Below are 52,913 nucleotides of genomic sequence, written 5' to 3'. Positions count from 1 at the left end.
ATCACGCCGAGGCAAAAACTGAAANTGGCAGCATGAATTCTACTGCTGAGCCCCGTTAAAAACGGGGGNATTACCGAACGATCAGGAACGTGCGGCTCTGGCGCAGGCAAACGAGCGTGGCCCGATGCCTTATCTCTACGGTGTTGTTCGCTGGCGTCTGTGCGATCTGGCTCAATGGCTTTGGGAAGAGTTTCGTATTGTGAGCGAGCAAACGCTGAACCGTGAAGTCCGGCCCATGGGCTATCATAAGCTTGCCGCCCGGCCCAAACATCACGCGCAACACCAATCGGTTGCCGTATCGACGAAAACGCGCACGCCATTCTAACTATGGATCAGGCAGGCTGGCATATGTCCAACAATCTCATCGTGCCTGAAAACATCACCATCCTACCACTCCCGCCGAAATCCCCAAAGCTGAACCCCGTCGAAAACCTCTGGCGCATCATGTCCTTCGGACGCAGAGAATGGGCGAATGGGTTCTGATCAGTGAGGTGGCATCTCAGGCGAAGTCAGGCAGACATTCTACTTTTCCTAGCTTTCCATATTTCCCGAGCCAGCTCTGAGCTTGCGGCCTGGAGTGAGGTGGCAGGTTTCGGCGTAAGGCTAGATGCAAGCAGAAAGAGCAAATGTCGCTCACGTCCTCAAACGCCCAGCATTATCTTGAGACCATCCGTAATTAGCGCATGGTCCTCAACATCCGGAAGTCCGCTGACGGCAACTGAGCCGACAAGTGTACTTCCTTGCAGGATCAGCGGAAACCCACCACCACTGGCGACGTACTCAGTGATTGGCAACCCGAACTTCGCGTTGAAATCGTATCCCTTTGCTGCCGATTCAAGCCTGACCCTGAGGGAGCTGCGATGAAAGCGATGGACGACCGCGCATTTGCGTTTGGTCCAGCCGAAGTTGTCGATCGTTGCCCCTGGCAGCAGCGTGGCGAACACGACGTCGTTTCCATGACGAACCTCGATTGCGACAGGATAATGTTTCTCTGCCGCTTTCTGTCGGATGATACTCCCGAGCGTCCAGGCGAAGTCATAATGGAACGTCGGAATATGAAGCAATGCTTCTTCAGCAATCACGCTGTCGATGGTCGGGGTCGCTTGGGTCACGGTCATGTTCCAGTTTACTTCTTTGCGGCCATGATCGCCGCTTGAACTTTATCAGCATATTCGCCGAGAGAGGCTTTCTTGTTGCGGTAGTCGATACCCTGAACCACGCTTACGGTCGTCTTCTCTACTGAAATGCATTGAACGGTGAAGACACCTTGGCCCTCCTTCCCTCCGCTGACAAGGACTAGCTGTCCCGGGAAACGCTGTACATTTGCCTCGTAACCTGCCTTGGCGGCAGCGTCTTCAACAATTGCGCCGCAGGTTTCGATGTCGAGTGCAGCTTCGGAGGTTCGCTCGACGTAATAGGTGAGATTGAAGTCATTGCTTTGCGCGAGGACAGGCACAGCTTGTCCCAGAAATGCTGCGGCGGCTGCGATCATGAGTGTCGAAGTTTTCTTCATCCGTTCCTCCAACAGCGGTATACAACATGTTTCACCTTTATTCCCGGGCGCAAATGGAATGGCAAGTGGGTGCGTTCCCCGTCGTTCCGATCTGCAACTAGAGGGCTCAAGTTTCCTGCTTCGTAAACAGTATCATTTACCGGTATGGTGGAACGTCGCTAGGTTCTCGGAGGAGAAAGAGAATGGCCCACGATTCGGCATATGATGTTGCGAGGTACAGTCGAATTTCGCGGGTTCTGCACTGGATCGTCGCGCTGCTCGTTTTTCTGACATGGCCGATGGGTCTGATGATCGGGTTCGTAAAGGACGAGGTGAAGCTCGATTTTNATCTCATCCATGAAAGTCTCGGATTTCTGATACTCTGGGTCATGTTGATGAGGGTCGGCGCCCGGCTGTACACACCGGCCCCTCCAATCCAGGGGCCAGCCATAGAACGCATCGCCGCGCACATGGTCCATGGCTTGATCTATATCTTTCTCATCATCATGCCGGTGTCGGGATTTCTGGCAACCAATGCCCACGGCTTTCCACTGCAATGGTTCGGGCTGGTGCCGATCTGGAGTCCTCTTGGCAAATCTGCGCAGATCGCTCCCTTATTGTCCGCCATCCACGAATGGAGCGCGTGGATCGTTTTCGGGCTTTTNGCGTTACACGTCGTGGCGGTAATATTCCACCGACTGATACGCCGGGACGCCACGCTATATCGTATTCTTTAGACAAGGAGCGTCGATGCGCAACCTCAACATCACTGATGGGCTCTGGAGACGGCTTCTTTCCATCCGTGATGGCAACGATGTCCTTAGCAGAAAAGATGCCGATGCTGCCTTGGCGCTCTACGGCCCGATCGCGTCTGCAAANGACGGTTTNGTGCTGGCGCAGGTGGGCCAGTCTCTGGACGGTCGTGTTGCGACGCCGAGCGGAGACGCGCGCGACATATCCGGCCCGGATGGGCTTGCGCATCTCCACCGTTGCCGCGCCCTTGTCGATGCGGTCATCGTTGGGATCGGTACTATCCAGAACGATAATCCGCGCCTTTCTGTCCGCGAGGTAAGTGGTCCAAGCCCGACCCGTGTCATCATCGATTGTCGCGGCGAACTGACAGGGAATGAGGGGCTGTTTCACGATGGTGGGGCTCCTGTCATCATTATCCAGGGACATGATGCGGCGCAAACGTCACGAGATTTTGATGTGGTAAAGCTCAGGCGCGGGCCAGCCGGGCTAGACCCCTCCCATATTCTCGACGCTCTTACGCAACGCGGTTTGAAGCGAGTCCTCGTGGAAGGTGGAGCAAGAACGATTGCTCGCTTTATCGACGCCAACCTTGTCGACCGTCTACACGTTGCCATCGCACCCCTGATTATCGGGTCTGGACCATGTGGCATTTCCTTGCCCCCGATCGCCGAGCTTTGTAATGCACATCGTCCGATGGCGGAGGTGTACGCACTGGGCAGCGATGTGCTTTTCGATTGCCGCCTGAAANCAAGGGCGACTTCAAGTGCGCGGGAGAGCCAGGATATCCGTATGTCCGACGGTGCAGACGCTGTTCTTTACGCCAATGTGTGACAGACGGAAGTCAAGCCATCCTTNGAAATCAGCATCGCTAATGTTTCCGATTTCGTGAATCGGACGGCTGAAGCCGAGCAGAAATTCATTCTGTAATTCAGCTGTCTCGGGGTCAAGTCGCCATGGGCTCGACGCCGTTTTCACAGTGAAGCCGCTAGCCTCGCACAAAGCAGAGAGATGATCGGAAGCGTCTGGCCCAAGCGCTGGTCCAAAGCCTTTATCGGATTGCTGGTGACGATTGAAATCCGCCACCACCTGCTTATCCAGCGGATGATCGACAGACCAATCTATGACGCCATCGTAGTTAAGAGCAGCGTATAGGCCGATCTTGCGCCGAGTGAGCAGGTCAACGAAGCGGCTGCAGAACTGACCTGAGCACAGATCAAAAAGGGCTGATGCTGTCACGATAGCAACATCGTCAAACAGCGTTTCGTCCAGCTTGTTCAGATCCTGACAGTGAAACTCTATGTTGTCCCGGGCTCCAATTTCGCGCTTGGCCTCGTCCAACAGGACAGTCTCGTAATCAAGAAGTTTCCATGCGGCTTCCGGTAATGCAGGGGAGAGCGTTCGGTAGGTTGATCCGGTGCCGCACCCGATGTCCATGATGACGTGAGGCGGTGGAAGTGCACTCAGATGCGCGTGGACCATCTCGAGAAGCGATTCTGCGCGCGCGTCGCGGTCCGCCGGTTCCCGAAGTGTCAGCCAGTTCGTCTCAAAGCCACTCATGCAAATTCTTTCAGTGCGTTCGAAATGATTTCCGATGTGTCCGCCCAAGCCGGTAACAGTGCACCAGCGCGTGCTGCGGCTGTTGCACGTCGTTTGCGTTCCCGGGGATCGCTTAACAGCGTCCTCAGTGCGCCCGCTATCGCGTCCACGTCGTCTACCGGAACCAGAAAGCCAGAATCTTCAGGAACGACATCAGGCACTGCGCCCGCTTTGCACGCGACGATCGGCAGACCATGCGACAGGGCTTCGGCAAAGACCATGCCGTAACCCTCATATCGACTGGCAAGCGCGAAGATGTCGGCTTGTGCGTAAGCGGGAGCGAGATTGTCGGACTCCCCAGCCAGAATAACGCGATCCGATAGCTTCCCCATCCTGATCTGCTCTGCCAGAGCATCTGTGACAGGCGGGTCGAGAGTTGGATTTCCGATGATCATTGCCCGCCAGGGAAGATCGGAGACTTTTTCAAGTGCGGCAATCAGGATGTCATATCCTTTGCGTTTTGTGAGAGAGCCGACCGAAAGGATCTGCGGGATATCGTTCTGCTGCTGACGTTGGACGGGCGGCTTCATGGTCCCCGGAACTGCCACCGTGATTTTATGAGGGGGCACGTCGAAGTTCTTCGCCAACTCGCCCGCGGTCATTGGCGACGTCACTACGACATGGCGCGTGGCCGCAAGCGCTGCTCTTTCGCTGTTGCGCAGGAGGTCCTGCTGCTCTTCATTCAATCCGGTTTCAAGTGCCAGCGGATGGTGAACAAGAGCAATAATCCTCAGGCGCTGTGCATCCCGTTTTGCCCACTCATTCATAACGCCGAAGGCAAGGCCATCGATCATCACGAGCGCGTCGTCCTCGAGGGCAGAGAGGCGCTTCTCCGCTTCCTCCAGCGTTTCCGCGGAAGGTGATGGAAATCCGTCTCCGAGCGCCAGAAGGTCGATATGCCAGCCGAGGTCACGCAGGCCCTTTATGACTTCGCGGTCATAGCCATATCCCCCGGTCTTGAGTTCAAGATTTCCGGAATATGCGAAAGTGAAGCGTTTTTTCAAAGATCGGCCTCATACCATCCACGCGCTGCATGCGATTCGTGCAGCGTTATTTTCAGGCGCGAGATACGGTGGCTGCCGGGACCAAGACGCTTCGCGGCAACCGCAGCGGCAAGCTCATCGAAAATATGCTTCGCGATCACTTCCGTCGTGCTGATCTTGCCTTTGAAGATACTAAGTTCGTCCAGGTTCTGGTAATTAAGGGGCTTCAGCACTTCCGAAAGGACAGTCGTCGCTGCCCCGATGTCGACGGCCAGGCTGTCCTCATCGACGTCTTTGGTGAAGAAGGCCGCATCTACGACGAAGGTTGCGCCGTGCATCCCCTGTGCCGGGCCGAAAACCGGTCGTGGAAGGCTGTGGGCGATCATGATGTGGTCTCTGACTTCGACTGCGAACATAGTGTCTCTTTCGTTAGTAGCGGATGCGATGGCAAAGTGTGTCCTGCCCGGACAGGATACGTGAATAATCGGTTGCTAGATCAGCAAAGGCTGTCTCGCCAGAAATCAGATGGTCGAGGCGGTCGTCGCGTAGCAGTTCAAGCGCTTTTGTCATCCGGCGCGAAAAGCTCCAGCGTCCCTTGCGCATCGCAGGAATTGACCCGACCTGTGAGCTGATGAGTGAAAGTCGCTTGGAATGAAACGCACCACCCAGCGATATGGTGATCGGCTTATCACCGTACCAACTCGCCTCCACGATCCGCGCTTCGGTTCCCGCATGCTGAATGGCAGCAGCAAGAGCCGCCCCAGATGCCGAAGCATTGATGAGCACGTCGAATTCTCCATCCAGAGTACCCGCCTCCGCGAAGGTGATGCCCATGGCTTGCACGTGAGTGCGGCGCATGGGGTTGCTATCAACGAGAACGGTCTCCGTTCCCGCGATTCGGCTGACGAGGTTTGCAATAAGCGTTCCGACGACGCCACCACCAAAGACTGCAACGCGGTCGCCTGGCTGGACGAGAGCATCCCAAACGATGTTGAGCGCAGTCTCCATGTTTGCCGCCAGCACGGCGCGGGCGGGTGGGAGATTTNCCGGCAGTACGGAAACCATGTTTTTCGTCGTGATGAAAAAATCCTGATGGGGATGAAGACAGAAGACGATTTTGCCTATCAGTTCCTCTGGCCCCCACTCCACGATCCCGACGGAGGAATAGCCATATTTCACCGGAAACGAAAAGTCGCCGCCCATGTGAGGTCCGCGCATCCGCACGAATTCGCCAGGCGGCACGGCTCCGTTGAAGACGAGGGATTCTGTGCCCCGACTGACGCCGCTGTAGAGACTTCGGACGAATACCCCGTCGGGACCGAGCGGCCCCAAGCTCTCTTCCCTTATCGCGCAATGATTTGCATGCTCGATCCACAGTGCCCGACTTGTTTTTTGTTTGCGCCGTTCTTCGGTGCCGGTAGAAGATGCCAAAAGCGTGATCCCATAAGTCGTTCTTCAATGGAGCGTATTGCCGAGAGGCGCGTTTTGTTCCGTGCGCAATGCCGAAATAAATTTTTGCCCCCGAGAAATCCACGCACGATCTTCTCCGTAAAGAATAATAACGTCCAGGGAGAGCATGTCATATGTCGTCTTTAAGTCAGCCACCTTTTCAGTTCACCACACCTGAGATCGAAGTCGAGCGCGCCGTCGCGGAGCTTCGTTATGGTCGCCCCATTCTCTTGTCTTCGGGCGAGAGACAGATGGCCGTTCTGGCGCTGGATGCCGTCGCGCCCTCGATTTACGATCAATTCGCCATGGCCACCGAGAACCGGCATTCACTCTTGCTCACGGCTCCACGCGCCACACGGCTCGGCATAGTCGGCAACGGAGATGTATTGACGTCCTTGTCTGGCGTGAATTTCGAACAAGCCTCCACACTATCCTATGTGCTTGGCGCTGACAGGCCTGCCAAGTGGGTGGAAGCGGACGAACTTGCGTCGCAAACAGCAGAACTGGCGCGGATCGCGCTTCTTCTCCCGGCTATGGTGCTTGCCGATGTCTCGACCTCGCCCGGCAGCTTTGCAGGATGCTGCGCGTTATCGGCGGATCGCCTTAAGGGCGCAGACGTTGCTCGCCAACGCTTTGAAAAAGTCGTTTGTACACGCGTTCCTCTCAAGGATTTGGGGGATTCCGAATTTATCGTTTTCCGGGGTGGGCTTGCACAAAANGATCAAATCGCCATCGTCGTTGGCAAGCCGGATGTCTCGCGTACCGTGCCGATACGCATCCACTCCTCATGCGTCACCGGCGATCTTTGCGGGTCGCTGAAATGCGATTGCGGGGATCAGCTTCGTAATGGATTGGCGTTGCTGAAACAAGCTGGCGGCGGGGTTCTGCTTTATCTCGATCAGGAGGGGCGCGGCACGGGTATCGGCGCGAAAATGCGTGCATATGGGTATCAGCACCTTGGCCTTGATACGATCGATGCAGACGCTGAACTCGGTCTTGCAGCGGATCACCGGAGATACGAGGCGGCTATCGCCATGCTTCGGCATCTGAATATTTCAAAGGTTGCTGTTTATACCAACAATCCCACAAAAATCAGTGCGATCAGGGCAGGGGGCATTGAAGTGGATGCGCGCACGCCGGTGACAGGAACCGTGACTGCAGAAAACGAGAACTATCTTCGCACAAAGACCCTTCGTGCCGGGCATCTCATGGATTTGAAGGCACTGATTGCGGCCGAGTGAAATGCGTGGACGGGGTGAATGAATGGCACTGATCGATGGCGTGATGCCCAATAGTCTCAAGGGTAGAGAACCTCTTGTCCAAANTACATTGGGGCATCTTGCCTGTCTGATGCTGGGCACGATTGTCGTTGCATTGCTGGTTCGTACGGAAATGGCATTAGGCTGGGACTTCGTGGCCTCTGCCGTTGTCTCCCTGTCCATCATCTTCGGTTTCGTGGTGTATCTTCTCCCGAAGTATCCCCACCGCCGGTTCGGTTACGCCAATATTGTAACGGCCTTTCGCGCCTCTCTCGTCAGCCTGACGGGCGCCACGGTCCTGTGTTTCGAAAGTCTGCACACGGCAGATACGGTTCTGTGGATATTGGTGGGTGTCGTCGTCTTCGCGCTGTCGCTGGATGGCATCGACGGTTATCTCGCACGCCGATATCGGCAGGAATCTGAGCTTGGTGCGCGTTTCGACATGGAGGTGGATGCCTTCCTCATCCTGATCCTATCAGTGGCCGCCGCCATGCTGGACAAGGCAGGCGCGTGGGTGCTTCTGATTGGTTTGATGCGATACCTTTTTGTCGCCGCAGGCTGGGCTGCGCCGTTTCTCAATGGCGATCTTCCACCCTCGCTGCGCCGCAAGTTCGTTTGCGTGTTGCAAGTTTCGACCCTGTGCCTGATTTTGGTTCCTGCCGTCACAGTGTCGGTTTCTGCCTATTTAGCCGCTGCCGCTCTGGCGATGCTGGTCATGTCCTTTGCCATAGATATTTTCTATTTGCTACGCCGGTGGATGGCAGTGTGACGGTCGCCACCAACCTCCGGTCTTCACGGGTTTCGAACTGCGATGTTCTTGCACGGGTAGCGTTTCCGTGAGGCCTGCCTCAGGCGTGGCATGGCCGTTTTTCGAATGCTGCGATAGTGAGGAAAACGACGCCGGGGGCTGCACCGGCAAGCGAAAGCCAACCATAAGTAATGCTCGCAGCAAGACCGTCCACGGACGCCGCGCCGAGCATCGGCCAGAGAGCCATAGCCGCAGCCTCACGGGTGCCCNAGCCACCGAAGCCGGTCGGTATCAGCATTGCCACGAGGCAAAANGGGATGATCGTTACACAGGCGACCCAGGACAGGTCGGATCCGGTAGCTTTGGCCGCAATGAAAAATACGCCGATATATGCAGAGAGGATGACGACGCTCGTAACTGCGTGAAACAGCCAGGCCTTCCGCCTTACAAAAACATCCAGAACGCTCGTGCGCAGGGCGCTCCCGGCGGCACCACGCCACTTTTTCCAAAGCAGAATAATTATAGCAACCGAAATCAGTGCTCCGGCAAAAACAAGGTAATGCCGCTTATGTTGACCGAAATTGGCATTTGTGACGATCGGCCAGACAGCGAGCCCGATCAATGCCAGAATGAAGAGGGCGATCTGCCCCGACAGTCTCTCGAAAAGAACCGCCTTTGCCGGTTGTTTCCATCCGCCCGGTTCATCGCTCCGCATTCTCCATGCTCTTACGGCATCACCGCTCATACCTCCCGGCAATGTCTGGTTAAGAAGGCTCGCGACATAATATTCACGGATTGCCTTGAGTGGCGGAATGTTCTGGCCCAGACGACGGGAGGTGAAGCGCCAACGCAAGGCAGAAAATACGATCTGCACCTGCACAAGCGCGAGACAACTTACGACCGCGACCCATGAAATGCGCGATAGCGATTGGTTGAGCGCTGTCAAATCCGTGCGAAGGATAATCGTGACGAGAACTGCCACAGTAATGACGGACACGACTATTCGCATTTTGTTCAAGCGCGGGGGCCTTTATAATATGAGTGTTTTTCTGACAGATTTATACGTCCGGAAANGGGGAGCGGATTAGAGTGATTGGAAAANTTAGGGCAGTTCGAGAACACGATAACTTGAAAGCCGTGATCGGTGCAGTGCTTTTCTCTGCCACCGCTTTTCTGGCCTTCATCTTGCCAGATCATCCCGATGCAATCGGCGTAGGCGCGTTCCTGCGCCTGCCATTGGAGTGGCCGGTTATAGCTCTTCTGGTGCTGGTGACTAGCGGCTGGTTGAGGCGTGTCATCATTCTGCTCTCGGCCTTTCTCATCTTTCTGGTTCTCTTTCTGAAGATCGCAGATATCGGAGTGCAGAGCGCATTTCAGCGGCAGTTCAATCCCTACCTCGATCTAAAAATGCTGGCTGATGGCTGGAATCTCATATCTGGCACGATAGGGACGCCCACAGCCGTGGCCGCTCTGGGGGGCGGCATAATCCTCGTCCTGCTGGTGGCAACCGTCTTTCTCAAATCGCTGCGGTGGATGGCTGAGGCCCGCGGACATCTGCGACACTTCCTGCTTGGCGCTTTTGCAGCGATCTTTGCCATCGGCGGGCCTGTTCTTTTGCTCGGCAAGCCGCAGGTCGAGTTTGGAACGCCCACATATCTGTCGGCGAGACTTGGTCTTGTCGTCCGTTCTGTAGCGGACATGCAGGTTTTTGAGCAGGAACTTGCAAAAGGACGTGGCCCTCGGGATGGAAACGACCTCTTTCAGGCCATGAAGGGCAAGGATGTCATCTTGATCTTTGTGGAATCCTACGGCCGATCTGCGGTCGAAGACCCGAAATATGCAGGCGTGACCTCATCGCGCTTGTCCGCAGTCGAAACGCAGATCGAAGCGGCGGGCCTGCATGCGGCAAGCGGATGGGTCACCTCTCCAACCGTCGGCGGGCTCAGTTGGCTGGCGCACGGCACATTGCTGTCTGGCCTTTGGGTGGATAGTCAGGCTCGCTACGACCGCCTGATGATCAGCCAACAACCGAGCTTCAATCGACTGTTCTCTCAGGCTGGTTGGCATACTGTCGCCGTCATGCCCGCCATTACCATGGACTGGCCCGAGGCCGAATATTTCGGCTATGATCAAATCCTTTCGGCGTCGGGTCTCGAATATCGCGGCAAACCCTTCAACTGGGTCACCATGCCGGACCAATACACATTGTCCGCCTTTGATCGTCTTACGGTAAAGCCTGCCCATGCACGGGGAGAGAACGTGATGGCGGAAATCGCTCTCATCTCCAGCCACGCCCCATGGACGCCTGTGCCGAGGCTCATCGATTGGAACGAGGTTGGCGATGGATCGGCTTTCAATGATCAAGCAACCAGCGGCGATCCTCCTTCCGTCGTCTGGGCCAATCCCGACCGGGTGCGCAGCCAGTATATCCAGACCATCGATTATTCGCTTGCAACTCTGGGCGACTTTATGGCGCGACAGGGCCCTGGCACCGTCTATATCATCCTCGGTGATCACNAACCTGCATCCATCATAACAGGCCCGGGCGCATCGAGAGCCGTACCGATCCATATCGTTACGGATGATGCACGGCTTCTCACCCGGTTTCAGGTTGATGGTTTTACGGCGAGTATGACACCCACGAATGCGACGCGTGAGTGGCCTATGAACGAGCTACGTCAGTTGCTGATCGATGCACTTAGCGGCAGGTAGCACCCAACCGAAAATTCTCTTCAAGCCTCACCATGGCCCAGAGGCGATTTCCTCTCAATCATAAATGGTGTCACGCTAAGGTTTCGACTGGTTCAAACCGATGAACGCCCATCGGCTTGAACGGCAGGAGTTGCTCTTCGCCGAGGAGCTTCGCCGCGAGCCAAAGTACAGACATCCACATTTCTGTACCCTGTAGCCCAGGAGAGTGTCCTTCTGAGAATGGAAANCCACGGTCCTTTTGCCAATGTCTTCCAATCCGTCGTACAGTGTCGCGGGCAATCTCTTTTGCCTCCTCTCGCCGGTGATCGGTCTGTTTCAGACACAGAAGAAGTGGATGGATCGTGTCGAGCAGGTTGCAGGCGTTATAATTCTCACCATTAAACGTCCCATAGGCGCGGTAATTAGCAATAACGGAATCGATTACCGCTTGCGGATAGGGGACGGGCAGTCCGAACTGGGCGTAAGAGCCTCGAGTGAGCCGGTAAANGCCATTCACCGGTTGCAACAGACCCTGTGCGGTCGTTGGTTCTCCCCAAAGCCCGGTGGTTTNATTGGCATTCATTGCCAGCCAGCCGAAAAGAACGGCGAGGTTTTTGCCGGATGTGAAATATCGCCTGTTGAAATATTGCGCCGTAGCGATAGCGTCTACGGTAGCACCACAGTGCCATGCCCGGCTTTGCCAAGGCAGGCTTTCCAGAAGGTGAATGAGTTCGTCGGCAGACATATTCTCCACGAAAGCGATTGGGCGCTTGGGGGCTGCACCGAAACATTCCAGCGCATATCCAGCTGACAGAATATTATAGAGGACATTGGGGTCTTGTTCCGGCGGCGAAGAAAGGCTGTGCTTGGCGGCAAAAAATAGCCCCGTTTTGTTGTCTTGCATCGCCTGAAGGTCAGCCACGGTTTTTTCGGCGTCGAAGACGGTTCCTTGCTCTCCGAAGGCGGCGGCGATCTCAATGGCATCGCACAGATTCCTGGCGCTTTCGACTTCATTTCCCGATGCGTCGGCGGAACGATAGATCCCGCCCTTTTCATGGAAGCGAATGACGGCCCGCCAGTCTCCTGCGATCTCCTCGCCGACTTCACGTAGCAGGGGCTCGGTTTCCTGCTGTTTNGTAGCGTGCGCCTTCTCGCCCCGATATCTCAAAACCCGGGCGGGAACGCCGCCCGCTATGGCCATGGCGGGAATGTCCTTCGCCACCACCGCACCTGCGGCAATAATCGCTCCACGTCCTATTTTTACGCCGTCGAGAACGACTGCATTGGCGCCGATCCAGACGTCGTCGCTGATCTCTATGCCCAGCGAGGTCAAAGGTTGGCGGTAGATGGGGGTCTCGGTATCATCGAAACCATGGTTGAAACCGACAATGCTGACGTGGGAGGCGATACGCACGCCGTTGCCGATCCTGGCCTTTCCAGAAATGCAAGCATAGGGGTTAATCGACACGTTTTCGCCGAGTTCAATATCGCCGCGGACAATTGCGTAACCGGCAATCCACGACTGCGCACCCATTATCAATCTGTCCGTATGCACCTCGGCTTTGGCGGCGATGTAGACGCCTGGCCCGAAATGAGCGTTGGAAGAGTGCTTCAAACCTTGCAAACGCGCTTGATGGTCGGGACTGTCGATATCCTCCTGTTTCCGTTCCCAGGTCACGATATTCAGCCGATCCGACCTTTGGGACATCATCGGCGGTTCGTCCGTCATCTGCGTTAGCCCTCGCGACTTTCGTTGAGGGCAAAGGCCGGAACCCGCTGTGCCTCACGCCTGAACAGTTCTTCCAACTCGGATAAATCAGGAGTAACAGGCAATGGGTGCAATGACGCTTCGGCTCCCTTGCTAGCGGGTTGCGCCACGCAGGCCGTTACAAGAAGCGTCTCGCCTGACGCAATTGTGCCTCGCAATTGCGGAACAAGGGTTCTGGCATGTATGAGATTGGTGTTGGCGATTGCCTGATGGCAGAGGCCGACCCGCCGGATGTCAGTCGAAAGATCGACGATGGCGCTTGTGTCGGTCTGTCCATAACAGACGGCGCGGCCTTCCCCCTCTTCTGTTTTGTCACGGTTGAAATCGGCTCGTTCTATGGCAAATCCGCCTTCGGATGTCTGCACGGGACGCGGGGTGCGGATGCGATGCAGCCTGATGTGCCAAGGGCTCTGTGGCACAAGCCACGTCTCAATGGTGACGTCCGCCCATGGTCTCCAGCGCGAGTAGAGGCAGTCTTTGGCAATCAAAGCCTCTTCCATCGTCTCACGCGCACGGAAGTGTACGCCGTCTTCGGATAGGCCCAGCATCCCGTCGAAACTTGCAGCAAGAAAGTGCCTGTCGTCTGCCTCGATGTTGAACGCGTAGCGTGTCGAATAGACGAATTTCGAGTATTTTTCCTGGGCGCCCNGCATCTTGTCATGCTGTTGGCCCGAGGAGAGAACGACAACATTGCCGGGTGTGTGGAACGCGACCATGCCGGGTTGCGGCAACGGCACCGGCTGGGAAAAAGTTTCAGGCTCTGCTTCCTGTGCTGCCCAGAATGGATGGTCGCTGGGCAGTGCCAGTGGCAAGAAGAACTTGAGTGCCCAATAGGGCGAGCAAGGGGAGTTATAGCTCTCGCTCATCAACAGGTTGGGATAACCGTAACCGATGGATAACACGCCGTCGCGATCACAGATCGGCAGCTTTGCCCACCATCTGATGTGGCGCATATAATACCCTTTGACCTGAGACCACGGCAGCGCTTCGAGGTCGGCAAACGCAAGCCCACCCCAGAAGCCGCCCGCGGCAAAGCGATAGGTTTGGCTGCGGCCAAAGGCGAGAGAGGCACCATCCGGCCCGAACCAGTGGCGGATATCGCTGGCGAAGCGCTTGGAGCGCTGAAGCAGCCGGGTTTTGCGCGCGTCATCGCCCTTGGCAAGGACCGCATAAATCAGCCCGTAGAAATGCATGGCGAAGGGAACATAGTGGTCGACCNGCCGCACCGGTCCATCGCGGTACCAGCCATCGCCGATATCGAAAGCTTCCAACTCATCGAGATAGGCGTGCGTCTTCGATGTGTCGAAAGCAACGCCCACCCGCTCCAGACCAAGATCGACGAGCACACGAAAGAACTTCCAGTTATTATCCACGAATTCCCGTTCGCGCGCTGCCAACAGATAGGCAGCGACAACCTTTTTGTCGGCTTCGCTCATGGGCTCCCAGATGTGCTGCGGCACCATGGCCAGCGCAAAACCAATAGCCGCCAATTCCACAAGCCGCTGGTTGCGATCTGAAATATCGCCCCAATATTCGGCGTGATCAGGGTTGGTACCATTCGCCAGACCACGCCGGTACAGGTCCCAGTGCGGGAAGTCGTAGCCTCCTGCCGCCAGCGGAGCGATGCCCCAAAGCGGGCGCGCAAATCCTTCCAATTCCGCTGCCGGGTAATCGAAGATCGCACCCGTGGCGCTTAGCCGCACACGCGCCCCGCCTTCGGAAAAATACGGCAGAAGCGGGTTGAACAGATCCATTACCGCGTTTGCAAGATCGTCTCTGGTCAGCAGCGGATTGTGAAAAAGGGGGTTGGCCTTGGCGCTATCGTGATTCACGGCATGTCTTCCGAAAACAGGTCATAAAANTGACGGTCGCGGGAGACCCGCGACCGTCTGATAATTACTTGATGGCTTTTACGCCGTCGTCCATATCCTTGATGCCGTCATCGATGGAGATGTTGTCGGTCATGAGCGCGTCGTGGACGCGGTTCAGCACGACTTCGATTTTNGCGGCATTGGGATTGACGGCCATTTCCAGATAGGCCTTGCCAGCTTTCAGCGCATCCTTGCTGTTCTGGTCCTGCGGAAAGCCTGGAAGCGCTGCGATTGTCTGCGCAACAGTGTCCGATCTCAGCGCTGGGAAAGTGCCGGTCGATGCGACGATTGCCGCACCTTCGGGGCCGGTCACGAACTTGATGAAATCAAGTGCGGCTTCCTTGTGTGCCGAATTGGAGTTGACCGACAGACCGGAGATTTGCGCCGCCGTCGTGCCTGCCTCCACGCCATCGGGATGCGGGAACTTAACGATGCCCCAATTGGCGCTTTTGGATTCGCCGGATTTCACCTTAGCGATCTGTGTTCCCATGAACCATGTGCCCATTGGCAACATGCCGATGGTACCGTTGAAGAACAGCGCCGAATAATGGGTGTTGGAGGTTTNCAGCGATGCATATGACGGGATAGCGCCACTCTTTNGCAGGGCCAGTGCCCGCTCATACCAGGGTTTCAGAAACTCGTACTTGCCATCGACCAGAGTCTGCTTGCCGTCCTGAATGCCGGGCAGTTGCACGGTCGAGCGCCATGTGTGCAGAAGCGCACCATAGACTCGGTTCTGGCCCATGCCGCCCTTTAGTTTCGTGGCGATCTCATCGAACTGCGCCCATGTCATGTCATTGGTGGGGTAGGGAACGCCCGCCTTGTCGAAAATATCCTTGTTGTAATAGACGATCCAGAAATCGGAGCGGAACGGCAATGCGTAAATCTTGCCATCCACCGTCAGTTCCTCGATCAGCCCGCCATAACCTGCCGGATCGATCTTCTGGTCTTTCATGTAGCTGCTGAGATCGGTTATGTTACCCGCGCGTACGAGGTTGGCGTAACCCGGCACATCCTTGATGGTGACGATGTCGATGTCTTTCGAACCGCCTGTCAGCTGGGTCGAAATCATCTGTGTGTAGTCCTGCGAACCCAGATCGACAGGCTCGAAACTTACATTGGGATGCTTGGCTTTATAGGCATCCATCAGGGGCTTGAAATAGGCACCTTTATCCAAATCCCACAGCGCCCATTTCAGGGTCACCGGCGCATCGCTCTGCGCAAACGCTGCCCCACCCATACTCATGGCAAGGCCGATGCCTGCGGTGGCCAAAGCGAATGCACGTCGTGTCGTGTTGAATTCCATAGTCGGTTTCCTCCCGGACTGTGTTGTTTATTGATCTTATCGGTAGCGCGTCCCTTTGATGTCAAAGGTCTCGATATGCCGTGCTGCAAAGCACATAGTGAAGATGCCAAGCGAAAAGTTGATGGTGGCAGGCATGAACACCGACACCGGATAAAACAGGATGTGCGCAAGCCAAAGCGCTGCGACGAAAGCCAGTGCTGCCAGCATCGGAAGCGGCTTCACCAGCGCCAGCAATGCCGCCTGCCGAAACAGGCCGAAAGGCGGTAGATCGCGCGTCACAGTCAGTACAATTGCATAAGCGGATACCAGGCTGATAAACAGCGTCATGACGATACTGATCGCCAAGGGCAGGCTGTAGATCAGCATATCCGGCAACGCTTTNGCATAGGTGATGACGGCATAGAAGCTGGCGGCTGTCATTGCTGCGCACACCACCATCAGCAACGTGCCACGCCACGCATAGCGCCGTAACGCCTCGATAAANTCGCGTAACAGATAGGTGTTTTCATCTGATACGATGGAGCGAGACACCCGCGCCATGGCGAGCGTTGCCGCAGGAATGGTCACGACTGGCAAACTGGCTATCAGGAACAGCAGGTTGAGCTTCACCAGCTCCCACCACTCACGCTTCAGAATATCGAAGAACAGGGCAAGGCCGGTGGGACGCGGGGCATCCTTATCGATCCCGGCTCCCTCCCTTGTCCATAATCCTTCAAGCCATTGCATCATGCGCCTCCCAGCGGTTCAGTAGAGAATGGAACGTTCGGTTTCCGGGTCGAAAACCTGCGCGCCGGTCAGGTCGGCAATGAGGGTGATATCGTCGCCCAGTCTGCCCTTGAAACGCGGCGACACGCGCGCGATCAGCGCCTTGCCGCTTGCGACGAGGTTGAGGTGAACCTCCGACCCCATCGGCTCGGCCAGCTCCAGCGTGGCATTGAAGGGCACTGTGTTGGCCGCGTCGATATCAGCAGGTGCAAACTCGTGAAAATTCTCGGGACGGATGCCGAGAATGACGTCCTTGTTTTCATAAGGGCGCAGCCGCTCGGAATCTATGCTGGCAGGCAAAGGCATCGGCTTCCCATCGAAGACGGCCGTGAAACGTTCACCGTCGCGCTTTAACGTCACCGGTAGCATATTCATCTGCGGCGCGCCGATGAAGCCAGCAACGAACATATTGATAGGCCGGTCGTACAGTTGCTGTGGCGTGTCTACCTGCTGAATGTGGCCGTCCTTCATTACCACAATGCGGTCGGCCATCGTCATCGCTTCTATCTGGTCATGCGTCACATAGATGAAGGTCGCATTCAGCCGCTTGTGCAGCTTGCTGATTTCTGCCCGCATTGTGCCGCGCAGCTTGGCATCCAGATTGGATAGCGGCTCATCGAGAAGAAAGACCTCCGGGTTGCGCACCATGGCGCGTCCCAGCGCCACACGCTGCCGCTGCCCGCCGGAAAGCGCTTTCGGCTTGCGGTTCAAAAGGTGGGTGATGTCGAGAATATTGGCCGCTTCCTTCACTTTGTCATCGATGAAATCGCGCGGTGCTTTTCTCAGTTGCAACCCAAAGGCCATGTTCTTGTAAACGGTCATATGCGGATACAGCGCGTAGTTCTGGAACACCATGGCGATGTCGCGGTCTTTCGACGGCACGTCATTCATCACATCGTCGCCAATCCGCAGCTCGCCGCCGGAAATCTCCTCCAGCCCGGCAATCATGCGCAACGTCGTGGATTTGCCGCAGCCGGACGGGCCGACCAGAATGATGAATTCCTTGTCGGCAATTTCCAGATCGATATCGTGGACGACCTTGAGCGCACCGAAGGTCTTGTTGAGTTTTTTCAGCGAAATGCTTGCCATATGTCCCTCACGCGCTCACCAGTAGGAAGCCCAGTTGCGCGGCAGTCGCGTCAGTGCTTCCAGATAATAATAATCGCCCCAGGATACACACTCATCGACGCCTTCGCCGCGGCAGGTGTTGTGCGGCGTTTTCTTCGAATAGGTGCCGTGCAGAAGCTGTCCGTTGGAAATCGTGGGGTCCTTCACCGAATAGCTATCGACAAGGCTTTTCACCATGCGACGGGCCAGATCGCGATATTGCTCCGCCTTCTCCGGCTCTTCCAGATCGGCCATTTCCAACAGGCCGCAGGCGACGATGGCCGCCGCCGAACTGTCGCGCGGCTCGCCGTCTTTCTCTGTAAAGACGAGGTCCCAGTATGGCACGAGATTGGAGGGCAGGCGTTTCAGATAGAAGGCTAGCAACCGCTCGAACGCATCGCGATAGGCAGGCAGGCGCTCGTAGCGATAGGAAAATGCCATTCCGGCGATGCCCCAGGCTTGCCCACGCGCCCAATAGCTCTCGTCGCTGTAGCCCTGTTTCGTGACGCCCCGCACAGGCGCGCCGGTGTCCGGGTTCATGTAGAAGGTATGATAGGTGGAATCGTCAGCTCGGACGGAATGGGCAAGCGTGGTGCGCGCATGCGCTAGCGCAACATCGCGATAGTCCTCACGACCCGTCTGCTCGGCGGCCCAATAGAGCAGCGGCAGATTCAGCAGGCAGTCGATGATATAGCGATATTCATTCGGATTGCCCTTGCGGCCCCAAGCCTGAATGAACTGGCCTACGGGCTGGAAACGCTCCATCAACTGATCGGCCGCCATCAAGGCTGCGCGCCGTCCATCCTCATCCCCCACCAATTTCCATGCGGCAATGCAGGAGGGTGAATAGAGAAAGCCCATGTCGTGATGGTCTGTCTCGATGCGGTTTNCGATCCGGTGAAGAAAGCTCTGTACCTGTATCTGCGCCGCATGCTGAAACACCTTGTCGCCCGTATGCTCGAAGGCAAGCCATATCTGCCCGGGCCAGAAACCGGCGGTCCACTGGTCGTTGGCAACGGCGGGATAAAAATTGCCGACGCTGGAATGGTTTTGCGCTTTGTAGGTGAACTCCGGCAGGTTGCGCCGCACCTGTTCAACAGCCGTTGCCATCGCCGCATCGACTTCGGCAGAGGTGATCGGGTTCGGTTGGGTGTTGGTAAAATTCAGCATGGTTTCAACCCTTGATCCCCGAGGAAGCGACGCCTTCGACGAAGAAACGTTGCAACGCCAGGAAAACGATGAGAACCGGGATCAACGCCACCACGGACGCGGCNATGATCAGCCCGTATTCCGCCGAATATTGCGAAATGAACATGCGAAGCCCGATCTGGATGGTCTTCAGCTCGGTTTTCGTCAGGTAGATCATTGGCCCGAGAAAATCATTCCAGGTCGTGACAAAGGTGAAGATCGTCAGCGTCGAGAGCGCAGGCTTGGACAGCGGCAACATGATTTTCGCCCAGATCTGGTACTCGTTCATGCCATCAATGCGCGCCGCCTCGCACAACTCGTTGGGTATCGACATATAGAACTGCCGCATTAGAAACACGCCGAATGCAGTGAAGGCCTGCAGCAGGATCAATGCTAGATGGGTGTTGTTAAGGCCGAATTCCCGCATCAACAGGAACTGCGGCACCATATAAACCTGCCACGGCATGGCGATGGTGGCGATATAGCCGAGGAACAGCGTGTTCTTGTAGGGAAAGTGCAACTTGGCAAAGGCATAGGCTGCGAAACTCGAGGTCAGCAACTGCATGATCGTGACGATGATCGTAAGCTTGGACGTGTTGTAGATGAACAGCGCCAGCGGAATTTTCGTCCATATCTCGGTGTAGTTTTCCCAGCGCGGCTGCGCCGGTATCCATTCAATGGGAAATGCGAAAACATCGCGGCTGAGCTTGAGTGATGCCGAGAGCATCCAAACAAACGGCAGCAGCATGACGATGGTGATCGCAATGACCGTGGCATAGACGGCGATCGTTCCAACGGTGACTTTTCGGCCCATGATGCGCATCGCTTCAGTCCTCCCGCTGCCGTTTGAACTGGACGACGGTGACGGCCAGCACGAGGAAGAAGAGAACGAGCGCAATCATGCTGGAATAACCGAGGTCCCAGGAAATGAAGGCTTCGTTATAGATGTGGTAGACCAGAACAAGCGTGGATGTGCCGGGACCGCCTTGGGTGATCATATAGACCTGATCAAAAACCTTGAACGACTGGATGGTCAGCATGACGGTCACGAAAAACGTCGTCGGTGCCAGCTGCGGTAGGGTGACGTGGATGAACTTCTGCCAGGCATTGGCGCCGTCCAGACCGGCCGCCTCGTAAAGCTCGGAATTGATGCCCTGAAGCCCGGCAAGATAGATCACCATATAGTAACCCATGCTCTTCCATATGCCGAAGAGTATGACGGTCACCATCGCCCAATGTCGGTCCGCCGCCCAGCCAGGCATATCGGCTGGGTCCATGCCCAGCGTATAGAGCAGCATGTTAACCGGCCCCATTTCGGGGTTGAAAATCATGTTCCAGACCACAGCCACGGCCACCAGCGAAGCGACATAGGGAAAGAACATGGCGGTGCGGAAGAAGTCGCGCCCGAAGATTTTCTGGTTCAGCAGAACCGCCAAACCAAGCGCACAGGCCAGCGTGGCAGGCACCGAAACAACGGTATAGACGATCGTGTTCCAAAAAGCCGAGATGAACGCCTTGTCTTCAAACAGTCGCCAGAAATTATCCAGCCCCGCAAAACTCATGGCGTTGGAGCCGTCCCAATGCATGAACGCCAGCGCGAAGGCGAAGAGAATGGGGCCGAGCGTGAAGATGGCGAAGCCAAGAAAATTCGGGGCAATGAAGGAGTAGGCGATCAACGCATTTTCGATCCGGCGTCGTCTCTTGGAAACGATCTGTACCTTCTTTTTGCGGTATGGGGCCGCCTGCGTGTCAGACGCGGTCGCAATGGCCACGGCATTCCTCCCATTGTCGGCCAGCCGTCGTCATGATCGGCGCAGACCGCTGCAACATCTCCTGCGATCAGATTTNCACCTGATGCCTCCTGCCGTTTTGATAGCACAAAATCTACATTGGTCAAACAAGTTTGCATAACATCAGACAAATTCTCTGGAGATTTGAAAAGACGTATGATAGGAGCCTTTCCTAACGAACATCGAACGCGCGGNAGGTCGAGGGCGTGTTTGCAGAGTTGATACAGCTCCTGCCGGATCGGCTGGGTGATTTCGCAGCCGATGTCACGGCTGAACGCATCCGCTACTCAGCGTCGCAGGCCAGCCGCGCAGAGCTCATCAATGCCGCCGTGAAGGCCCTTGATGAGCCGTGGTCCACCATCCTCGCCAGCGACTACATGGAATATACCCAGAACGGCAACCGCTCGCGCTTCGAGGCCCTCTATTTCGCCCGCCGCGTCAAGCTGAACGCGCTGGTTCTGGGCGAATGCATCGAAGCCGTAGGACGGTTCCTACCTGAAATTATCGACGGCTTGTGGCTCATCTGCGAGGAAAGCGGCTGGCAGCTGCCCGCGCATAATTCCCATGTCCGTGGCGGTCCACGCACCCCGCTTCCCGATCCTCAGAACCCGGTCATCGATCTCTTCGCGGCGGAAACGTCGGCCAATCTGGCGCTGGTCTCGCACCTGCTCGCCCCCCAGCTGGACACTATCCTTGCCACGCGGATATCCAGCGAAATCGATCAGCGCATCACAAAGCCATATCTCTCGCGCCACTTCTGGTGGATGGGCAATGGCGATGAGCGGATGAACAACTGGACGGCGTGGATCACGCAGAACGTCCTTCTCTCGACATTTTNGCGGCCCACCGATCAGGTCACACGCCGCGCCGTTGTCGAGCAGGGGTTAAAAAGTCTCGATGCCTTCCAAAAAGACTACGCGGATGATGGAGCATGCGAAGAGGGCGCTCTCTACTACGGCCATGCGACGCTGTGCCTATTCACAGGCCTCGCAGTTCTGGAGGAGGCCGCTCCAGGCGTGACGGGCGCAGTTCTGCGCGAAAACAAGCTCCGCAGTATGGCCGAATTCATCCGGCATATGCATGTGGCAGACGACCAGTTTTTCAATTTCGCAGACGCCCCGGCGCGGTTCGAAACCAGCGGCCTTCGTGAATATCTCGTCGGCAAAGCCGTCGCATCACCTCAGCTCCAGGCCTTCGCCGTAGATCGCTGGAAGCGCTCGTCCAAGCATCTAATGCAGGATGAATGGAACCTCTGGTATCGCGTACAATCGGCTCTGGGAGAAGGTGAACTGGCCGAGGCTAGTTTCAGGCCACCCGCAAAAGTCGATATGTTTTACCCCGGCATAGCGCTCGCCATCGCCCGCGATGATATCTTCGATCTCGCCGTCAAGGGCGGCAACAATGGCGAAAGCCATAACCACAATGATGTCGGCAGCATCACGCTTTACAAGCACGGACGTCCTTTCCTCATCGATGTCGGTGTGGAAACCTATACGGCCAAGACCTTCTCGCCGCAGCGGTACGACATCTGGACCATGCAATCGGCCTTCCACAACTTGCCCAGCTTTGGCGGTGTGATGCAGGAGGATGGCGAGGCCTTTGCGGCCCGCGATTTCTGCGTCAATTTTGCGCAAGAGCACGCCGAAATATCGCTCGACCTTGCCGGTGCTTATCCGCCGGAGGCCGGTGTCCAAAGCTACACCAGAACCGTTCGCCTCATCCGTGGCAAACATGTCGAGATCATCGATGATCACGAGGGCGAGCGCGATGCCGTTCTGTCACTCATGACGGTCGAAAAGCCTCGTATTACTGGCGATATGTTGGTTTTGGGTGACCTCGGTTCCATCGATATCGAAAATGCGGAAGTCCTCACCATCGATACGATCAAGATCGATGATCCGCGCCTACGCCAGTCGTGGCCTGAAGCCATTTACCGCATTCTCATTCCGCTCAAAGGCAAACGCCTTCACCTCGTTATCCGCTAAGGGAGAATGCCGATGAGGCTCACACTCAAAGTCGTCGACGCATCAGGCACGGTCCTGTCGCACGCCAGTGCTGACGACGAGGTCTTTCTGGTCTATCGCAGTGAGTATGCGCAAGGGGACAGGATCATGGTCGAAGCGGCAGAATCCGGCCATATCGACCTCAGCCTCGACGCCGGCATGCCACCAGCACGTGTCTTCATGGCTGGCACGGATTTCTCCCTTCCTATCCCCTTCGGGCTGACGCGCAAGACCTACCCGCCGCAGGCCTTCCTTGGAAATCTTCACCGCATATCAGCCTGTCGTGTTCACGCGCAGGAGGCTTCTATACGCCGAAACCTGGCCTTCAATCCCTTCGACCATCATGACAACAGAATGCTCTTTCCCCACGCCAGCGCCAATGTAGAAACACGTGGCGAGGCGGTCTTTGCTGCCCGCAACGCCATTGATGGGGAAAAGGCCAATACGGATCACGGTTTCTGGCCCTATACCAGTTGGGGCATCAACCAAGACCCTGCGGCAACGCTCAATCTGGCATTCGGACGTCCAGTGCTGATTGATCAGGTCACGCTGTATCTAAGGGCAGACTTCCCCCACGACGCCTGGTGGAACGAGGCCAGCTTGACCTTTTCAGATGGGTATATACTGACCATTCCCCTGATCAAATCCGGTGCCGCCCAAGTTTTTCCCATGCCTGCGCGCACTGTCGAATGGGTCCGCTTGCATGATCTTAAAAAGGCTGATGATCCATCGCCGTTTCCAGCGCTCACGCAGTTCGAGGTTTGGGGTGTGGATGTGTGCTAGTTTGCAGCGATACCGCGCAGATCGCGCATCATATCGCGGTAGCGAAGCTGGCTGCCGCGCAGATGCTCCTGCATGGCAAGCTTCGCTGCCTGCTCGTCGCGGTCTGAAATCGCAACGATAATCGTCTCATGCTCCCTGTGGATCAGGCGTCGATAGGCTGTCTGGTCGACCTCCTGCTGCTTTGAAACGAAACGGGACTGCGGAATAGCCGCTGGTCCGTGCAGTTCCAAAAACTGCGTGAACAGCGGATTGTTGGTGGCCGCCGCAATTGCAAAATGCAGCGCTAAGTCTGCCTCACGGATCGACTGATTATTCTCGAGACAGTCCAGCACTTTCGCGTGGCACTCGAAAATAGCCTCTTCCTGTGACGGGGACCTGCGAAGTGCGGCAAGGCCTGCTGCCTCGATCTCAAGCGGGGTTCGAATTTCCAGCACTTCGAGATCCGAAGATAATCTCGCTTTGTCGATTTTTCCCGCCGAGCCGTCTTTTGCCGTTTTGAGAACGAATATGCCTGCACCCTGACGTACTTCCACCAAGCCGTCACAACGCAAAGCCGTGACTGCCTCGCGAACGACGGTGCGGCTGACGCCATGAGTTTCCGTCATTTGTATCTCGCTCGGCAAGCGGTCTCCGGGTCCGTATTGGCCGGACGCGATAGCCTGTCTCAGGCTCACGCTGACTTTGGTAACAAGCGACCCGGATGATTTGCTGCGTTTTTGCTTTTCTGGCATGTCGGTCACCATAAATCGAAATTTCAGCTAAGCGTAGCCTTACAAATCTGTATGATGAATTTCAGTCATGCGCAATGATCATACTAATTCTTTNGCCTGATGCTTCGCACGGAGAATTTTCTGTCAATATCTGGTTGTAATCGCTTTGAGAGGTGTTGCGTGGACGGAAAAGGTCTCACACACTGGTCTTGTGGTTTCTTTTTNATCCAGAAGTCCCCGTGGCATTATCGCGATCGAACAAACGGAGAAAATACCAGAGGTATATCGAGAAAAATCCGAACATGTACAGTTTCGGCTGGATTTGAGCCACCATTTCATCTCGCGCCACACCACCTAGTTACATTTAAGATGGTGGCCGAAAGCACGTTATAGGAGTGTAAGTGGATCACTCCGAAATGAAAAAGTGTCGAAGTTCATGCGCCAGTCAACAGATAGACGTATCAACGGGTCATCCCCCTAACCAAAATCCACTCAACCAGCACCGCTCGTACGTGTCGGGAAGCCCGATGGCTGTGAGATGGTACCGCGAGGAGATGGCCCTGCTCATGAGCGATAACGATAATCCACGCTGCAAGGAGGCTGGGGCGAAACTGCGCCCCAGCCTCCTGTTGATTGAGCCACTAAGTAATTAGTCCAGCAGTTCAGCAGGAACCTTGCCGCCATTCTCAGACAACTTCTTGAGCAACGCCTTGTGCAACCATGTGTTCATCGCTGCCGAACCATCGGCTTGACCTGTGTATCCCAACTCGTGTGCAAGCTCTTTGCGTTCTGCAAGCGTTGCGTCCATTCCGAGAGCTTTCATCAGGTCGACGATGGAATGCTTCCAATCAAGCTTTTGGCCGCTGCTCTTCACGGCAGCGTCAAGCTGGGACGCGACGTCAACTTTCTGCGATGCAGACGAAGATGGTACTGGTGCAGAAGCTCCCGACGTTGTCGGGACTGCCTGGCCAGTTCCACCTACAGGAGGGGCGGTCGATACCGCTGTCTCAGGGGTAGAGGAAGGCGCTGGTGCTGATGCAGATGGCGATGCCTGTTCAGCGTGGGCTGAACTTCCAAATATAGCGTCTCTAATTTTGCCGAAGATGCTCACAATGTTCTCTCCCTTTGATATAGATATGCAATGGTGAACGGGTCGGACCTTGTAACGTTCCGCATTGTTTGCAAAACAACCCTCGCAATTACAGAACTAAGCTGCATCCAGATCATCACCGTCCCCATCTTCAATCCCACCCGTGGCGGCGCGACAGGTTGCAGGCTTCGGTAAAATCAGAAATCGAAACATCTCCGTCAAGACGCTCGAGAAGAATTCATTTTGCCGTCTTTGCTGTAATTAGCAGCAGCGAACCATCTCATGCCCGCAACTAAACGTCATCAGGCCTATCAATAGCAGTGTTGGGTTGCAATCGCTTCGGAATCTTGTCACTCAGCGAATAATTCTACTCTCATTCGCCACCATTTTCCCGTCTTTGAATACCTTGCGATTTTTCGGAAACGCGACGACTGCTTCGGGGATACAGGCGGCGGCAAATGTAACGAAGTCAGCTTTTGAGCCAACCTGAATACCGTAATTGTTTAGCCGAAGAGCCTTCGCGCTTTCGCTCGTGACGATGTCGAATGCAGCTTGCAGCTCCTCGTCGGTGTAGAAGCCGGAACGGTAGCCGATGATTTCGGCGCGGTGAAGCATGTCGCCATCGCCATAGGGCCACCAGGAATCGCGGATGTTGTCGCTACCGCTGAAGACGGTGACGCCTTCTCGGCGCAGTAGAGCGACGGGTGGGAAAGTGTGGTTGCCGGGAGCGTTTGTCATGATCGATACACCGCTTTTGGCGATGGTCGCGGCAATCTTGCGGGCTGCGTCCGGGGGCAGGTCGCCAAGCCCATAGGCGTGGCTGATCGCGACATGGCCCTGCATGCCGAGCGCGACTGTTCGTGCGCAAATTTCCTCGATGGTGAAAGCACCCATGCTTCCGGCATCATGAAGATGGATATCGATGTCCACGCCATGTTTCTCCGCAACGCCGAAAACGACATCGAGATGGCCGTTCACATCACGGTCGAAGCTGGCGGGGTCAAGGCCGCCGACGAGGTCTGCGCCAAGTTTGATCGCTTCGTCGAGGAGTTCCGGCGTCCCTGGACTTTTCAAAATGCCGCTCTGGGGAAAAGCGACGAGCTGGATATCGATGATATCCCTGTAATCCTCGCGGACCGCCAGAATGGTCTCCAACGATTTCAGGCCGACGGAGCCGTCCACCATGACGTGGCTGCGCATATGCAGCGTTCCGTTGCCGATGCAGAGATCGAGCTGGTCGCGCGCGCGTTTGTCCATCGGTGCAGAGATGGCCATATTTNCCGCCTGAAATGCGACCCGCTCATGCACGTCAAAGCCGTTGGTGCAGGGGCGGTGCGGCATCCATGTATCGCCGTAGAAGCTCGTATCCAGATGGATATGTCCTTCGACAAATCCCGGCACAAACATATCTCCGCCAATGTCGATAACTGAAGCGGAGGCCGTATCTGACCCGGCAGCTTCGATCGATGTGATCTGTCCGCTCTCGACACTGATATCACTCAGCAGGCCGTCCGCCAGTTTGGCATTGGTGAAGACAGTCTTTGTCATACTTATTAAAACTCCTCATGCAATTTATAACGTGTTCGACGTCGAANTGATGGTGCCTAAAGCGGGGCCATGTGGCAGGCGACAACACCACCGCCTTGGCGCTCGCGTGATTTCGGGGCATCCCGGCTACAAATATCCGCCGCAAGAGGACAGCGCGGGTGGAAGGCGCAGCCTTTTGGTGGGTCGAGCGGGCTGGGCGGTTCGCCTCCCATCAGTGCGCGGTCGCGGTTGGGAGAAGCCACATCCGGTATCGTCTGAAGTAGCAGCTTTGTGTAGGGATGCTGCGGATTGGCGAAAAGGGCTTCCGTATCAGCCTCTTCCACAATCCGCCCGAGATACATCACCGCAATCCGGTCTGCCATGTGACGCACGACGGCCAGGTTATGGCTGATAAACAAGTAGGTGAGCCCAAGCTCGTCCTGAAGCTTGCGCATTAGATTAAGGATTTGTGCTTGAACGGAGACATCGAGGGCCGATGTGGGTTCATCGCAGACAAGGAATTCCGGCTCGCTGGCCAGTGCCCGGGCAATGGAAATGCGCTGCCTCTGACCACCGGAAAACTCATGCGGATAACGTCGGCTGTCATCCGGCGAGAGACCGACGATCTTTAGAAGGTCAGCCACACGTTCGCTCTCGGCTGCGGGACTGTCGCGAAGGCCGAACTCACGGATGGGTTCTGCGATGATGTCACCCACACGCCAACGCGGGTTGAGGCTTGCATGCGGGTCCTGGAAGATCATCTGCGCTTCCATGGGCTTCCCGTCGCTTGCCGGTGCGAAGACAATGGCACCTTCGGTTGGCTCGTATAGCCCCGTTACCAACCGCGCTACCGTCGATTTNCCGCATCCGGACTCGCCGACCAGTGCCAGGCACTTGCCTTTCTGGACAATGAAGGTGACATCCTGCACGGCATGCAGATAACGTTTCGGCTTGCGCTCGATCATCCTGTTCAGCCAAGGTGTCGAAACATCGAAGACCCGCGTTAACTGATCGACCTCAAGGGCGTTCTGGGAACTTCTCATGCAACACCTCCGTCATGAAGCAGGCAGGCAACGGCACCCCGTGCTTCGGGTATCAGTGCCGGGCGGATTTTGAGACAGCGTGGTCCGACCGAGCGACAGCGCGGATTGAAGGCGCAGCCGGTAGGAATGGCATTGAGCCGTGGCATGGCACCATCGATTTGCGTCAAGCGTTCGACGCGCGCGCCAAGCGATGGAATCGAACCCATCAGGCCCTGCGTATAAGGATGTTTCGGACGGGCGATGACATCTTCCACGGTGCCGATCTCGATGATACGGCCTGCATACATCACGGCGACGCGGTCTGCTGTCTCGGCAATCACACCCATGTCGTGTGTGACCAGCATGACACCAGCACCTTGCTCCCGGCACAGCTTGCGCAGCAGGCTGGTAATCTGCGCCTGTATGGAAACATCGAGCGCCGTCGTTGGTTCATCTGCGATGATCAATTGCGGATTTCCCGCAGGGGCCAGGGCGATCACCACGCGTTGCCGCATGCCGCCGGAAAACTGGTGCGGATAATGGTCAATACGCTCATCTGCGCCGGGAATGCCCACCTGTTGCAGCAGGTGAATGCCGTGAAGACGCGCCTGCGCCCTGTTTCTGTCCGAATGCAGCCGGACGGTTTCGATGAGTTGCTGACCGACGGAAAACAGGGGGTTGAGCGAGGTCAGCGGGTCCTGAAATATGGCGCCCACCATGCGGCCCCGCACGTTTTCCATCTCGTCATCGCTTAGATTATCCGTCCGTTTTCCACCAATGTGGATTTCGCCGGACGCGACGCGACCGGGCGGTTCGAGAAGACCGAGAACGGCCATGCCGGTCATCGATTTTCCCGCACCTGACTCCCCCACCACACCGAGGATCTCGCCCCGGGCAATCGTCAGGGACACATCGGACAACGCAGTCAGAACGCCACTGCGGGTTGGAAATTCGACAGAAAGACCTTTGACCTCGAGAGCCGGGGAGGGACCAGTACTGTTCATGACGACACCTCGCTCTGATGGGAGGGATAACTTGACAGGAAAATCTCCTCCACCGGTGGATGGCCGTAGGTGCGCTCAGGATAGCGCGCGATGAGACCGTCAAATTGTTGCTGCGCCTGGTTTCGTGCGGCGACGAGATCGATCCCGGCCACACGTCCGTCACGCATGGAAACCCGCCCATCGACGATAGTTGCGCGGGTGACGCGACCGGTTGCGCCGTAGACAAGTGTCTGGATGGGATCGATGCGCGGCGCGATCATCCGGTCCGCCATGTCGAATACTGCGATATCGGCCTTTGCGCCGGGAGCAAGGCGTCCGAGATCAGAGCGCTTCACGGCATCGGCACCGACAAGGGTAGCGGCGTCATAGAACTCGGCGGCCGATCCGGCGTCAGCACGCCCCTCCGCAATCCTGTTTGCCATCATGCCAACGGCCATGTTCAACACCATGTCGGGCGGTGCCGTATCTGTCCCCATGCCGATGCGAATGCCCTTTGCTTTCAGTCGGGAAANGGATTTGAGCGAGGAGCCGTGCCGCGCAGACACGAGCGGACAGTGGGCGACGGTGACGCCATTTGCCGCATAACGTTGCAGATCGTCGTCCGTCGCCACTGTCGCATGCGGTGCGATCAGTCGGGGAGAGAGGACGCCGAGACCGTCCAGCCATTGCGGCGCTGTGGCACCATGCAGGCGTTGGACAGTTTGCAACTCCATTTCGCCCTGCGCCATATGCAGACGCACGGGCATATCCAGATCATTGGCATGGGCAAATGTCTGGCGCAGCAGTTCCTTCGTGCAGGTCTCGACACGGTCCGGGGCGAACATGCCTGATATCAGACCATTTCCGGTGCCGTGAACCCTTTTAGCAAAAGCCGCTGCGTCGGAAAGCTCTTGAAGTCCGCGCGCCTCGTCAAAGACCGGCTGCATAACGCCCGCTTCGTCAAGGATGACACCGCCTGTGCGATAGGCAGGACCAAGCCAGACACGAATGCCGAGTTCTTCTGCGGCAGCGGCGGCTGCATCAAATTCGGCGACCGTTTCGCCCCATGCGCGGTAGAAAAGCGACGCGATGGGCAACGCCGACGTAATGCCGTTGAGCAGCAATTGCGCAAAGGCGTAACGCTTCTGGAAAGCCAGCTCCTCTGGTGAGTACATCTCATAAGCCCGTGCGGCATAATCCGAAGGCCAGACCCTACCCTTTTTCCACCCCGGTTGGTTGTCCATGGCAAGCACGGTCGTGTCGAGATCGGACAGGGCATCGAGATCGACAAAGCCCGGACCGATGAGGGCTTCACCCATGTCGTAACGTGCGGCCAACTCGCCTTCGAAGCGGGACCCGACCCAGATGATGCGGTCATTCTCGATGACCACTTCGCCGCCGCTGATCAGGCGTCTACCTTCCGGCAGATCGGCAATCACGTAACGGGCGGCCAGCGCCCAGCGACCGGGCGGGCGTTTGCCGAGAGGTAGCATGGGCCAGTCAGCAGTCGTCATGGTCTTGCTCTCAGGCTGGCACCGTCGCGTGCAACAATGTTGCCCGCCGTGACGACGAGTTTGCGCGGTTGATGCGTGACGATGGCTTCGCCGACGCTTTCACCTTCGACAAGCACGACGTCACCACGACCGCCCACCTCAAGCGCATGGGCGGAACGGTCCATCGCCAACGCGCCACCGGTGGTGCAGACGTCGAGAGCCATTGCAAGCTCATCATCGCGGCGCAGATTGTTTTTCATGCCCAACAGCATCGCCCGTTCCAACATGTCGCCATTGCCATAGGGTCCCCATGTGTCGCGGAAGCCATCGACACCGGCCCCGAAGCGAACACCCGCAGCATGCAGCCGTTTCAGCGACGGGACTTCGCGGGATGGCGGCGCTGTGGTGAAAATGGGAATATCCAGCTCAGCACAGGTGTCGATCAGTGCTTGCGAGACATTCCAGTCAGGAAGGCCCAGGCAGAATGCGTGACTGACCGCGACCTTGCCCTGCATGCCCATGGCACGGATGCGCTCGAAGATCATCTCCATCGAGAAGGCCCCAAGCTCTCCGCCTTCGTGGAGATGGATATCGATGCCCTTTCCGTGTTTTTCGGCAATGGCGAAGATCGTATCGAGATGTCCTTTCGGATCGCGATCCATGCCGCAAGGATCGAGCCCGCCAACCAGATCGGCGCCCATTTGCATGGCCTTGTCCAGCAGTTCGGCGGTGCCGGGCCTACGCATCAGTCCTGATTGTGGGAACGCGACAATTTCAATTTCGACGACGCCCGCAAGCTGACGCCGCGTTTCCATGACCCCTTCCAGTGCGATCAAGCCCTGGTCGGTGTCGATGTCGACATGGGTGCGGATCAACGTCGTGCCGTAACCTACAGACTGCAACGACTGCCGCATGGATTGAACATGGGCGTCGAGACCGTATTCACGCTTCACTGCCCGCTCATTGTCGATCTTGTCGATCAGGCGGGGGCCAACCGTGTTGACGTACCATGGATAGCCCAACAGTGACTTGTCGAGATGGGTGTGGGCATCGACCAGACCGGGAATGGCAATACGGCCACCCGCATCCTCGACTGCCATGCCGTCTGCGGTGAGATTTTCACCCATCTCGGCAATTCGTCCATTCTTGATCAGGATGTCGGTTTTTGCGCCACCCATGGGTCTTGCATTGGTAATCAAANGATCAGTCATCAGATGCCTCAGCGTAATTTGGGGTTAAGGGCGTCGCGCAGCCAGTCACCGAGCACGTTGATGGAGACAACGAGCAGACAGAGCTGGAGGCCGGGGAAAAGGACGATCCACCACAGACCTGAAAACAGATATTGATTGCCGATACGGATCAGCGTTCCCAGTGATGGCTGCTCCGGCGGCATACCAACGCCCAGGAAAGACAGCGTCGCTTCGATCAGGATTCCAAGGCCGAAGTTCAGCGTGGCTGTCACCAGAAGAGGTGTGGTGGTGTTGGGAAGGATGTGTTTCAGCATGATGCGCCATGTCGGCACGCGTATCAGCCGGGCCGCCTGCACATACTCCTTGTTGCGCTCGACCATGGTCTGCGCCCGCACGGTCCGCGCATATTGCACCCATGCTGACAGCGAAATCGCAAAAACGATGACGCCTGATGCGCCTGCTTCGCGTAAGTAAGGCGGCAGGAGCTGCCGGGCGAGTGCGGAGACGAGAATGGCGATCAGCATCGTCGGCATGGACAGAAGCACATCGCCAGCGCGCATCAGCAGGCTATCGGCCCATTTTCCGTGGTAGCCGGCAATCAATCCAAGCGTAGAGCCAATGACGAGCGATACGGCCACGGAGGCAGCACCGATGATGATGGAGGCGCGCGATCCATAGAGGATGGCCGACAGCAGGTCGCGCCCCTGAACGTCGGTGCCGAGGATGTAGGGCCACTGTCCCTCGGCCATCCAGATCGGTGGTATTTCGGCGTTCAGCAGATCGAGAGAGGCAAGATCATAGGGGTTCTGCACCGTAAACAGCGGAGCGAGAAAGGCCGACGCGATCAGCATCAAAAGCATGATTGCAGCAATGATCGCGGATGGATGATGGGTAAAGCTCCATCCCAGATCGGATTGCAGCAACCGTGCCAATCGCGATGGGGTTGGTTTGGGAGTTTTGTGCGTCGGTTCGATGGCGGTCATGGTGATGCTCCTGTCACGCGGCGCGCAGACGCGGGTCGATGACCGCATAGGCGATATCGACGAAGGTGTTCAGCGTTACAAAGATGAAGGATACGATGCACAGGTAAGCCGCCATGACGGGGATATCCACGAAGGTAACAGCCTGCATGAACAGCATTCCCATGCCCGGCCACTGGAAANCCGTTTCGGTGACAAGTGCAAAGGCAATCAGGTTGCCCACCTGCATGGCTGTCAAGGTAACGACCGGCATCAGACAGTTCTTGAGTGCGTGGCGAAACCACAAGGCGCGCNTTCTTACGCCGCGTGCACGGGCAAATTTGATGAAATCCGCGCGCAGCGTCTCCAGCATTTCTGCTCGCACCAGCCGCATGACAAGGGTTATCTGGAAANGCGACAGCGAGAGCGATGGCAGGATGACGGCGGCACGGCCAGAAGGCGTCAGCAGCCCGGTAGACCACCAGCCGATGCGCACCACGTCGCCTCGCCCATAACCGGGTAACCAGCCGAGCGTAACGGAAAATATCAGGATCAGCAGGATACCCACGAGGAAACTCGGCAAAGACACGCCGATGATCGAGCTGAACTGAAGGCTTTCCGCCCACCACTTCCCCCGACCGATGGCCGTGAAAACACCCAGCGGTATACCGATGGCGAGCGACAGGATGGTGGCGATGATGACCAGTTCGAAGGTGGCCGGAAATCGCTCGGCAATAAGGCCCAGCACGGACTGCTGATTGCGCCAGGACAACCCAAACTCGCCCTGCGCCGCATTGGCGACAAAGCGAACATATTGGACGAGGAAGCCATCGTTCAGACCGAGGCGTCCGCGCAATTCGTCGCGATCAACCTGGGTCGCGCTTTCGTTGACCATCATCTCGACGGGATCTCCCAGAAAACGGAAGATAAGGAAGGCAAAGAAAGCGACCGTCAGCATCACAAGAACGGCATTGCCGATCCGCTTGATGAGGAAAGCGAGCATGGTGAAGTGTCCTTGATATGGCCGACATGAAGGAACGGTCCCCCGCCAAGGATGTTGGCGGGGGNCCGGATTACATCTTCACCAGCCACAAACGGGGAAGGTTGTCGGAAANCAGGGGGAAGTCGGCAATCTTTGCACTTGTCGCCCAAGCCAGCGGTTGCTGGTGGAGCGGGATCATGAGCGCATGCTCCTTGGCGATCTTCAGCGACTGTGCTTCCAAGGCGAGGCGCTTGGTGGTGTCCAGTTCAACCGCCGATGCTTCCGTTACCTTGTCGAATTCCTTGTCCGACCAGCCGCCCCAGTTGAAAATTCCAAAAGAACCTTCCTTGGTGTGGAGAACCTGCGATGTCAGGCTATAGGCATCCAGCATGGGCAGAGTGGCCCAGCCGAGGGTGTAGACATCGACCTTGCCCGCGGAACGTTTTGGTGTCTGTACTGCGCGGGGGCCTTGATCCAGCTTCGGCTTGAGGCCAACGCGGGACCACATGGACGCGACGGCCTGGCACATCTGCTCTTCGTTCACCAAAGTGTCTGCGCAGTTGAACTCGAATTCGAAACCTTCAGCGCCAGCTTCCTTGAGAAGTGCCTTTGCCTTCTCGGGATCGGCTTTGACCGGCTGGTCGAGTGCCGCATCATATCCGGGTATCTGCGGTGCGACGAGGGCGCCAGCATTGCGGGACTTGCCACGCATGACGCGTTTCTGGATCAGATCGAGATCAATGGCGAGTTGCATCGCCTGACGGACGCGCAAATCCTTCATCGGGTTGGGCGCTCCCGACAGCAACTGGTCACGCTGGCTAAAGCCAATCATCACTGTGCGAAGATCGGTCCCTTCAAGAAGCTTGACCTGCCCGGCGNCCGCTTCAAGTCGCGGCAAATCCTGCACCGGTGCNTGATCGGTAAAATCGATATCGCCGGACAAAAGTGCGGCCACGCGGGTTGCACTGGAGGCGATCGGCGTAAGCTCGATGCGGTCTATATTGTGCTGGGGCTTGTCCCACCACCCGTCATATTTCACGAAAACGGTTTNCGCATCCGGCTGGCGGCTTTCCACCTTGAAGGGGCCGGTGCCGTTTTCATTGTAGGTGGCGTAGCCCTCGGTGCCGGAGCCAACATCGGTCGGCGCCTCGGCATTGTTGTCCTTCAGCCAACCCGCATCGAAAATATAAATCGTCGTCAGGTCGTTCAGCAGCAGCGGATAATTGGCAGAGACATCAATTTCAATGGTGTGGGCATCGATGACGCGTGAGCCCTTATAGGCAGGAATGTTGCCACGCAGCGGTGACTTCGGGTTGGTCGCACGCAGAAGCGATGCCTGTACATCGTCTGCTGTGAACTCGGCTCCATTGTGGAATGTCACACCTTCGCGCAGTTTGAAACGCCAGGTGGTGGGCGAGATGATTTCATACGAAACCGCAAGTGCGGGCTCTAGCTTCAAGTTTCGGTCATACCGCATCAAGCCTTCATAGGCGTGATTGAGCACACCGAGCGCAAAACTGTCGCCATAGGAGTATGGGTCAAGCGAACTGATGTCGCGGGAAGCGCCCCATTTTAACGTTGTCGCAGATGCTGGCATAGCGAGTGTCAGCAGTGCTGCACCTGCCATTAAAACTTTGGAAATTTGCATTTATAGATCCCCTCGGATTGCATTCAATTTTTCGACACCTGGTCGCTAATTGGAGTGAGTGCTGTTGAAACCCGCTGTCGCAACTGGCTTTTCGGCTCTTTTTTGCAAACTGTAGCTCAGGCTAATTCAGTATGGATACAAACGCAATAATAAATTGCATGCAATTTAAAGGGATAGATTTTGTACAATAATTGTGCGAAATATGATCAAAATTGCATCAGATAACGGGCAGGTTATGTCGACAAATCTCAGCAGAAGTGACGCGATTTATGCTTCTCTTCGCCGCGCCATCCTTGAGCAGGCGTTGAAGCCTGGAACGAAGTTGCCGGAGGACTCCATCGGCGACACGTTTGGTGTCAGTCGAACGAGCGCGCGGAACGCCTTGTTGCGTCTTGCATCCGATGGCTTGGTGGAGATCAAGCCCAATCGCGGTGCGGCCGTTGCCATGCCGACTCTGGAAGAGGCGGAGGAAGTTTTTGCACTCAGGCGCTGCCTTGAGCGGGAGGTCATAGGCCGCCTGTGCAAACGGATGCCGAGAGACGGTATCGACGCTTTGATCAGTCATGTGCGCGAGGAAGAGCGCGCTCTACAGGCATCGTCCCCAAGGTCGATCCGGCTTGCAGGCGAATTCCACATTCTTCTTGCCGAACTGACCGGCTCCAAACTGCTCATTGATTTCATCAGCCAGATCGTCTCGCGCTCATCGCTCATTCTCGCCCGTTTCGGACGTCCGCATTCTGCCGAATGCGGTATCGATGAGCATGTCCAGCTGATCGAGGCATTGAAAAACCTCGATGCTGAAACCGCTATGCGCATCATGGATCATCACCTGCATGCCGTCGAAGATCGGGCCAAGGTGGACGAGAAGGATGATGGGCCTGATATCACCGAGATTCTCAGTCGCTATATTTCGATATCCGATTAGGAGCACTTATGCGTCAGTCGGAAAACGCAGCGGCCCGCTCGACTAAGGGCATGGTCACGACGCCGCATCACACGGCGAGTGAAGCCGGTGCGAAGGTCTTGCGGCGTGGAGGCACGGCGATCGAGGCCGTGATTGCCGCCGGCGCAGCACTTACCGTCCTCTATCCGCATTTTTGCGGCCTGGGTGGAGATGCAATCTGGGTCTTGGCAGATGGCTCCGGTCGTCGCCAGACGATCATGGGGATCGGTCAGGCGGCCGAACATTTACCCCCGCTTGATGCCATCCCGCAACGCGGCCCGCTATCGGCGCTGACAACAGCGGCACTTGTCGATAGTTGGGGCGAGGCGTTGCGATACTCGTCCGAGAACTGGCAGGGAAAGGAGAGCCTGGCCACGCTGCTTGCAGACGCGATTGAGCTGGCCGCACAGGGTTTTCCGGTCAGCCAGTCGCAAAAGCACTGGCATGCATTTCGCGCAAGCGAAATTCCAGGCTGGCCGGGTTTCGAGGCACACTTTGTCACCCAAGGTATTCAGCGCCAACCGCAACTGGCCGCCGTTCTGGAGCGGATCGCTCAATATGGTCACCGCGAATTTTATGAGGGTGAGCTTGCCCAGCGCATTGCAAATGGCCTCGAAGCTGCGCGCAGTCCGATCCGCATTGGCGACATGCAAAAGACCGCTGCGCGAATGGTCGATCCTATCTCCATGGTCTATCGCGGCGTCGAACTTCTAGCGCCACCGCCGCCCTCCCAAGGCGTGACGACGCTTGGGATTATGGGCGTCCTGTCGAATTTCGACATGGCGAACGTGGACCCGTCATCCGCACAGTTCTATCATCTCTGCGTAGAGGCGGTGAAGCAGGCCTTTCTTGATCGAGGCACAATTGCCGATCCGGATTTTGTAGCGCAGGCTTGCTATTATTGGCTGAACGAGACCGTTCTATCGCGCAAGGCAGCCGCAATCGACCGACATATGGCTCTTCCTTGGCCTGACACTCACCGAACCGGCGACACGGTGTACCTCGCCGCAGTCGATAACGAAGGCAGGTGCGCCAGCGTTTTACAGAGTACCTATTATGACTGGGGAAGCGGTGTCTTGCTGGGCGATACGGGCATTCTCTGGCAAANTCGCGGAGCTGCCTTCAGTACAGATCCAGCAAGCCCGAATGTTCTGGCACCAGGAAAAAGGCCATTTTACACGCTCAACCCTGGTATCGGCTTGCGAGACGGCAAACCGCATCTTCTCTACGGTACCCAAGGCGCAGATGGGCAGCCGCAGACACTCACCCTGCTGTTGAGCCGCCTCATAGACCACGGCTTCGATCCGTTGTCCGCGCTTTCCGCACCACGGTTTCTCCTCGGACGAACCTTTTCCGACACCCGCGACAATCTCAAGATAGAGAATTCAGTTGGCGACGGGNTTATGGAGGCCTTGCATGTCATGGGCCACGAAACCATTGCTATTCCCGCACTGAGCGCGCTGGCCGGTCAGGCGGGAGTGATCCGGCTCAACACTGACGGCTGGATCGATGGCGCGCATGATCCCCGCAGCGATGGCTGCGCCGTAGGTATTTGAGGCCTGATATGACCGCTGATCTCATTCTCAGAAACGCGCAATTGGCAGATCAGCCAAGGCCGGTGGATATTGCAGTCAGGGATGGGCGCATCATTGCGATTGCCGCAAACATCCGCTGTGATGCCGTGACTGAAGAGGATATTGACGGCAACTGTGCTTTTNCCGGCTTTGTCGATAGCCATGTCCATCTCGACAAAGCCTGCATTCTGGAGCGTTGCACGATCTGTGCCGGTACGTTGGAAGAAGCCGTGCGCGAAACGGCAAAAGCCAAGGCTGGATTTTCCGAGGATGATGTTTTTGAGCGTGCGTCTGCCGTTGTTCGGCAAGCCATCGTTCACGGCACAACGCGCATGCGCACCTTTGTCGAGATCGATCCAAGGGCAGGCATGCGGTCGTTCGAAGCGATCAAGCGTGTTCGTGCACGGTTCAAATTTGCAATAGATATTCAGATTTGTGCCTTTGCGCAGGAAGGGCTGACGCAGGAATCCGAAACGGAAGAGATGCTGGACGAGGCTCTGCGAAGTGGTGCCGATTTGATCGGTGGCTGTCCCTACACCGATCCGCGACCGGTAGAGCATATCAGCCGGATATTTGTGCTGGCCAGGAGGCACAATGTCGACGTGGATTTNCATCTGGATTTCAGCCTTGATCCTGCAAGAACCGATTTACCGGCCGTTATCGACGCAACCCATGCGAATGGCTATGGCGGACGAGTGACGGTTGGCCACGTAACCAACCTCTCGGCGATTGATCCCGCAGCACGTTCGATTATCGCGCGTAAAATCGCCGCTGCCGGAATCGCTCTGACGGTTCTGCCCGCGACGGACATGTTTCTGATGGGACGGGATCAGCAGTTCAACATTCCGCGCGGAGTTACGCCCGCACATCTCTTGCTGAAAGAGGGAGTGCAGGCTGCAATCGCGACCAACAACGTCATGAATCCCTTCACCCCGTTCGGAGATGCGTCGCTCGGACGCATGGCCAATCTGTATGCCAACGTCATGCAGCTTTCCCGCGATGAAGATATAGACTCGGTTTTTCATATGGTCGGCGGGCATGCCGCGAGAATTATGAGGGCAGATTACGGACTGGCTGTGGGCGCGGCGGCTGACATCGTCATCCTCGACGCCCNGGACCATCGCAGCGCCGTAAGATCCGGGGCGCCGACTCTGGCAGGCTGGAAAGCGGGGCGGAAAACATTTGTCCGATCAAGGCCGCAAATTTTCGAAGCAGTTGCAGATTGCACGATGCCCGGTACTGGCTGAACGTCGCGCCACTTGACGTTTGGTTTGATACTCGTGTCAATACTTCGGAGCGCACCTGGTAAGTGATGCCCGTTCAAGCGGGAGAAGTTTCCATGGCGTTGGCCCGGCAAATGTCCGTTGTCCACTAACGTTTTGCTATGAAACAGCAGCCTCGCTGTCCAGCCACGAACTCCATCCCTCTTAGGGTGAAATAGTGTTGATTACCGCACATGTTGACCCGCTTTCTCGTTTCTAAGTCATCTCCCCGAACGGCAAGGGACGAAATGGCGTGACGGCGTAAATTCCGCCGAAACTCAAACGTTTAGCGGTTCTTGCGTTGCGATCAGCGGAATCTGAGGCACTATTTCCAGCTCATGTGGTCTGCTGCGGCGCATCCAAATGGCGCACGGTCTTCGCCAAAGCGTTTTTNCAACTGATCGCAGCCCCAGCGGTTCAGTGGAGCAGGCATCATATCGTTGATGTCCATTCCAGGAGATTGAAACTGGGTTGGTGAGGTCGTCACATACCAAAGCCAAAAGCCGAACATGCCAACTATAAGCAAAAGCAATGTTCCGAAGAAAATTTGCAGGCCTTTCCAAGCCGACATCGTCTTTTTCGGCACACCGATAACTGGCGTATCGTCAATGCTGGCGTGATTTGCGAAGGGCGCGAGTGCTGCGTTCCGCTCGTCGTCGGTCAATGCAACACGCTGGAGGCGATCGTCAAGAAGCACGGGCAACCCCGTGTTGCCGTGCCGGACAGCCAAGGCAAGAAGTTTGCCATTGGCTTCACCGACTATCAGGGGCTCGGCACCCTGTTTCATACGCGTGTAAGCTGACCGGCCTGTTTTATCTGTGGAGACCTTGTCGTTATAGGTAACGGAAAGGATATTATGTTTGCGGTCGAAGGCACTGATTTCCACCGGCACGACCTTGAGCAAAGCGGGTCGGCGCAGCTGGCTCTTAACCCTTAAAATGCGCAAGGCCAGAAAAATCGTGCCGATGCCCAGACCGCCCAATGCAAGAGAGAAGAGTGTGAGCGTTATGATCCGGTTCCAGAGCTTGTCGAGGCCAAGGCTTATCGTCGCCAGTTCGGGATGGTCTGCCGAGATGACCAGTGCCGTCTCATAGTCTCCCACATGAAAATCGACGAACATGACTTCGACCTTTGTATCGTAGGTCTGGCCGTTGACGTTATAGACAAGCCGGGCCTTGCAGTCGGTGAGAATCGCCTTTCGCGTCGTGCATCGACCATCCTGGATGTTACCGTCTTCCAAGACCAGCGGGTTTTGGCTGATGCGGAAGTCGCGGTAGACGCCCGGTCCTTCCCAGAAAAGGAGAAAGGCAGCGAGTGCGAGGATAATGGGAGGAGACCAGAAATAAGCGCGAGGGATCGAAATCACGTCGCGTGCCAGCGAAAACGGACGATTGGGCAGATGAAGCGTCGGCGTCAATTTCGTAGTCTTTCCATTCAATTATCAACAGTAATTGCGGGTTGGATCAGGATAATCGGATCAAAGCTTCGCACGGCTGAGCCCTTCATCGAGGAGCCTGAGCTAACTTCGTGCCAAGAAGGCGGCCACCGCACAAAGTTTGTGCGGCGTTCCATCTCGTCCTATCGGGGTTTCTTTCTGGCCGTTGACGGCGGTGACGTCCGCGTCCACCCTACGATCAATTGCGGCTGCGCTATCAGCGACCTTGGTTGCCGGCCTTTTTGCTCGATCGGCCAGCACTGACCGCAATACGTTGGATGCTGCCAGACCGTTTTTCACGACGGCTGGCAGGAAAGGCACCGCGATCTCACAGGAGACTTAACGCGCAGGTCTGATTGTTTTCTTAGGGGCGGCAATCCCGCTTTCGCGCTCCAATTTCTTGCGAGCCATTTTCCTTACGCGCCGTACGCCTTCTGCTTTTTCTCTGGCTCGTTTGACTGACGGCTTTTCAAAATGCTCGCGCAGCCGCATTTCGCGGAAANCCCCCTCGCGCTGCATCCTCTTTTTGAGCACGCGCAGAGCCTGCTCAACATTGTTATCGCGGACATCTACCTTCAATTTATACTCCTTATTTCGTTAATCGTAATCGCGATGCTGGTCGGCGCTCGCTGCGAGAAAACACGTCCCACCATTNGTCTGAGCCGTCTTCATAGAGTGCTTGGCCTTGCACGTCGATCTGCTGTTGCACTTTTTGCGGAAACTTTGCCTCACGGGACCGATGGGTGCACATATCAAATACCGACCGGTGTAGACAAGTTCCGCTAAAGACCAAACCTCTCGTATTGAAAGTGCTCCCACTTCTGTTCGGATATATTCCTGTACGGATGCTCAGATGGCATAAATTCATGCGGTTGAAAACTGGTTGGGTGCTATATCGGGTGTTCCATCTACTTCACTGGCTGATGCAACGCGACATGGCTTTTGCCGGTCGGCGTCATCCGCGACGCTCGTCCATGCAACCAATTACTACGCATAGTTTCGTCGCCAGACGGTAGGCGCGATGCATCGTTCGGTGAATCGCGGGCACCCGATCCTGAAAGGATCCAATTATGATACCTATTCCTAACGTCTCACATCATACGACGTCCAGCGCATCGCAGGGCCTTTCACAGTTGCTGCGCACGTTGACATCAGGTGTCAACCAATGATCGGATATCTGATCCTTGTTCACCGCTTTCCCAAACAATTCAAACGCCTTTTCAAGGCAATCTATGATCCGCGCAACAGCTATGTGGTGCATGTCGACAAAAATTCTGGTGAAACGCTGGATGCGGATATTCGCGACTTTCTGAACTCCTATTCGAATGCGGAAGTGATGGAGGGTCACGCGGCATTGTGGGGCGGCTACAGTCTCGTGGATGCCGAACTTCGCGGCATGGAACACCTGCTGGCGATGGATGGCAACTGGAGCCACTTCATCAATCTGAGCGGCCAGGATTTTCCGTTGAAAACGCAAGCGCAGATCATGGACCATCTGCTCGCGTATCCGAAGCGAGAATACATCAAAGTCCTGGATCAGGAAAAAGTTCGGCCGGACACAATGCGTCGCATTGGTGAGTTCGTCATCGAACGAGGTGGCCAGATCGAGCAGACCCTGACGATGCGGCCATTTCTCGATGGGGCCACACCTTATATCGGCAACCAATGGATGATCGTCAGCCGGGCATTTTGCAATTTCGTCTGCCATGATATCAGGGCCGACCGTTACAAGGCATTCTACCGCAACACCTTCATTGCGGATGAGGGNTTCTTCCAGACCGTTATGATGAACACTTCTGTGCATGGCGAAATCGTCAATGACGATCTACGCATGATTGACTGGGTGCCGGATGGCGACATCAAATTGCGGCCAAGGACGTATCTGCGCGAGGACGCGGCTGCTCTGAAGGCAAGCCACAACCTGTTTGCGCGGAAATTCGAGCAGGACGTCGACGGCGATATTCTGTCGATACTGGAAGAGCATCTGGCAAAGCAGACATGCGTCACGCCCGACGGACCTGAGTTCGTTCCCGCGGCCGCCGCCTAAGTTGAAGGATTTTTACACGTCATTTGGCCCGATGGTTCGGTTGAACACCGTGAACACTGACTCAGTTTAGACCGTTTAGATTATGAGCTGCTCTGTTCGAGGAGTCATGATCACCTTTGTGCAGTGCCAGGATTCTCTGGGCATCTTCGAGACGGATGCCATGCCTTTTNGCAAAAGCCGTGGGCTCGTAGGAGGCACTTTTCTGCGTTTTTTTNAAATTAGTCGGTGTCGATGCCATCTCATGCCTCCAGCGCCACCGACAACTGGACGATGATGAAATTTCCATAGCACATAATTTCGGCAAAAANGTTTAAATCAAGGACAGTCTGTGTCGAGCCAGAGGTGCAAACCCTTTCGACATTGCTGGAGGCACTGGCACTACATCTGCGCCATATCGTCCAAGAGGTTCTGTGACAAATCACTGATTGCGACTTCCGCCTCCTCCAGGGTCCAGCCCACGCTTTCTGCCTGCCTAGCTAGCGCCATCAACTGAGGCACCAAAGTACCACCAGCCGCAGCCGTGATGTCTTCTGGTTTTAAACCTTGAGCAATAAGAAGAAATGCTTGCTCCAAAGCCTCCTGGCAACCGATATCCCTGTCAGGATAGGGCTCTGAGCTTCGTGGTCTGTTCAGAATGGCCATACGATCTCACCCGCTTTCGTTCGCAATAAACTCTCACACTGAACTCACACCTTTAACCGCCTCGTCATGCAAATGGAAGCTACTGAGATGAACACGAAACCGCTCGCCGCCGACTGCATTTTTTGCGCCGTTTCGTGCCCGCAAGTGCGTTTGACAGGTGCCTGCGCAAGTAGATGAAACTGCCCGCCTGAGAGCGGTGTGTCTGGTCAAACGTTACCGAACACGGAGACGATTTTCTTTACGCAGATAATAATGCCGGGTATCGGTCTCAGTAACAGCGACCTCGTTCGTGGGGCGATGGCGATTTCGGAGGATAGCTCGTGGACGTTAATCTCAAAGAGGCCAGTTGGCTAAACGAACCGGCAGTGTGGGAGGCCACCAAAACTGGCCTAACTCTGACGACGGATGCGAACACCGATTTCTGGCGTAAGACGCATTACGGATTTACACGCGATAGTGGGCATTTCCTCGGTACTCCCGTTGACGATGGATTCACAGCGCGTGTCCGCGTTCAGGGGGAGTTCGGGTCTCTCTATGATCAAGCCGGTCTTATGGTGCGCATTGACGAAAATCGATGGGTTAAGACGGGTGTAGAGTTTACCGATGGAGAACGCTTCCTCAGTACGGTCATCACCGATGGGAAATCGGACTGGTCAGTGTCCCAGCCTTTCAAAGACCTCGAGGATTTCTATATTCGGGTTACATTGAAGGAAGGCGCGATGCGTATTCAGGCATCGTCCGATGGCAGGATGTGGCCGCTGCTGCGTCTTGCTCCGTTTCCAGAGGCTTCTCGTTATCTGGTCGGCTTGACTGCGTGCACACCGGAGCGCGGCGGGCTGGCGGTTCGGTTTTCGGAGTTCGCAGTTGACGAGGCGATCACTACTGACCTTCACGATCTGTCAAATTAACTCCCACCCCGTTGTCATCGGTCGGACGATGAGCGTGCGGGCTTCGTCGCTGTCTGGCTTGAGGATGGGTATTCTATGCCGCAGGCAAGAATAAGATCACTTTCCAGCACGGCCCGAAGCTCTAAACTGTGTGTAAAGCACTACTGCTGGCGATGGCAGGGCTGGAGGCCAGCAGTGCGCATTTGTTGGCCGTCGTTGTTCTCTACTTGGAAAACTGGATTGCACGCCGGTTGGCCTTATTCGAAATATTCCTGATGGGCGTCGAAGACTTGCGAGAGAACGCCCAGCACGCGCCTCAGGTGCTTGCGCAGTTCTTCCACTGCGCCCTCTTCGTCTCCCGCCGTGAGGCCGCCGTAAACGGCCTCGTGCTCCGTCAGCAAGCCGCTCATATGTGCTTCGTCGGTGATGGCAAGCGCGCGAAGCCGGTCCAGGCCGGCCTTTTCACGGATGAGCAGTGTTTCCAGCCTTTCGAGGCCGGTTGCAGCAGCAAGCGCACTGTGGAACTGGTCGTCATGCACGCGAAACAACTTCCTGTCACCGCGCTGCATCGCAACCCGCTGGCCGCTTAACGCGTGTTCGATTTCCTGTTTGGAATCGACTGAAATGCCCGTCTGGCAAAGTTTGCGAACCGCCGCAATTTCCAGCGCCTCTCGAATGAACTGGGCGCTGCGGATGTGTTTTTCCGACAATTTCGAGACATAGGTGCCGCGGCTCGGCAGGGTAACGATAAGGCCGTCGTCGCGCAGGCGGCTGAGCGCTTCGCGCACAGGAGTGCGGCTGGAGTTGAAGGATTGCCCGATTTCGTTTTCCGAAACCGCCTGGCCCGGGAAAAACTCTCGCGAAAGGATGGCAGATTTCAGCGCAGAATAAATCTGGTCCACAACCGGGCGGTTGAAGTCCAGTCTTTCCATCGTCGGTACCGTGCCGCCTCTAGTCGGGATCTTTGGCATATGCTCTCCAAGGCCTTTGGTTAAAACCGGTATACCGGAACACTGGATTGTTGACAACCGGCATACCGGTATGCAATGCAGCATGTCTGGGAAGGAGGATCCCCAATGCAAAAAATCAAAACCTGCGTTATTGTGGGTGCCGGAATGGTCGCCAAGACACATGTGCTCGCCTGCGCGGCAAGCCCGGAAAAAATACGTTTGAAAGGTATCGTCGGCGGTCGTTCCAGCCGCGTAAACGCGTTGGCCGCCGAAGCTTCCAGGCATACCGGCCAAGATGTGCTCGTATATTCAAGCGTAGATGAAGCAGCGGCTGACAGCGATATCGATTTCGCTATCATCGCCACGCCGCCGAACGTCCGTGCGGAGATTGTGGGTCCGCTTGCAAGAGCGGGTAAACATATTCTTCTGGAAAAGCCCGTCGCGCGCAATACGCGCGAAGCGGTTGACCTGGTCGAGATGTGTCGTGATGCCGGCATTGTACTGGGCATCATCTTCCAGCATCGTATGCGGGCTGCATCGCTGAAAGCGCGTGAACTTGTCGATAGTGGCGCGCTCGGTGCGCTCAGCGTCTGCGAGATTTCCGTGCCGTGGTGGCGCACCCAGGCCTATTATGACGAGCCTGGGCGCGGAACGCTGGCACGTGATGGCGGCGGTGTCCTGATATCGCAAGCCATCCATACAATAGACCTTGCACTCAGCCTTACGGGCGGCGTTGATCGCGTCCAGGCAATGGCAGCGACCACGCGGTTCCACACAATGGAAACCGAAGACTACGTTTCCGCCGGGCTGCGTTTTAAAAATGGCGCGGTCGGTTCGCTGGTCGCCAGTACGGCGAGTTTTCCCGGTGCGCCCGAATCTATTATCCTGCATTTCGATAATGCCAGCCTGCGGCTCGCATCCGGCCTGTTGCATGTCGACTGGCGCGATGGCAGTCAGGACACGTTCGGGGGTGCCGCATCCGGTACCGGCGGCGGTGCGGATCCCATGGCGTTTACGCATGAATGGCATCAGGGCGTCTTTGAGGATTTCGTGGACGCCATCTCCTCAGGTCGCACGCCGGTCGTCACCGGTGAGGCAGCCCTTTTGTCTCACAGACTGATCGATGCGATCATAAACTCGGCCAAAACCGGCAAAGAAGTGGAACTGCAGGATGAGTAAACCAATCAAGTTTGTGGCTCTCGGCATAGAGCATCGGCACATTTTCGGCATGGCGCAGAACATGCTCGATGCCGGCGCACAATTTGCGGGCTGGTGGACGGAAGGCGAGCCGGACGTCGTGGAAGGCTTCGTAAAGCGCTTCCCAGATGTGCCACGCGCCGCTTCCAAAGACGATTTGCTGGCTGACCAGAGCATAGATCTCGTGATCATTGCCGACATTCCGTCCAAGCGTGCCGATCTTGCCATCGCCGCCATGGAAGCGGGCAAGGACGTCATGTCCGACAAGCCGGGCTGCACCACGTTCGACCAGCTTGAGCGCCTGCGCCAGACTGTTGCCAAGACCCAGAGAATCTGGACTGTCGATTTTTCAGAGCGCTTCGAAGTCCCGAGCGTCACGAAAGCCGCAGAGCTGGTCGCACAGGGCGCCATCGGCCGCGTCATTCAGACGGTCGGCGTCGGGCCGCACCGCCTGAACCGGCAGATTCGCCCGACATGGTTTTTCGAACGTGAGGCTTACGGCGGCATTCTAACCGATATTGCCAGCCACCAGATCGACCAGTTCATGTTCTTCACGGGTTCGGCCGAGGTTGAAATCGTATCAGCCACGGTTGCCAACTATGCCAATCCGGGCGATCCGGGTCTTCAGGATTTCGGCGAAGTGCTGTTGCGTGGCGATCGCGGCCATGGCTACATCCGTGTTGACTGGTATACACCGGATGCGCTTCCAACCTGGGGCGATGGCCGTTTGACGATCCTCGGAACAGAAGGGTACATCGAGCTGCGCAAATATGTCGATGTCGGCAATACTGAAGGCACCGACCGCCTGATTCTCGTGAACGGCGACCGCTGCGAATATATCGATGCATCCGACGCTGGCCTGCCTTACTTCGCCCTTGTGTGCGATGATATCCGCAACCGGACGGAAACGGCCATGACGCAGGAACACGTCTTCAAGGTGTGCGACCTCTCTCTTCAGGCGCAGGCCAAGGCCGAAGGATCGGCAGCATGATAGGCGTCGCGATTATCGGCGCCGGCATCGGCGCACAGCATCTGAGCGGTTATCTGGCGCTGCCGGAACGGTTCACCGTCAAGGCCATCTGCGATCTGGATCTGGAACGTGCCCGTTCGGTTGCAGGAGAAGCGTCGTCCATTCACCTAACGGCCGACCTCGACGAAGTTTTGGCCGACGACAGCATTTCACTGATCGATATCTGCCTGCCGCCGCATCTGCATTTCCCTGTGGCGCTGAAGGCGCACGCGGCTGGCAAGGACGTTGTCTGCGAAAAACCGCTGGTGCGCTCGCTTGAGGAGGCAAGTGCACTGCTGGAATCCGTCAAGAAAACTGGAAGACAGGTTTTCCCCGTTTNCCAGTATCGTTTNGGCCACGCTTTGCGGCAGCTGCGGGCACTTATTGATGCCGGGCTGGCCGGACAGGCCTTCGTCGCCAGTTCGGAAGTGCACTGGAACCGTGGCGCGAGCTACTACGATATTCCATGGCGCGGCACATGGAAGGGTGAGTGCGGCGGCGCGATCCTCGGTCACGCCATTCATGCGCACGACCTTCTCTGCCATGTCCTGGGTCCTGTGGAGCAGGTCTTCGCCATGGCCGATACACGAGTTAACAAGATCGAAACCGAAGACTGCGCGGCCATCAGCTTCCGCATGAAAAGTGGTGCACTCGCCACTTCCTCTGTCACGCTTGGCGCAGCCGACGACACGTCCCGTCTCCGGTTCTGCTTCGAAGGCTTCACCGCCGAAAGCGGAACGCTGCCTTATCGTCCGGCGGAAGATAANTGGCACTTCACAGCGCGGGCACCGACCACGCAGGATCAGATCGACGCCGTTCTCGCAACGGTGGAAGATGGCGAAAACGGCTTTACCGGTTTCGTCGAGGCGATTGCCAATGCGATGGAGGGTCGCGAGGGCAAGGAAGTGACGATTACGGACGGCTTACAGTCCATCGAACTCGTGACCGCCATCTACACATCGGTCCAGGAAGGCACGGTCGTTCGCCTGCCGCTGACCGCTGAAAATGAGCGATTCAAGGGTTGGGCTCCGCGCGCGTCCGCTACGGCATAATCATCTAAAGGGAGGAAACCAGATGAGCAGAAAATACAGCCTGGCGTTTGCTTTGGCCTTGGGGACGGCATCTTTTGCCGCCGCTGCCCAAGCACAGGAAGTTCGTTTCACCTGCGCCTATGATGGCAACGGCTGCGAAGTTCTAAAGGACATCCTGTCGCGTTACGAAAAACAGCATCCCGACGTCAAGATCGTCACGGATGTGGTACCTTACAAGGCGCTTCTCGAAGGCCTGCCGGTGCAACTGGCCGGCGGCAGCGGACCGGATTTCGCAACCGTCACCGACCTTGGTGGCCTCAACCGCTATTATCTCGATCTGACGCCCTATGTGGATGCGAAATACTGGCAAGACAATTTCGGCGATGTGCTGAAATGGTACCGTAGTGGCCCCGACGACAAGGGCATCTATGGTATGCAGACGCAGCTTACCATCACCGGTGCCTTCATTAACCGTACCCTGTTCGATCAAGCGAAAGTCGCCGTTCCCGGCAAGGATGCGACCCTTGACGACTGGGCCAAGGTTGCAAACGAAGTGGCGAAGGCCACCGGCTCACCGTATCCCATGGCGATCGATCGCTCCGGCCACCGTATCGCAGGTCCAGCAATTTCCTACGGCGCGAAACTTTTCGATGCCGACGGCAAGCCGATACTCGTCGATGAGGGCTTCACGACCTTCGTGAAGAAATTCGTCGACTGGAACAAGGACGGCACCATGGCGCGTGACGTCTGGGCCGGGCAGGGTGGCAACACGTACCGCGATGCGGCACAGGAGTTTATCAACGGTCAGCTCGTCTATTATTATTCGGGCAGCTGGCAGACAGCGCGCTTCGACAGCCAGGTCGGGGATGCTTTCGACTGGGAAGTCGTGTCGCAGCCATGCGGACCAGCCGCTTGCACAGGCATGCCGGGCGGAACGGGTATCGTGGGCTTCAAACAGACCAAGAACCCGAAGATCGTCGCGGATATTCTGAACTTCCTCGCGCAGGACGAGAATTACCTCGACTTCACCGTCCGTACCCGCAACGTCCCGGCTCACAAGGCTGTCGGCGCAAAGCCTATCGACTACACCGGCGCAACACCGGCGACTCAGAAGGCCATGAACGCCTGGCTGGATCAGGTCCCGGGTATCAGCCCGATCGCCTACGCCTATCAGGGCTACAAGAACAACCGTGCGATGTTCAACATCTCAGTCCAGCGCGTCACGCAGGCGATTGTTGGCGAAAGCTCTGTAGACGACGCCATGGCGCGTGCGAAGACCGATCTTGAGGAAGCGTTGAAACAGGCGAAGTGATCCATCGCCTTCCGGCGCGGCCTTACCGCGCTGCGCCGGATCGAAGGAGGACCCATCAATGTACAGACTTTTCGCGCCCATCATGGGTATCATCGAAGTGCCTTTCGCCCTCTTGCAGAAAATGCTCGGGCATCGGCGCATCGCCTGGGTGTTCCTGACACCCAATCTCCTGTTGTTTGCGGTCTTCGCTTTCTTGCCGATTATCCTCAATATGGCTTATTCGGTGACCGGCAGCGAACATATCCTGCTGTCGGAACGCCCCTCTGTGGGCGGCGAAAACTTCTCGGTCCTTCTGTCCTGCCAGAATTATTTCGATCCCAATTCCTGTCAGCGCGATCTTTTCTGGCGCGCCGTCTGGAATACGATTTTCTTCGTCGTGTTGCAGGTCGGGTTCATGGTGGGCTTCTCGCTGATTACGGCGGTCGTGCTCAACCGTGACATCAGGGCGCGCGGTTTCTTCCGCGCCGTCTTCTTCTTTCCTGTGCTGCTTTCACCGGTGGTCGTGGCGTTGATATGGAAGTGGATACTACAACGTTTCGGCGTCCTGAATGCTGCGCTCGATTCACTCGGCCTCGATTCGGTGGACTGGCTGCTGGAGGCCAATCTTGCCTTTGGATGGTCGGTATTCCTATCCGTGTGGGCGCATATGGGCTTTTACACGCTCATTCTTCTCGCCGGCCTTCAGGCCATTCCGCGCGATGTCTATGAGGCGGCGCAACTGGACAGGGCAAGCCCGTGGCGGATTTTCCGCCGGATCACGATGCCGCTTCTCGCCCCGACGATGCTCGTGGTTCTCGTCCTGTCGCTCATCAAGGGCGTGCAGACCTTCGACGAGGTCTTTGCATTCACCGGTGGCGGTCCGGGTTCCGCGACGACCTTCATCATTCAATTCATCTATCAGACTGGTTTTGCCGGAACGCCGCGCAATTTCGGACTGGCGGCGGCCGCTTCGCTGCTGCTTGCCGTGGTTCTCGTGGTGCTGACCGCCCTGCAATTCCGGGCCAACAGGAGCAAAGTCGATGGCTAGGATTGGCGCATTTCTAACCCGCACACGCGGCAGAAACGGCAAACTGCACTGGACCGACTGGCTGTCCTACGCCTATCTCGGTGTTGCCGTCCTGATGATGTTCGGACCCGTGGTCTGGCTCGTTCTCTCTTCCTTCAAGACGGAAGCCGATCTCCAGCGGTTTCCACCGCGCCTGCTTCCCTACGCGCAGGAAACGGTGGTCATTGACGGGCAAGCCGCACCATTGCCGGCCTTCATCGACAAGGAAGGCCGCAAGCTCGGCATGATCAGGCGCATCGGGCTGGTCGCCCAGGTGGTGGACCCGGCAAAACCAAGCGAAGTCATGAAGATGCCGTTCAATGAGCTGCGTCCGGCCGAGAGTGTGGCACTGGCGACGGAGAACTACACCGAGCTTTTCCAGCGTTTCAACTTTCCGCTATATTTCTGGAACTCGACCTTCATCACCGTGACGTCGACCGTCATCATGCTGATCGTCAACTCCATGGCGGCCTTCGCGCTTTCGAAATACAGTTTCAAGGGCAGAGGCGTGGTTCTGGCACTCGTCGTTGGAACGTTGATGATACCGCAGACCGTGGTGCTCGTTCCGCTTTTCCTCATCACCAGCCAGCTCGGCATGATCAACAGCCTGTGGGGTGTCATCATTCCAGGCGCTGCCACACCGACAGGGGTATTCCTGCTGCGCCAGTACATGCTGACCATTCCGGATGAAATCCTCGATGCCGCACGCATGGACAAGGCCAGCGAATGGAAANTCTACTGGCGCATTATCCTGCCGCTTTCTGCGCCGGCACTGGCGGTGCTGGCCATTCTCGCCGTGATGTGGCGCTGGAATGACTTCCTGTGGCCACTTATCGTGCTGACGCGTAACGACAATTTCACGCTGCAACTGGCGCTCAATTCTTTCCAGGGAGAAATGACGACGGAATGGAGCAATCTACTGGCCATGACGGTGCTGACGCTTTNGCCCATCGCGCTGGTCTTCATGTTCCTGCAAAANTACATCGCCACCGGCATCGCATCGACCGGCGGTAAATAATCCTCAAGGGAGGGAATAGGACAATGGCAAGTATTGAGCTTCGTCAGGTCAAAAAGACATTTGGTGCTCTCGATGTGATCAAGGGGATCGATCTCGATATCAAGCACGGTGAGTTTNGCGTTTTTGTCGGTCCTTCCGGTTGCGGAAAATCGACGCTGTTGCGCATGATCTCCGGCCTTGAGGAACTGACTGGTGGCGATATCGTCATCGGCGGAGACGTGGTAAACGCGGTTCCAGCGGCAGATCGCGGGCTTGCGATGGTGTTCCAGTCCTATGCGCTTTATCCGCATATGACGGTTCGGGAAAATCTCTCTTTCGGCCTCGAAAACATCGGAACGCCTAAAAANGACATCGTCGAAAAGGTTTCACAGGTCGCCAAGATGCTGCAGATAGACCAACTGCTCGAAAGGCGGCCGAAGGATCTGTCGGGCGGCCAGCGTCAGCGGGTGGCGATCGGACGCGCCGTGGTGCGCGAACCACGGGTCTTCCTGTTTGACGAGCCGCTGTCGAACCTCGATGCGGAACTGCGCGTGGATATGCGCGGTGAAATTTCCAGTCTGCATCGCCGCCTCGGCAACACCATGATCTACGTGACCCACGATCAGGTCGAAGCGATGACCATGGCCGACAAGATCGCCGTGCTGCGTGCGGGCAAGCTCGAGCAATTCGGCGTTCCGCTCGATCTTTATAATGGCCCGGCAAATCTCTTCGTGGCAGGCTTCATTGGGTCTCCGAAGATGAACTTCTTTGCCGGCGAAGTCGTAGCGGACGGTCAGCCGTCCCTTAAGATCGCGACCGGCGAATTGATCCCGCTGCCGCAGAGCGGTTTTTCATACGCGCCCGGTCAGCAGGTCACGCTCGGCATCCGCCCCAACCATGTGCAACCCACGCCAGACGGCGCATTGACCATGTCCGTGCGCACAGCAGAACAACTTGGCGGGGAATCCTATCTCTACGGAAGCCTTGGTGACGGCAACCATGTGACACTGCATCTTTCGGGGCAGACCGCGACCTCTGCCGGCGAAGTCATCCGTATGTCGGTGCCGCTGCAACACATCCACCTCTTCGATACAACAAGTGGGCTGACGCTGAAGCAGGACTAAGTCTCCGTCGCCTCACGCCCCCAAAAAGCAGGACCACTGACAAAACCGACAAAAANCACCGTTTCGCCCGGCTATCTGCGCAGTTTCGGCCAACTCTCGCGTAAGACGCAGCCGGGCTATTCGGACTATGATTTTGGCGGGAAGCGATGTCGTCGCTATTCTCAGTCCTGGTCGGAACTGAATGCCTGTCACTCGCATCAGCTCCAGAAGGTCATTCCTTGCCTGGAACGCGCCTTCTTGCACGCAGCCACGGGCTTGCTACCGCGGCCACGGTTGCTATCATGGCGAGACTGCAAAGCACG

General features: G+C 56.6%; 49 protein-coding genes (1 of these 49 cut by a window edge). 20 read left to right on the top strand and 29 right to left on the bottom strand.

What is annotated here, in order from left to right:
- Nucleotides 1–124: 124 nt before the first annotated feature.
- Both CUC55_RS05365 and CUC55_RS05360 read left to right on the top strand, forming a co-directional pair.
- On the top strand, nt 125–325 hold the full coding sequence (locus tag CUC55_RS05365) for a winged helix-turn-helix domain-containing protein (protein WP_082760346.1): 201 nt from the start codon (nt 125–127) through the stop codon (nt 323–325).
- Nucleotides 326–348: 23 nt separating this feature from the next.
- The gene (locus CUC55_RS05360) at nt 349–483 is read left to right on the top strand and encodes a hypothetical protein (RefSeq protein ID WP_245304038.1); all 135 of its coding nucleotides are present in this window, start codon (nt 349–351) and stop codon (nt 481–483) included.
- A gap of 158 nt (nt 484–641) precedes the next feature.
- Here the strand turns inward: CUC55_RS05360 and CUC55_RS05355 are convergent, their stop codons facing one another.
- Both CUC55_RS05355 and CUC55_RS05350 read right to left on the bottom strand, forming a co-directional pair.
- Nucleotides 642–1,118 carry a heme-degrading domain-containing protein gene (locus CUC55_RS05355; RefSeq protein ID WP_245417698.1) on the bottom strand — a complete coding sequence of 159 codons (477 nt, stop codon included), beginning with the start codon at nt 1,116–1,118 and terminating at the stop codon, nt 642–644.
- Between the two features lie 8 nt (nt 1,119–1,126).
- A complete protein-coding gene (locus CUC55_RS05350; RefSeq protein WP_067653117.1) occupies nt 1,127–1,513 on the bottom strand; it encodes a DUF6180 family protein in 387 nt (128 codons plus the stop codon).
- A 182-nt stretch (nt 1,514–1,695) separates the two neighbouring features.
- Between CUC55_RS05350 and CUC55_RS05345 the strand changes: the two genes are divergently transcribed.
- Both CUC55_RS05345 and CUC55_RS05340 read left to right on the top strand, forming a co-directional pair.
- The gene (locus CUC55_RS05345) at nt 1,696–2,229 is read left to right on the top strand and encodes a cytochrome b (RefSeq protein WP_103087179.1); all 534 of its coding nucleotides are present in this window, start codon (nt 1,696–1,698) and stop codon (nt 2,227–2,229) included.
- A gap of 13 nt (nt 2,230–2,242) precedes the next feature.
- Nucleotides 2,243–3,076 carry a RibD family protein gene (locus CUC55_RS05340; protein WP_103087178.1) on the top strand — a complete coding sequence of 278 codons (834 nt, stop codon included), beginning with the start codon at nt 2,243–2,245 and terminating at the stop codon, nt 3,074–3,076.
- Here CUC55_RS05340 and CUC55_RS05335 read toward each other — a convergent pair.
- From CUC55_RS05335 to CUC55_RS05325, 3 genes are all read right to left on the bottom strand, one after another.
- The gene (locus CUC55_RS05335; RefSeq protein ID WP_425352750.1) at nt 3,005–3,679 is read right to left on the bottom strand and encodes a class I SAM-dependent methyltransferase; all 675 of its coding nucleotides are present in this window, start codon (nt 3,677–3,679) and stop codon (nt 3,005–3,007) included. The genes CUC55_RS05340 and CUC55_RS05335 overlap by 72 nt on opposite strands.
- 119 nt (nt 3,680–3,798) lie before the next feature.
- Nucleotides 3,799–4,845, bottom strand: a complete 1,047-nt coding sequence (locus CUC55_RS05330) for a glycosyltransferase family 4 protein (protein WP_067653109.1) — start codon at nt 4,843–4,845, stop codon at nt 3,799–3,801.
- The gene (locus CUC55_RS05325; RefSeq protein WP_067653107.1) at nt 4,842–5,240 is read right to left on the bottom strand and encodes a 6-pyruvoyl trahydropterin synthase family protein; all 399 of its coding nucleotides are present in this window, start codon (nt 5,238–5,240) and stop codon (nt 4,842–4,844) included. Before CUC55_RS05325 ends, CUC55_RS05330 begins: the two co-directional genes overlap by 4 nt.
- Nucleotides 5,241–6,407: 1,167 nt before the next feature.
- On the opposite strand from CUC55_RS05325, the gene ribA reads away from it, so the two are divergent.
- Both ribA and CUC55_RS05310 read left to right on the top strand, forming a co-directional pair.
- On the top strand, nt 6,408–7,514 hold the full coding sequence (gene ribA, locus CUC55_RS05315; RefSeq protein WP_103087175.1) for a GTP cyclohydrolase II RibA: 1,107 nt from the start codon (nt 6,408–6,410) through the stop codon (nt 7,512–7,514).
- A gap of 22 nt (nt 7,515–7,536) precedes the next feature.
- Nucleotides 7,537–8,301, top strand: coding sequence for a CDP-alcohol phosphatidyltransferase family protein (locus CUC55_RS05310; RefSeq protein WP_103087174.1), 765 nt, complete (start codon nt 7,537–7,539; stop codon nt 8,299–8,301).
- A 79-nt stretch (nt 8,302–8,380) separates the two neighbouring features.
- Here CUC55_RS05310 and CUC55_RS05305 read toward each other — a convergent pair whose 3' ends face one another.
- From CUC55_RS05305 to CUC55_RS05260, 9 genes are all read right to left on the bottom strand, one after another.
- Nucleotides 8,381–9,289 (bottom strand): lysylphosphatidylglycerol synthase transmembrane domain-containing protein, encoded by a 909-nt coding sequence (locus tag CUC55_RS05305; protein WP_103087173.1) that lies wholly within the window; start codon nt 9,287–9,289, stop codon nt 8,381–8,383.
- 1,773 nt (nt 9,290–11,062) lie between these two features.
- Entirely contained in the window at nt 11,063–12,700 is a 1,638-nt protein-coding gene (locus CUC55_RS05295) for an acyltransferase (protein ID WP_103087172.1), read from the bottom strand.
- A gap of 5 nt (nt 12,701–12,705) precedes the next feature.
- Nucleotides 12,706–14,571, bottom strand: coding sequence for a DUF2264 domain-containing protein (locus CUC55_RS05290; RefSeq protein ID WP_103087171.1), 1,866 nt, complete (start codon nt 14,569–14,571; stop codon nt 12,706–12,708).
- Between the two features lie 64 nt (nt 14,572–14,635).
- On the bottom strand, nt 14,636–15,916 hold the full coding sequence (locus CUC55_RS05285; protein WP_103087170.1) for an ABC transporter substrate-binding protein: 1,281 nt from the start codon (nt 15,914–15,916) through the stop codon (nt 14,636–14,638).
- A 36-nt stretch (nt 15,917–15,952) separates the two neighbouring features.
- The gene (locus tag CUC55_RS05280; RefSeq protein ID WP_103087169.1) at nt 15,953–16,642 is read right to left on the bottom strand and encodes a DUF624 domain-containing protein; all 690 of its coding nucleotides are present in this window, start codon (nt 16,640–16,642) and stop codon (nt 15,953–15,955) included.
- Nucleotides 16,643–16,660: 18 nt separating this feature from the next.
- A complete protein-coding gene (locus CUC55_RS05275) occupies nt 16,661–17,770 on the bottom strand; it encodes an ABC transporter ATP-binding protein (RefSeq protein ID WP_067653095.1) in 1,110 nt (369 codons plus the stop codon).
- A 15-nt stretch (nt 17,771–17,785) separates the two neighbouring features.
- Nucleotides 17,786–18,958 carry a glycoside hydrolase family 88 protein gene (locus CUC55_RS05270; protein WP_103087168.1) on the bottom strand — a complete coding sequence of 391 codons (1,173 nt, stop codon included), beginning with the start codon at nt 18,956–18,958 and terminating at the stop codon, nt 17,786–17,788.
- 4 nt (nt 18,959–18,962) lie between these two features.
- The gene (locus CUC55_RS05265) at nt 18,963–19,799 is read right to left on the bottom strand and encodes a carbohydrate ABC transporter permease (RefSeq protein ID WP_103087167.1); all 837 of its coding nucleotides are present in this window, start codon (nt 19,797–19,799) and stop codon (nt 18,963–18,965) included.
- A gap of 4 nt (nt 19,800–19,803) precedes the next feature.
- Complete coding sequence (locus CUC55_RS05260) at nt 19,804–20,748, bottom strand: carbohydrate ABC transporter permease (RefSeq protein WP_103087166.1); 945 nt, start codon at nt 20,746–20,748, stop codon at nt 19,804–19,806.
- A gap of 224 nt (nt 20,749–20,972) precedes the next feature.
- Here CUC55_RS05260 and CUC55_RS05255 point away from each other — a divergent pair, with 224 nt between their 5' ends.
- The gene (locus CUC55_RS05255; protein WP_103087165.1) at nt 20,973–22,751 is read left to right on the top strand and encodes a heparinase II/III domain-containing protein; all 1,779 of its coding nucleotides are present in this window, start codon (nt 20,973–20,975) and stop codon (nt 22,749–22,751) included.
- Nucleotides 22,752–22,763: 12 nt separating this feature from the next.
- Nucleotides 22,764–23,552 carry a DUF7402 domain-containing protein gene (locus tag CUC55_RS05250; RefSeq protein ID WP_067653086.1) on the top strand — a complete coding sequence of 263 codons (789 nt, stop codon included), beginning with the start codon at nt 22,764–22,766 and terminating at the stop codon, nt 23,550–23,552.
- Here the strand turns inward: CUC55_RS05250 and CUC55_RS05245 are convergent.
- From CUC55_RS05245 to CUC55_RS05200, 10 genes are all read right to left on the bottom strand, one after another.
- Nucleotides 23,549–24,295 carry a FadR/GntR family transcriptional regulator gene (locus tag CUC55_RS05245; protein ID WP_067653084.1) on the bottom strand — a complete coding sequence of 249 codons (747 nt, stop codon included), beginning with the start codon at nt 24,293–24,295 and terminating at the stop codon, nt 23,549–23,551. The two genes, CUC55_RS05250 and CUC55_RS05245, sit on opposite strands and share 4 nt — an antisense overlap.
- A gap of 616 nt (nt 24,296–24,911) precedes the next feature.
- On the bottom strand, nt 24,912–25,373 hold the full coding sequence (locus tag CUC55_RS05240; RefSeq protein WP_067653082.1) for a DUF3597 domain-containing protein: 462 nt from the start codon (nt 25,371–25,373) through the stop codon (nt 24,912–24,914).
- Between the two features lie 333 nt (nt 25,374–25,706).
- Complete coding sequence (locus tag CUC55_RS05235; protein WP_103087164.1) at nt 25,707–26,900, bottom strand: amidohydrolase family protein; 1,194 nt, start codon at nt 26,898–26,900, stop codon at nt 25,707–25,709.
- A 56-nt stretch (nt 26,901–26,956) separates the two neighbouring features.
- Nucleotides 26,957–27,922, bottom strand: coding sequence for an ABC transporter ATP-binding protein (locus tag CUC55_RS05230; RefSeq protein WP_067653078.1), 966 nt, complete (start codon nt 27,920–27,922; stop codon nt 26,957–26,959).
- A complete protein-coding gene (locus CUC55_RS05225) occupies nt 27,919–28,905 on the bottom strand; it encodes an ABC transporter ATP-binding protein (protein WP_067653076.1) in 987 nt (328 codons plus the stop codon). The genes CUC55_RS05230 and CUC55_RS05225 overlap by 4 nt, the downstream gene beginning before the upstream one ends.
- Nucleotides 28,902–30,398 (bottom strand): amidohydrolase family protein, encoded by a 1,497-nt coding sequence (locus CUC55_RS05220; RefSeq protein ID WP_210200657.1) that lies wholly within the window; start codon nt 30,396–30,398, stop codon nt 28,902–28,904. The genes CUC55_RS05225 and CUC55_RS05220 overlap by 4 nt, the downstream gene beginning before the upstream one ends.
- The gene (locus CUC55_RS05215) at nt 30,395–31,588 is read right to left on the bottom strand and encodes an amidohydrolase family protein (protein ID WP_103087163.1); all 1,194 of its coding nucleotides are present in this window, start codon (nt 31,586–31,588) and stop codon (nt 30,395–30,397) included. The genes CUC55_RS05220 and CUC55_RS05215 overlap by 4 nt, the downstream gene beginning before the upstream one ends.
- 8 nt (nt 31,589–31,596) lie before the next feature.
- Complete coding sequence (locus CUC55_RS05210; RefSeq protein WP_067653069.1) at nt 31,597–32,550, bottom strand: ABC transporter permease; 954 nt, start codon at nt 32,548–32,550, stop codon at nt 31,597–31,599.
- A gap of 13 nt (nt 32,551–32,563) precedes the next feature.
- Entirely contained in the window at nt 32,564–33,529 is a 966-nt protein-coding gene (locus tag CUC55_RS05205) for an ABC transporter permease (RefSeq protein WP_103087162.1), read from the bottom strand.
- Between the two features lie 70 nt (nt 33,530–33,599).
- Nucleotides 33,600–35,156: an ABC transporter substrate-binding protein gene (locus CUC55_RS05200; protein WP_103087161.1), complete on the bottom strand. Its 1,557-nt coding sequence runs from the start codon at nt 35,154–35,156 to the stop codon at nt 33,600–33,602.
- Between the two features lie 235 nt (nt 35,157–35,391).
- Between CUC55_RS05200 and CUC55_RS05195 the strand changes: the two genes are divergently transcribed.
- From CUC55_RS05195 to CUC55_RS05185, 3 genes are all read left to right on the top strand, one after another.
- On the top strand, nt 35,392–36,081 hold the full coding sequence (locus CUC55_RS05195; RefSeq protein ID WP_067653139.1) for a GntR family transcriptional regulator: 690 nt from the start codon (nt 35,392–35,394) through the stop codon (nt 36,079–36,081).
- Nucleotides 36,082–36,089: 8 nt separating this feature from the next.
- Nucleotides 36,090–37,655: a gamma-glutamyltransferase family protein gene (locus tag CUC55_RS05190; protein ID WP_245417695.1), complete on the top strand. Its 1,566-nt coding sequence runs from the start codon at nt 36,090–36,092 to the stop codon at nt 37,653–37,655.
- Between the two features lie 8 nt (nt 37,656–37,663).
- Nucleotides 37,664–38,920, top strand: a complete 1,257-nt coding sequence (locus CUC55_RS05185) for an amidohydrolase family protein (protein ID WP_103087160.1) — start codon at nt 37,664–37,666, stop codon at nt 38,918–38,920.
- 340 nt (nt 38,921–39,260) lie between these two features.
- Here the strand turns inward: CUC55_RS05185 and CUC55_RS05180 are convergent, their stop codons facing one another.
- Both CUC55_RS05180 and rpsU read right to left on the bottom strand, forming a co-directional pair.
- Nucleotides 39,261–40,352 carry a hypothetical protein gene (locus CUC55_RS05180; protein WP_103087159.1) on the bottom strand — a complete coding sequence of 364 codons (1,092 nt, stop codon included), beginning with the start codon at nt 40,350–40,352 and terminating at the stop codon, nt 39,261–39,263.
- A gap of 357 nt (nt 40,353–40,709) precedes the next feature.
- Nucleotides 40,710–40,949, bottom strand: coding sequence for a 30S ribosomal protein S21 (gene rpsU, locus CUC55_RS05170; protein WP_103087158.1), 240 nt, complete (start codon nt 40,947–40,949; stop codon nt 40,710–40,712).
- 586 nt (nt 40,950–41,535) lie between these two features.
- Here rpsU and CUC55_RS05165 point away from each other — a divergent pair.
- Nucleotides 41,536–42,417, top strand: coding sequence for a beta-1,6-N-acetylglucosaminyltransferase (locus CUC55_RS05165; RefSeq protein WP_067653056.1), 882 nt, complete (start codon nt 41,536–41,538; stop codon nt 42,415–42,417).
- 378 nt (nt 42,418–42,795) lie between these two features.
- On the opposite strand, the gene CUC55_RS05160 is transcribed toward CUC55_RS05165, so the two are convergent.
- Nucleotides 42,796–43,059: a hypothetical protein gene (locus CUC55_RS05160; RefSeq protein WP_067653053.1), complete on the bottom strand. Its 264-nt coding sequence runs from the start codon at nt 43,057–43,059 to the stop codon at nt 42,796–42,798.
- 320 nt (nt 43,060–43,379) lie between these two features.
- Here CUC55_RS05160 and CUC55_RS05155 point away from each other — a divergent pair, with 320 nt between their 5' ends.
- Nucleotides 43,380–43,967, top strand: coding sequence for a DUF1349 domain-containing protein (locus CUC55_RS05155; protein WP_067653051.1), 588 nt, complete (start codon nt 43,380–43,382; stop codon nt 43,965–43,967).
- A 236-nt stretch (nt 43,968–44,203) separates the two neighbouring features.
- Here the strand turns inward: CUC55_RS05155 and CUC55_RS05150 are convergent, their stop codons facing one another.
- Nucleotides 44,204–44,917: a GntR family transcriptional regulator gene (locus CUC55_RS05150; RefSeq protein WP_067653049.1), complete on the bottom strand. Its 714-nt coding sequence runs from the start codon at nt 44,915–44,917 to the stop codon at nt 44,204–44,206.
- 105 nt (nt 44,918–45,022) lie between these two features.
- Between CUC55_RS05150 and CUC55_RS05145 the strand changes: the two genes are divergently transcribed.
- From CUC55_RS05145 to CUC55_RS05115, 7 genes are all read left to right on the top strand, one after another.
- A complete protein-coding gene (locus tag CUC55_RS05145) occupies nt 45,023–46,075 on the top strand; it encodes a Gfo/Idh/MocA family protein (protein ID WP_067653047.1) in 1,053 nt (350 codons plus the stop codon).
- A complete protein-coding gene (locus CUC55_RS05140; protein ID WP_067653045.1) occupies nt 46,068–47,084 on the top strand; it encodes a Gfo/Idh/MocA family protein in 1,017 nt (338 codons plus the stop codon). The genes CUC55_RS05145 and CUC55_RS05140 overlap by 8 nt, the downstream gene beginning before the upstream one ends.
- Entirely contained in the window at nt 47,081–48,154 is a 1,074-nt protein-coding gene (locus tag CUC55_RS05135) for a Gfo/Idh/MocA family protein (RefSeq protein ID WP_103087157.1), read from the top strand. Before CUC55_RS05140 ends, CUC55_RS05135 begins: the two co-directional genes overlap by 4 nt.
- A 22-nt stretch (nt 48,155–48,176) precedes the next feature.
- Entirely contained in the window at nt 48,177–49,445 is a 1,269-nt protein-coding gene (locus CUC55_RS05130) for an ABC transporter substrate-binding protein (RefSeq protein ID WP_067653041.1), read from the top strand.
- A gap of 58 nt (nt 49,446–49,503) precedes the next feature.
- A complete protein-coding gene (locus CUC55_RS05125; protein ID WP_067653039.1) occupies nt 49,504–50,472 on the top strand; it encodes a carbohydrate ABC transporter permease in 969 nt (322 codons plus the stop codon).
- Nucleotides 50,465–51,508, top strand: coding sequence for a carbohydrate ABC transporter permease (locus CUC55_RS05120; RefSeq protein ID WP_103087156.1), 1,044 nt, complete (start codon nt 50,465–50,467; stop codon nt 51,506–51,508). Before CUC55_RS05125 ends, CUC55_RS05120 begins: the two co-directional genes overlap by 8 nt.
- A 23-nt stretch (nt 51,509–51,531) precedes the next feature.
- Complete coding sequence (locus CUC55_RS05115) at nt 51,532–52,611, top strand: ABC transporter ATP-binding protein (RefSeq protein ID WP_103087155.1); 1,080 nt, start codon at nt 51,532–51,534, stop codon at nt 52,609–52,611.
- Between the two features lie 211 nt (nt 52,612–52,822).
- Here CUC55_RS05115 and CUC55_RS05110 read toward each other — a convergent pair whose 3' ends face one another.
- Nucleotides 52,823–52,913, bottom strand: partial view of a ferric reductase-like transmembrane domain-containing protein gene (locus tag CUC55_RS05110; protein WP_342585729.1) — the final stretch only. It continues 512 nt past the right edge of the window; the window shows 91 of its 603 coding nt (coding positions 513–603); its start codon lies beyond the right edge, outside the window; it ends in the stop codon at nt 52,823–52,825.

Origin of the sequence: Agrobacterium bohemicum (assembly GCF_002896715.1) — a bacterium.
Taxonomy (GTDB): domain Bacteria; phylum Pseudomonadota; class Alphaproteobacteria; order Rhizobiales; family Rhizobiaceae; genus Agrobacterium; species Agrobacterium bohemicum.
Note: the sequence above shows the minus strand (reverse complement) of the source record. Positions and strands in the feature narration are given on the sequence as shown.

Excerpts from the sequence above, each read along its gene's own strand:
- CUC55_RS05245 (WP_067653084.1), bottom strand. The coding sequence starts at position 24,295 with ATGGTGACCGACATGCCAGAAAAGCAAAAACGCAGCAAATCATCCGGG.
- CUC55_RS05325 (WP_067653107.1), bottom strand. The coding sequence starts at position 5,240 with ATGTTCGCAGTCGAAGTCAGAGACCACATCATGATCGCCCACAGCCTT.
- CUC55_RS05275 (WP_067653095.1), bottom strand. The coding sequence starts at position 17,770 with ATGGCAAGCATTTCGCTGAAAAAACTCAACAAGACCTTCGGTGCGCTC.
- CUC55_RS05150 (WP_067653049.1), bottom strand. The coding sequence starts at position 44,917 with ATGCCAAAGATCCCGACTAGAGGCGGCACGGTACCGACGATGGAAAGA.
- CUC55_RS05130 (WP_067653041.1), top strand. The coding sequence starts at position 48,177 with ATGAGCAGAAAATACAGCCTGGCGTTTGCTTTGGCCTTGGGGACGGCA.
- CUC55_RS05210 (WP_067653069.1), bottom strand. The coding sequence starts at position 32,550 with ATGACCGCCATCGAACCGACGCACAAAACTCCCAAACCAACCCCATCG.
- CUC55_RS05225 (WP_067653076.1), bottom strand. The coding sequence starts at position 28,905 with ATGAACAGTACTGGTCCCTCCCCGGCTCTCGAGGTCAAAGGTCTTTCT.
- CUC55_RS05355 (WP_245417698.1), bottom strand. The coding sequence starts at position 1,118 with ATGACCGTGACCCAAGCGACCCCGACCATCGACAGCGTGATTGCTGAA.
- CUC55_RS05350 (WP_067653117.1), bottom strand. The coding sequence starts at position 1,513 with ATGAAGAAAACTTCGACACTCATGATCGCAGCCGCCGCAGCATTTCTG.
- CUC55_RS05140 (WP_067653045.1), top strand. The coding sequence starts at position 46,068 with ATGAGTAAACCAATCAAGTTTGTGGCTCTCGGCATAGAGCATCGGCAC.
- CUC55_RS05125 (WP_067653039.1), top strand. The coding sequence starts at position 49,504 with ATGTACAGACTTTTCGCGCCCATCATGGGTATCATCGAAGTGCCTTTC.
- CUC55_RS05250 (WP_067653086.1), top strand. The coding sequence starts at position 22,764 with ATGAGGCTCACACTCAAAGTCGTCGACGCATCAGGCACGGTCCTGTCG.
- CUC55_RS05365 (WP_082760346.1), top strand. The coding sequence starts at position 125 with ATGCCTTATCTCTACGGTGTTGTTCGCTGGCGTCTGTGCGATCTGGCT.
- CUC55_RS05360 (WP_245304038.1), top strand. The coding sequence starts at position 349 with ATGTCCAACAATCTCATCGTGCCTGAAAACATCACCATCCTACCACTC.
- CUC55_RS05160 (WP_067653053.1), bottom strand. The coding sequence starts at position 43,059 with ATGGCCATTCTGAACAGACCACGAAGCTCAGAGCCCTATCCTGACAGG.
- CUC55_RS05195 (WP_067653139.1), top strand. The coding sequence starts at position 35,392 with ATGTCGACAAATCTCAGCAGAAGTGACGCGATTTATGCTTCTCTTCGC.
- CUC55_RS05145 (WP_067653047.1), top strand. The coding sequence starts at position 45,023 with ATGCAAAAAATCAAAACCTGCGTTATTGTGGGTGCCGGAATGGTCGCC.